The 46,955-nt window shown below is 42.5% G+C and carries 41 protein-coding genes and 1 pseudogene; 21 read left to right on the forward strand and 21 right to left on the reverse strand.

What is annotated here, in order from left to right; all coding sequences use genetic code 11:
• A pseudogene (locus tag KZ793_RS13075) lies at positions 1-132 on the forward strand (IS3 family transposase); the annotation flags it as partial.
• A gap of 90 nt (positions 133-222) precedes the next feature.
• Here KZ793_RS13075 and KZ793_RS13080 read toward each other — a convergent pair.
• From KZ793_RS13080 to KZ793_RS13095, 4 genes are all read right to left on the reverse strand, one after another.
• Positions 223-1,161 (reverse strand): helix-turn-helix domain-containing protein, encoded by a 939-nt coding sequence (locus KZ793_RS13080; protein WP_225815736.1) that lies wholly within the window; start codon positions 1,159-1,161, stop codon positions 223-225.
• A gap of 1,062 nt (positions 1,162-2,223) precedes the next feature.
• The gene (locus tag KZ793_RS13085) at positions 2,224-2,694 is read right to left on the reverse strand and encodes a hypothetical protein (RefSeq protein ID WP_225815737.1); all 471 of its coding nucleotides are present in this window, start codon (positions 2,692-2,694) and stop codon (positions 2,224-2,226) included.
• Entirely contained in the window at positions 2,694-3,191 is a 498-nt protein-coding gene (locus KZ793_RS13090) for a hypothetical protein (RefSeq protein WP_225815738.1), read from the reverse strand. Before KZ793_RS13090 ends, KZ793_RS13085 begins: the two co-directional genes overlap by 1 nt.
• Before the next feature lie 343 nt (positions 3,192-3,534).
• Positions 3,535-4,503, reverse strand: a complete 969-nt coding sequence (locus tag KZ793_RS13095) for an IS30 family transposase (RefSeq protein WP_225815739.1) — start codon at positions 4,501-4,503, stop codon at positions 3,535-3,537.
• Positions 4,504-4,840: 337 nt separating this feature from the next.
• Here KZ793_RS13095 and KZ793_RS13100 point away from each other — a divergent pair, with 337 nt between their 5' ends.
• A complete protein-coding gene (locus tag KZ793_RS13100; RefSeq protein ID WP_225815740.1) occupies positions 4,841-5,716 on the forward strand; it encodes an alpha/beta fold hydrolase in 876 nt (291 codons plus the stop codon).
• Between the two features lie 230 nt (positions 5,717-5,946).
• Here the strand turns inward: KZ793_RS13100 and cynS are convergent, their stop codons facing one another.
• Positions 5,947-6,417: a cyanase gene (gene cynS / locus KZ793_RS13105; protein ID WP_225815741.1), complete on the reverse strand. Its 471-nt coding sequence runs from the start codon at positions 6,415-6,417 to the stop codon at positions 5,947-5,949.
• A 390-nt stretch (positions 6,418-6,807) separates the two neighbouring features.
• Between cynS and cynR the strand changes: the two genes are divergently transcribed.
• Entirely contained in the window at positions 6,808-7,710 is a 903-nt protein-coding gene (gene cynR / locus KZ793_RS13110) for a transcriptional regulator CynR (protein ID WP_225815742.1), read from the forward strand.
• 36 nt (positions 7,711-7,746) lie between these two features.
• Here cynR and KZ793_RS13115 read toward each other — a convergent pair whose 3' ends face one another.
• The 8 genes from KZ793_RS13115 to KZ793_RS13150 form a co-directional block, all read right to left on the reverse strand.
• Complete coding sequence (locus tag KZ793_RS13115) at positions 7,747-8,943, reverse strand: DUF3322 domain-containing protein (RefSeq protein ID WP_225815743.1); 1,197 nt, start codon at positions 8,941-8,943, stop codon at positions 7,747-7,749.
• Complete coding sequence (locus tag KZ793_RS13120) at positions 8,940-12,335, reverse strand: ATP-binding protein (RefSeq protein ID WP_225815744.1); 3,396 nt, start codon at positions 12,333-12,335, stop codon at positions 8,940-8,942. Before KZ793_RS13120 ends, KZ793_RS13115 begins: the two co-directional genes overlap by 4 nt.
• 13 nt (positions 12,336-12,348) lie before the next feature.
• Complete coding sequence (locus tag KZ793_RS13125) at positions 12,349-13,242, reverse strand: DUF4194 domain-containing protein (RefSeq protein WP_225815745.1); 894 nt, start codon at positions 13,240-13,242, stop codon at positions 12,349-12,351.
• 47 nt (positions 13,243-13,289) lie between these two features.
• Positions 13,290-14,750, reverse strand: coding sequence for a DUF3375 domain-containing protein (locus tag KZ793_RS13130; RefSeq protein ID WP_225815746.1), 1,461 nt, complete (start codon positions 14,748-14,750; stop codon positions 13,290-13,292).
• A gap of 406 nt (positions 14,751-15,156) precedes the next feature.
• Positions 15,157-18,429, reverse strand: a complete 3,273-nt coding sequence (pulA, locus tag KZ793_RS13135) for a pullulanase-type alpha-1,6-glucosidase (protein WP_225815747.1) — start codon at positions 18,427-18,429, stop codon at positions 15,157-15,159.
• An 880-nt stretch (positions 18,430-19,309) separates the two neighbouring features.
• Entirely contained in the window at positions 19,310-19,801 is a 492-nt protein-coding gene (locus tag KZ793_RS13140; protein WP_225815748.1) for a GlcG/HbpS family heme-binding protein, read from the reverse strand.
• Positions 19,802-19,908: 107 nt separating this feature from the next.
• Positions 19,909-20,535 carry a response regulator transcription factor gene (locus KZ793_RS13145; protein ID WP_225815749.1) on the reverse strand — a complete coding sequence of 209 codons (627 nt, stop codon included), beginning with the start codon at positions 20,533-20,535 and terminating at the stop codon, positions 19,909-19,911.
• Positions 20,535-21,872, reverse strand: coding sequence for a sensor histidine kinase (locus KZ793_RS13150; protein WP_225815750.1), 1,338 nt, complete (start codon positions 21,870-21,872; stop codon positions 20,535-20,537). Before KZ793_RS13150 ends, KZ793_RS13145 begins: the two co-directional genes overlap by 1 nt.
• Positions 21,873-22,590: 718 nt before the next feature.
• On the opposite strand from KZ793_RS13150, the gene KZ793_RS13155 reads away from it, so the two are divergent.
• A complete protein-coding gene (locus tag KZ793_RS13155; RefSeq protein WP_225815751.1) occupies positions 22,591-23,286 on the forward strand; it encodes a pirin family protein in 696 nt (231 codons plus the stop codon).
• A gap of 47 nt (positions 23,287-23,333) precedes the next feature.
• On the opposite strand, the gene pckA is transcribed toward KZ793_RS13155, so the two are convergent.
• From pckA to KZ793_RS13175, 4 genes are all read right to left on the reverse strand, one after another.
• Positions 23,334-24,953 carry a phosphoenolpyruvate carboxykinase (ATP) gene (gene pckA / locus KZ793_RS13160; protein WP_225815752.1) on the reverse strand — a complete coding sequence of 540 codons (1,620 nt, stop codon included), beginning with the start codon at positions 24,951-24,953 and terminating at the stop codon, positions 23,334-23,336.
• A 214-nt stretch (positions 24,954-25,167) separates the two neighbouring features.
• Entirely contained in the window at positions 25,168-26,040 is an 873-nt protein-coding gene (gene hslO / locus KZ793_RS13165) for an Hsp33 family molecular chaperone HslO (RefSeq protein WP_225815753.1), read from the reverse strand.
• Between the two features lie 22 nt (positions 26,041-26,062).
• Positions 26,063-26,479 (reverse strand): ribosome-associated heat shock protein Hsp15, encoded by a 417-nt coding sequence (gene hslR / locus KZ793_RS13170; RefSeq protein WP_225815754.1) that lies wholly within the window; start codon positions 26,477-26,479, stop codon positions 26,063-26,065.
• 57 nt (positions 26,480-26,536) lie between these two features.
• Positions 26,537-28,651 (reverse strand): intracellular growth attenuator family protein, encoded by a 2,115-nt coding sequence (locus KZ793_RS13175; RefSeq protein ID WP_225815755.1) that lies wholly within the window; start codon positions 28,649-28,651, stop codon positions 26,537-26,539.
• A gap of 350 nt (positions 28,652-29,001) precedes the next feature.
• On the opposite strand from KZ793_RS13175, the gene nudE reads away from it, so the two are divergent.
• Entirely contained in the window at positions 29,002-29,550 is a 549-nt protein-coding gene (gene nudE / locus KZ793_RS13180) for an ADP compounds hydrolase NudE (RefSeq protein WP_118987346.1), read from the forward strand.
• 43 nt (positions 29,551-29,593) lie between these two features.
• Here the strand turns inward: nudE and mrcA are convergent, their stop codons facing one another.
• The gene (mrcA, locus tag KZ793_RS13185) at positions 29,594-32,122 is read right to left on the reverse strand and encodes a peptidoglycan glycosyltransferase/peptidoglycan DD-transpeptidase MrcA (RefSeq protein WP_225815756.1); all 2,529 of its coding nucleotides are present in this window, start codon (positions 32,120-32,122) and stop codon (positions 29,594-29,596) included.
• Between the two features lie 119 nt (positions 32,123-32,241).
• Here mrcA and pilM point away from each other — a divergent pair, with 119 nt between their 5' ends.
• The 16 genes from pilM (at position 32,242) to KZ793_RS13265 (ending at position 45,158) form a co-directional block, all read left to right on the forward strand.
• Positions 32,242-33,072 carry a pilus assembly protein PilM gene (gene pilM, locus KZ793_RS13190; RefSeq protein ID WP_225815757.1) on the forward strand — a complete coding sequence of 277 codons (831 nt, stop codon included), beginning with the start codon at positions 32,242-32,244 and terminating at the stop codon, positions 33,070-33,072.
• A gap of 2 nt (positions 33,073-33,074) precedes the next feature.
• A complete protein-coding gene (locus KZ793_RS13195) occupies positions 33,075-33,626 on the forward strand; it encodes a PilN domain-containing protein (RefSeq protein WP_225815758.1) in 552 nt (183 codons plus the stop codon).
• Positions 33,613-34,158, forward strand: a complete 546-nt coding sequence (locus KZ793_RS13200; protein ID WP_225815759.1) for a hypothetical protein — start codon at positions 33,613-33,615, stop codon at positions 34,156-34,158. The genes KZ793_RS13195 and KZ793_RS13200 overlap by 14 nt, the downstream gene beginning before the upstream one ends.
• Positions 34,151-35,185 (forward strand): type IV pilus secretin PilQ, encoded by a 1,035-nt coding sequence (gene pilQ, locus KZ793_RS13205; RefSeq protein ID WP_225815760.1) that lies wholly within the window; start codon positions 34,151-34,153, stop codon positions 35,183-35,185. Before KZ793_RS13200 ends, pilQ begins: the two co-directional genes overlap by 8 nt.
• A 369-nt stretch (positions 35,186-35,554) precedes the next feature.
• On the forward strand, positions 35,555-36,076 hold the full coding sequence (aroK, locus tag KZ793_RS13210; RefSeq protein ID WP_036779445.1) for a shikimate kinase AroK: 522 nt from the start codon (positions 35,555-35,557) through the stop codon (positions 36,074-36,076).
• Between the two features lie 47 nt (positions 36,077-36,123).
• On the forward strand, positions 36,124-37,224 hold the full coding sequence (gene aroB, locus KZ793_RS13215) for a 3-dehydroquinate synthase (protein WP_225815761.1): 1,101 nt from the start codon (positions 36,124-36,126) through the stop codon (positions 37,222-37,224).
• 171 nt (positions 37,225-37,395) lie between these two features.
• Complete coding sequence (locus KZ793_RS13220; RefSeq protein WP_225815762.1) at positions 37,396-38,322, forward strand: SPOR domain-containing protein; 927 nt, start codon at positions 37,396-37,398, stop codon at positions 38,320-38,322.
• Positions 38,323-38,406: 84 nt separating this feature from the next.
• Complete coding sequence (gene dam / locus KZ793_RS13225; RefSeq protein ID WP_225815763.1) at positions 38,407-39,219, forward strand: adenine-specific DNA-methyltransferase; 813 nt, start codon at positions 38,407-38,409, stop codon at positions 39,217-39,219.
• 59 nt (positions 39,220-39,278) lie between these two features.
• Positions 39,279-39,959 (forward strand): ribulose-phosphate 3-epimerase, encoded by a 681-nt coding sequence (rpe, locus tag KZ793_RS13230; RefSeq protein ID WP_225815764.1) that lies wholly within the window; start codon positions 39,279-39,281, stop codon positions 39,957-39,959.
• A complete protein-coding gene (locus KZ793_RS13235; RefSeq protein WP_225815765.1) occupies positions 39,949-40,653 on the forward strand; it encodes a phosphoglycolate phosphatase in 705 nt (234 codons plus the stop codon). The genes rpe and KZ793_RS13235 overlap by 11 nt, the downstream gene beginning before the upstream one ends.
• A 4-nt stretch (positions 40,654-40,657) precedes the next feature.
• On the forward strand, positions 40,658-41,695 hold the full coding sequence (gene trpS, locus KZ793_RS13240) for a tryptophan--tRNA ligase (protein WP_225815766.1): 1,038 nt from the start codon (positions 40,658-40,660) through the stop codon (positions 41,693-41,695).
• A gap of 288 nt (positions 41,696-41,983) precedes the next feature.
• The gene (locus KZ793_RS13245; RefSeq protein ID WP_225815767.1) at positions 41,984-42,241 is read left to right on the forward strand and encodes a type II toxin-antitoxin system PemK/MazF family toxin; all 258 of its coding nucleotides are present in this window, start codon (positions 41,984-41,986) and stop codon (positions 42,239-42,241) included.
• 473 nt (positions 42,242-42,714) lie between these two features.
• Complete coding sequence (locus tag KZ793_RS13250; protein ID WP_225815768.1) at positions 42,715-43,008, forward strand: BufA1 family periplasmic bufferin-type metallophore; 294 nt, start codon at positions 42,715-42,717, stop codon at positions 43,006-43,008.
• 24 nt (positions 43,009-43,032) lie between these two features.
• The gene (bufB, locus tag KZ793_RS13255) at positions 43,033-43,959 is read left to right on the forward strand and encodes an MNIO family bufferin maturase (RefSeq protein WP_225815769.1); all 927 of its coding nucleotides are present in this window, start codon (positions 43,033-43,035) and stop codon (positions 43,957-43,959) included.
• Positions 43,928-44,677, forward strand: a complete 750-nt coding sequence (locus KZ793_RS13260) for an HvfC/BufC N-terminal domain-containing protein (protein ID WP_225815770.1) — start codon at positions 43,928-43,930, stop codon at positions 44,675-44,677. The genes bufB and KZ793_RS13260 overlap by 32 nt, the downstream gene beginning before the upstream one ends.
• A gap of 1 nt (position 44,678) precedes the next feature.
• On the forward strand, positions 44,679-45,158 hold the full coding sequence (locus KZ793_RS13265) for a DoxX family protein (RefSeq protein WP_225815771.1): 480 nt from the start codon (positions 44,679-44,681) through the stop codon (positions 45,156-45,158).
• A gap of 10 nt (positions 45,159-45,168) precedes the next feature.
• Here KZ793_RS13265 and KZ793_RS13270 read toward each other — a convergent pair whose 3' ends face one another.
• The 3 genes from KZ793_RS13270 to yiiM all read right to left on the reverse strand — a co-directional run bounded on the left by KZ793_RS13270 (position 45,169) and on the right by yiiM (position 46,875).
• Entirely contained in the window at positions 45,169-45,369 is a 201-nt protein-coding gene (locus KZ793_RS13270) for an anti-sigma factor family protein (protein ID WP_225815772.1), read from the reverse strand.
• A complete protein-coding gene (locus tag KZ793_RS13275) occupies positions 45,362-45,952 on the reverse strand; it encodes an RNA polymerase factor sigma-70 (RefSeq protein WP_118987362.1) in 591 nt (196 codons plus the stop codon). The genes KZ793_RS13270 and KZ793_RS13275 overlap by 8 nt, the downstream gene beginning before the upstream one ends.
• Positions 45,953-46,203: 251 nt before the next feature.
• On the reverse strand, positions 46,204-46,875 hold the full coding sequence (gene yiiM / locus KZ793_RS13280; RefSeq protein ID WP_118987363.1) for a 6-hydroxyaminopurine reductase: 672 nt from the start codon (positions 46,873-46,875) through the stop codon (positions 46,204-46,206).
• Between the last annotated feature and the right edge of the window lie 80 nt (positions 46,876-46,955).

Genomic DNA, 46,955 nt, shown 5'->3' on the forward strand with positions numbered 1-46,955 from the left:
CGCTCAATCACGAATTATATAACGGGTTATTATAGCCAGTTTCGCCCCCATGGGTACAACAATGGGTTGACACCCAACGAATCAGAACGATTATTTTGGGAAAACTCTAAGCTAGTGACCAATTTTTATTGACCACAACACTTGCTGGCTGACCCGGAGAAAAGCTATCTGACGAAGCTGCACCAGAACGCCCTGCGGCTGTTACGTCCTCTAATAGCAGAATCATCCTATATGAAAAGCAGATGGATCTAGTTGAAATTCTTTGTCAATTTCCAGTTTTTTCAATATCGCAGGAAGAACCTGGTGAATAGTACGCATGCCAACCAGAAGTTCGTTCATATAAATGTCTGGATGGATACGTGAAGAATTGAGCCCTAAACTTTCGGATTCGGCTTCAAGACCGAGATCGTCACCAGAATCATAAACTAACGCGAGCAGTTCTACCCTAAGAGGAACACCAGCCCGAAACGCTTTATCCTTAACAATATTGAGCCATTTTTCGTAATCGTTAATGACATTATATTTAAATTCTTTGTACCTAAGAGCCAGTTTTGTATCAACCTCAATTTTACAGGCAGCCAGAGCAACCAAGCAGGGCTCAATGTTTCCTGCCTCTGTTTCAAATAAATCTAACTCTTCATCATAGATGAAGTCAGAAATGTAAGCAGCGTAGAAGCCATAAACATTATTAAGTGCATTGAAGATTTTGTAGATGATATTAGCGTAATTATCCTTTTCTACTGCATCCCAGAATTCTTCATCTTCATCAACGTCCAGCTCTTCAGGGAATGACTTCGGCGGCTTTATCCCCATACTTGTAAGTACATTGGAAACATTTGAACATAAGAGATCCATCTCGTCCTGCAAGGGGTCAGTAATATACCCAGTCTCTGCATTCTCGTGAGCCATGTCAGCAAGACGGTATATGAGTTTTTGCCATTTAACAGCTTCTTCATAAGAAGAAGCCCAGAGAATAAATTCAGGGTCCAGTTCACCTATCATTGCTACATCCCGGAGTTTCTTTTCCATATCCAGCGACATATGTTCACCTTTTTTCCATTTAGTGATCTGAGTGGGAGATACCCCAAGTCGACTGGCCAATTCTTTTTGGGTGCAGGATAAAGTACGCAGGGCTAGTTCTACCAAAGCTTCACTTATCATTGTGAGGTTCCTTTCTTTTTACTAAATATATATAACGATGTAGTAAAAATAGTCTTACTTATTTTTTAGTATATTTCAATCGTTTTTTACTAAAAAATTGCGATTTATTAATTTTTCAGTATTTATCTGCATGGAAGCTGGTTCTAAGTGAAGTTTGGGCTGAATTAAGACGTCCTTTAGGACGTGATGGATATCAATGCCCCCAAAGCACATTCATTGGTACTGCAAATGTGTTCGGTATGTGGCTAATTGGCAGGCAATTGTTACCTGTGTAAAGTAAGATGCCGCCCTGCCAATCTCTGTCAGCCAGTGAAGCTAATTGTTAGCTATGCTCTCGTCTAAATGCTGGTTTGTACAGCGTCTATTTGCTGGCTACTCCACCGTCCAAATGCTGGTTTTCATAGCGTCTATTTGTCGATTTCTGACGTTATTACACATCAGTCAAAACTTTTGGCATGTCTATCTGCCCTTACTTGAGCTTAAAAACACGACTGCAACGAAAAACTAGAGCAATTGGAGGGGTAAATCTAGCAATATCAGGAGGTTCAGAGAGTCGACATCAGTGAACTCTGTATCCAACACACAGAGAGGATAAGGAGCACCAGTGGACTTAAAGCTTACTGTAAAGCTGTATTGGTGAGGAGGCCCCGATCTTACATTCGCAAAACTGGAGTCTAATATCTTTCGCTTTATGTCGGGGAACTGAGCACCATGACAAGATGGGAGAAAAACCGTCGACCAGCTACGCTTTGGAAGCTAATTCACAAGTAATAAATTGTCAACATATATATATATTTCCATATACAACAAATAGTTACTTAAAATGCTTTTTTTTACGATCACTCAGAACCAGAGCGTCTGATAAGCCCATCACGTTTATCTAGCTATCGAACTTCAATTATTCCCGAAAATGATGCTCAACTTTTTGGAGCATATAGCTGGAATCTAGCTGTTGTCGGTGTATTTTATCCTCTACTTCATATGAACACACTTTATTATCCCTGTACACCCACTAATCAAAACAGCAGTTTAACCACCAAGAATTTATTCAGATCTTATCACCTAAACTTGCTTTCCCATTTTTATCGAGAAAGCATTCATGATTGAGATAACAGTTGCACATAAACTGGGTAGCAATTGCGCAATAAAACCAAGAATAGTTCCGTTGTTTACCGTGGAATGATGATGAGCCTCTCCTCCCATAGCAATTTGCATAAAGGCGGAGTTTGTTAGGTAAGCATAAACCAAGCCACAAATCCCTGTAACCAACAGAAAGCTTATGAGCGTGGCGACCACCGAACCCACCATCTGAGGTAATCTCCCCCTGATTGAATTGATGGTGAGCACGGTCAGGCAACCCGGAGCAAAACCCCATCCCAAGATATACCAAATAATCATTAACCCCTTCAGCGGGATGCTATGTGCCATCTCCAGAATATCAGCACGCCATAATATAAGGTTCAGGCATGCAGCCAACACAGCCAGAAATACGGAAATAGCGAAACTATTGGGCAAAGTTAATTTCTTATTCACTAAAAAACCTTGAGACGAGCAAGGAATCTCGCACCTATTACAGAGTTAAGAAGAAAGCTACCCAAAATGCCAGCAAGGAGTGCAGCAGTGTATCCTTTAATCAGAAATAGCAACGGCATTTCTATTGAACCCCAATAATTCAACCCCACATTGTGGTCCAAGCCCCAACAAAGTGTTTGGCAAACACTGAATAACAGAGCACTACTTACTGCGGTCATGATATAAGCGCCGGCACTTCCAGGCGTGAAACGCGCTGATACCAAGTAAGTCAGTCCCCCAACAGCGGCCCCCATGCCAATACCGCATAAACCAAGCGCCCATACGAGACGCCATACTAGAGGGCCATTGTCGGGAAATAAAATAAAACTCATCAAAAGAAATCCAGCCTCTGCGATAAAGCCCAAAGAAATAAATAGCTTAATCGTGCGTATAGCTCGTTTCTCACCTTCTGCCACCGCATATTGCGGATCTTGTTCATTCACGATCTGAGTAGACATTTTTCATCTCCTGAACAGGTGTGTTAAATATCTGACGACGTTATTCAGTTTTATCTATCTGAAGCAGATTATATATGCTGAATTGTATAAACTGAGTCGAGTGTCCTATATAAATTAGGAATCAATTATATCCAAATAATAGATAAATAAAATTATTCAATAATACAATCACATAAAATAAAGGTGATGTAATCACTATGGTATGAGGATGAAAGTCTGTCAATGTTAAATAAGAAATTAATAAGACAATCCAACATATAGTTTTTCTTAATATTTCGATGTTTATCCCATTCAGCCTGGAAATAAATTTACAGGGTAGATTCACATAATAAGTGCAACATCGTTAATCTGGAAGTAAACATGTTCGTATACCCTTAAATAATTCATTCGGGGTTTTCCCACCCCGTGTTTTTCGGGGACGATGATTTAATCGGTTTACCACAAAATTTATTTCCTGATCAGAGACTTCATTAAAATCAGTTCCCTTTGGAAAGTATTGTCTGATTAACCCATTGATATTCTCATTGATCCCTCTCTCCCAAGGCGAGTAAGGATGGGCAAAATAAATTTCAGTTTCTAATTTTTTACTTATGGTTTCATGATCTGCGAACTCCAAACCGTTATCGAAGGTGATGGTTTTAACTCTTTGTTTTAACGGATATAATACTTTCACCGCCGCTTTCGTCACTTCTGATGCCCGCTTGCTATCCAGTTTAACAATAATTGTATACAGCGTTTTACGGTCAACCAGGGTTAATAAGGCACTTTTTTTATCTTTCCCCATTATCGTATCACCTTCCCAGTCGCCGATACGCTCTTTTTTATCAACGATTTCCGGGCGCTTATCAATACTGACCCGATTTTTAATTTTGCCTCTTTTTTCATAGCAACCATAGCGTTTACGATAGGGTTTTCTAGCAATTCGTAGATGTTGCCATAAATCACCCCCCTCTATTTTATCTTGATAAATCAGCCTATAAATCGTCTCATGATGCAAAAATATCCCTTTATGTTGCTTCAAATAATCAGCCACCTGCTCAGGACTTAAATCTTTCCAAATTAACCGTTTTATCCATTTTTTTACTTCCGGTGTGATTTTCACGGCTTTCTTAGCAAAATGACGACGAGCCAATCCCTTTAAATGAGCCTGTTCGGGGCAGTATGTCTGGGCTTCTTGATTTCTCTTCAATTCTCTGCTGATGGTCGACGGGCTTCTCTTAAGTGACTCAGCAATGAAACGCTGTGAAAAACCCGCTTTTTTTAAACTGGAAATCTGGTATCTTTCTGTCTCGGTCAGTTGTGTATAGGCCATAGTGCATTTTCCTGTGGCGGGAAAGATGCCTACTATAGCAACTGACCGCCTTTCTGAAAAATTGCACTTATTAGTCGAATCCGCCCAGCTTAATTAATAAATTGCAACTTATTTTTTCTGCCTGCAATATCACCAAAATATAATAAATAAGTCCTAATATTGATTTTTATAATAATATAAACATTCAAGCACGATACTATTTTAACTTTATAGTTTGACAATAACTCTATACTTAGTTATTAATTTAATTAAGCAACTAACAAGATAATTATTTAATTACCCAACATTGGGTTTATTTATAACCCATACCATACCTATCAGGAGAGGTTTAATTACCATGAATAAGTCCGAGAAAAAATTTAATATCAACGGAAGTGTCATAAACGTAGACGGAAAAGATGTAAAGTTCTTCACATCCCAACCTCTCGATCCAATTAAGGATAACGCCAAGAAAAATCCTATAGTCCTGGTACATGGTACTGGCGGTAGCACAGAAATACATTTCGGTTATCTCTTTCAACTGCTTGCCTCGGAAAATCGGGTTATATCACTGGATTTTACTCAACCAGTAAAAGCAGACGAAACGCTTATGCTTGAACATCTTGAAAAACAGGTCGAAGCCGTTATTGAAACAGCGGCGTCGGGGGAGTCTGTCACTCTGATAGGTTACTCCTTAGGCGCTGTTGTTGTTGCTTCTGTTGCTGCTAAACGTCCAGACCTAGTTCGCAATTTGGTTCTGATCGCAGGATGGATGAAAACAGATTTACAGTTAGAACGATTTTTATCTGTTTGGCGTCAGTTATATGAGATCCAATCACCTGCTATTGCAGACTTTATGATGTTTTGCGCTTTCAGTTCTCCCAATCATGTAAATATGTTTCCAGATCAGCCCGCAATCGGATTTGAAAATGCTATGCCGGGGGAATTTGAAGAGTTACAAATGGATCTTAATGGCCGGGTTGATATCTCCCAACTTGTTCCTACGATAAAAGCCACAACACTGATTATCGGCTGTACACACGATCAAATGACACCTATCCGTCACAGCAAAGATCTGTTTGGCGCCATTCAGGATGCACGCTATACAGAGATAGATTGTGGACATGCGGTCGTTTATGAGCGTCCTTCCCAGTTGATGCAGGTTATTGATCAATTCTGCGCGGACCCGTCGTTTTATCCTGCCGGGACCTTAATCCCCGCTGACCGACCATAATCCTTTTAATCCTCTGGAGAACTATGTGTGAATAAAAGTACACCAGATACAGATATATCACAGGCCACAGATGTAGAGATTATTATCAACGGACCAAATGCGACACTTACCCATAACTCCATTAGTTATATAATTGAATCTCAAATTAATTAATAAACTTTAATTTGAAACGGCAAGAGGTCTGTCTCTCAAATTCAAACCTCTTGCCGATGCCAACAATTGCAATGGTTTTAGAACGGCTTAGTCGGCAAATATTTCCCATCTAGCGTAATGACAGCACGCGAGCCGCCATTAGGATCATCGACCTTTTTGATATCAAGTTTGAAATCAATCGCGCTGATAATGCCATCACCAAACTTCTCATGGACTAGCGCCTTTAACGTTGAGCCGTAAACTTGCACCATTTCATAGAATCGGTAAATAGTCGGATCAGTCGGTACACTTCCTGGGATGCTACCGCGCACAGGGATAGTTTGCAGCAGAAGGAAAGCATTCTCGTCAAGTTCAAGCCGGTCAACTACAATCCTCGCAGCATCGGCAGGCAATGGATGCTGACCTAGCAGCGCAGCAGTAACGAATGCGAGACTCAGGCCAGTTCCTTGTGCGATGTCCTCAAACGTCAAATTCCAGCGCGTTTTGGCGTCGATGATAGCATCGGTAAGGATATGGCGGGGAGTTTGGGAATATTGAGATTGTATCATAATGATTTCCTTTGGATTAATGGGCTATTAAATGCCGTGGTGAAACATGGATTGTGTTGCAGAAACATGCGGATAGTCCGCAAGCGAAACAATTTGACCGAGCAAGCAGTCTAGTGCATCGATCGAACCAGCCTCTATGTCGTAAATCCATCGTGATCGATAAGAAAGCTGATGGATGAAGAATGAACGAATTTATCTATAGCGTCAAAGATCGGATTTCTATCACCTCTATAGTATTTTCCAATAGTTGACATGCTCGGGAAGCCCTTATAGTCTTCACTCCATCGTGGCCGATAAGACAACTAACAGGTGAAGAATGAGCAAATTTTTCTATTGTCTCAAAGATCAGGATGTCATTATTTCCATATCATTTTCAAATAGTTAATTGACATGCTGCTGCGACATATTCGTTATCTGCTGGCAGTTGCCGAACATCAGAGCTTCACTCGCGCCGCTGAGGAACTTCATGTCTCGCAGCCGACCTTATCGCAACAAATCAGGCAACTTGAGGAGTCACTGCATGTGCAGTTATTCGACCGTTCTGGAAGGAGTGTGCGACTCACCGACGCTGGCGAGGTATACACAAGTTACGCCCGTCGTGCATTGCAGGATCTGGATGCTGGGCAGCGTGCGATTCACGATGTGCAGGATTTAAGCCGTGGATTGCTCAGGCTGGCAATGACACCCACCTTCACCACTTACTTCATCGGCCATTGGGTAGAGCGTTTCAACGCACGCTATCCGGGAATTGCATTGAATATCAAGGAAATGACGCAAGATCAGATAGAGGTAGCTTTAGCGGAGAACCAACTCGATCTCGGCATCGCGTTTTCAGAGGTGCGATCCCCCGACATTGATAGCGAGCCATTGTTCATCGAAACACTCAGTCTGATCGTTGGTAAATCGCATCGATTCATCGGCCAACAAATATCATTAACAGCGAAGATGCTGGAACATGAAGGATTAGCGCTATTAAGCAAAGACTTTGCAACGCGAAGCCATATCGATTCGTACTTCCAGAGACAGGGGATCACGCCGCGCATTGCAATTGAGGCTAACTCAATCAGCACAATCGTAGAGATTGTCCGCCGGGGACGGCTCGCAACTTTGTTACCTGATGTCATAGCCCACGAGCAGGCCGGGCTCTATTCCATTGCCATTCAACCTCCGTTACCGCAGCGCAATGCCGTGCTGTTGTGGCGCAGCGGCGCATATCGAAGCGCTGCGAGTCAGGCGTTTGCCAATCTGATCACACACCGTTTCAATGTACACCAAGAAAGTGATAATTTCTGATAAACAGAAAACACAGTGCGCTTGGTGGCTTCCGAATTAAGACAGCCAATCTATAAGTTTGTTTCTAATGTAATCAGATGAAAGACGCTCCTGCTCTAAACGTGAAGACTGGAACCGGCCAGAGATGAGATCATTAAACAACTTTACTTCATCCTCATTTAGCGATGAAGGATCGGATTCAACTGGATTTGGTTCAGGAACCATTCTATCTTCGTGAACTTTAACGGTTTCAACATCCATCATCAGGGATTCAATATCTACACATTTATCTCTGACGTCACTGAGAATAGCCAAACCCCAGGTATCAATATCTCCCCAATACCCTACACGCTTACCTTTCAGCCACACTGCATCCATCCAGGCAATGTTTTTCCCTCCTCCTATCACCGCTATCGTGTCAGGCATTTCGGGTAATGCTAAACCAGACTGTAAGTTTTCAACTACTAATATATTCGATGCCGGAAGTTCATGCTGTTTAAGTAATTCACCAGGTATTTGAAGTATCGGAATTCCACCAAGCGCAGCCATCGCAGTATGACAAAGCGGTCTTATGGTTAACCAACCCTTGGGATTTGTTAAACAACCCAACCAAGCAGTAAGACCTCCAAATGCAGAAACCGCACCTTTGTGAATCACATCGGTCAGCTCTTCGATCAGGATTTGGTGGTTCTCAAGAAACTTAGTATCAATACCAATGAGAGGTAATGCTCTTAAATATTGTCCTTCCCCCAAGCCTGGCTTTAATTGTGGAAGAAGTTTTGCCAATAATTCCGCATCTCTCAAAGAGAGTTTTTCCACAATATCTATACATTTAACCAATGCAAGATAGAAATCTTTATCAACCCGCAAAAATGGCTTCATATTTCTTTCCCATATCTTACTTCGGGAAAGGGCATCATTTCCTAAAAATTGAATCAGACATTGCATCGATTCAATGACAACAAAAGTTGGAATGCGTTGCTCAGATAGCTCCCTGAAATTCTTGGAAGACCACTCCACAAGATCTTGATGGGGAAATGATTTCCACTGTTCAATAAACCGTTGAAAATGAATGATATCTAGTATGGCAGAATTCCCTTTGGGTGGTTTCAAGCCAACGCGAATAGGGAATGCTTTGATGCCCAATAACCGGGCTTTTAGTGAGGAAAGGTTATCCCACTCACGCTGCCTAATGATGCTCTTAACTTGCGCTGGCAATAACCCCCAACGTATCTCATCCTGCCCTCTTTTCATGTCAGTTTCTCAAACTCGATACCCAAATCAGCAGCCTCATCAGGCAACTTTTTCTCCTTCTCTTCGCCTATTCTTCGGTCAATCTCTTCCCAAGTCACTTCACATAAATGGCTGTCATGGTTTTCCTGGTCTCTTTCCGCAATGAGCAGTGAACGAGCAGATTCCCTTGCCAGATTCAAGTTTTTATAAGGCGTAATCAAATTAACGTGAATATGGAGCTCTCTAAACACTCGGAGCACACGCCGACTTACCGTTTCAGCCGTATTTGAGAATGCTTCATCTAAGAAAACAGTACAGTAAACCGGTCGATCATAGCCATCTGGCGTCAAAACATAAGCCAAACTCGCCGCTACAATAGTCGCCGCAAATGACTCTTTCTCCCCACCTGACTTTCCACTAGATGACTCCAATACATCACGAATCTCACCGGTATTACTATCCAACTCTTCAGCATAAAATGACATCTGATAACGAGGATCAAGCAGCCTTAAACTTTCCAATGTATTTGAAGAACCTAGTGCGCTTGCTTTCCCAAGTATTTCAACTACCTTAACCAATTGACGGAACCGTGCTTCATGGTCATCACTGGTTACCTGACTAAGCACCTTACGCAAATGCTGTTCAAACTCATTAACATGCGGAAATTTCTCTCTCTTTGAACCTAGCTTTAAATGTGTTCCTGATCGAAATTCTGTACGCTTGAGGACCCGGTTAATGATATCAATCCGCTCAAGGATATCTTCCCGTTCAGATTCAAGCTTAGTTTTAATCCGCGCTAGCGACTGCGTTGCATGCTTATTCAAACGTTCAATAAACTGCTCCACAAGGTTGGGAAGCCCTTCCTCTTCCAGTTGTCGTAAATGATTAAGATAATCAGGTAAGCCACCAATATTACTTTGCCAGTCAACCGTGAAGACTTGCCATTTATCGTTAGATCTGAATGAGACCATAATGCTAATGGCTAATCTTTCCGCTTTGTCTTTACTATTTCGGCTAATATCTGACAGACGTTCCAAATCTTCTTCAACTTTCAACACCAATTCAGACATCCGGCCTAAATCGTTTGTATTAAGCACGCCAACCCGAATCGCAAGTAATTGCCTGGCTGAATCAGATAATCCTTTCGACGCTTTTGCCTGCGCTTTGCTCCATTCTTCTTTTGCATTTTTCAGCGTATTTTTAACGCCACCAGAATCAGAGTTGAGCTGATTTAATACCGATTGAATTTGATCTAGCTGCCCTTTAGCCGACTCCCAACGCTCTCTGGCCTTATCAAGATCACCACCTGACTGTTCCAACACCTTAAGGTCAACCTGCAAATCAGAAAGCTTTTCGTGCCAGTAAGGAGCATTAATATCATCCCAGCGATAACTTTGGATCTTCTCCCAAAGTATTTTACGATCAGAAACAGAATTCAAATCTTGACGAGCCTGGCTCACCTTCTTCTCCGTTTCCGCCAGTTGCAGACTTAACTCTTTTTTATCGTTATTAAGAATGGCTAAACGTGATTTATTTGAAAAACCCAGACACCAGCGTCTTCTGTCATCTATCCGGTGTTGATCTTTTTTCTCAAAGCGCCCCTTATCCATGTGCATTAACCCCTGCTGTGTCATCGAAAACGGGGTTTGATCCAATTCTTCCGTGTTCGAAACACATTGCAGGTCAAATCGCTGCAAATGGTGCTTGAGCCACTCTCGATAAGGGTGAGTGCGCCATACCAGTTTCCTTAGATAACCATCAGGCTTAAACTCCGCCGATTGACCTTGAGTCGCAGAATCATTCACAACTTGCACGCGTACATGTAACCCCGTATGCCGGGCGTTTAACCAACGCGTCACCATTGAATAACAATGATATGGCACAGCAAGTGTTGTTCGTAAACCGCCCAACGCCCTCTCTATCGCGCCCTGCCATACTTTTTCACGATCCTCGACATCAATAAGCTCACCGATAAATACACATTGGTCTTTACTTAATTCTAGAGAATTAACCAGTTCATCTCGCAGTTGCTGATATTTCACATCAATATTGGAATCAGGTCTTGCCTCAATTTCCCGAATTTCCTGAGAGATATCATGGATATTTGCTTGTAGCTCACTGAATTTAGCACTAATGGTTGCAAACTTGTCCTGATACTCTCCTTCTTCTTGCTGAATACTGGCAAGTCTGGCTGATGCTGCGGATTGATTTTTAAGAAATACAGCCTCCTCTAATACAGAAGGGAGAGCCAGCTCGTTGGCATGAGCTTGATATTGCGATGAATTTCTAACCACCCGATTCAACTGAGCTTGGGTATGATCAACTTCCTTTCTAAGCGACTCTATTTTATCCCCACCAAATTGAAGGTATTCCTCGTGCCTTCGCTCAACCAACTTATTCGCATCCACTTTCTGCTCTTCAGCTTGGCTAATTTTGAGGAGTAGCGCTTCCAGTTCAGCCTCAATATCAGTAATTTTTTCACTCCACAATTGTGCAAAAATCTCCCCAAAGTAGACCGGGAGACTATTTTTCTCAGCCATCAGCTCCGCAAATTCTTTCGTTGTTTTTTCGATAATTGCGTTGAGTTCAGGTAACCTAGATAAGTGTACCTCTTGTGCTCTTGCATCCACTAATTGACTATGAATTGCCACCAGATCAGCAAACTCTTCCACTACCTTTTTAGCATCATCCTTGACCGTACTCGGTTCAAGTACCAACTCACGAATCAACCCAGTTAAATCATCAATTTTTTTCAGACCTAACGCCCGCGACAAAAGTGCAGGCGCATTCTTATTGTCCATATACAGGAGCTTTCGGTACAACTCCTGATAATCAGAAAAATTATCATCACAGCACGTAATCGTCGGGTCATCACGCAGCCATTGCTTGAATGCCCGGGCATTACCGTTCCCAAAAGCATTAAGCATTTCCTTAAGAGTCAGGTCTCTTTTGGCAACAGCATAAACGCGTGTCACATCCGCAATCACATTCGTCGATTTAGTAATCCAGAAAAGCGCCGCAAGCGTGATTTTTGACCCATCATCACCTTGATACAAAGCCCTAAGCCCAGTCACCACGCCAAATTCACGCTTACTTCTGACTCTCGTACCCGCTCCGTCATGGGCAGATCCAAAACTTCCCCGCATATAGGAAAGTAAAGTCCGGTCAGAACGATCACCCTGCGCCGCAGCCATATTAAAAGTTGCCTTTCCGGCAGGAAGCAGCAAAGCCATAAGACCATCAATAAACGTCGATTTTCCGGCGCCATTATCTCCAGTGACCAGCGTTCCCATAGGATCTATCAACGCGGTATGCAAGCCATTAAATGACCCCCAGTTATAAACTGAGAGTTCAGCTAATCTGATTTGACCAACATGAAATAATGAATTAGCCGGAAGAGTTTGATCAGTCATTTTCATCTCCTGTCTATTCCTCTTCATCTTGATAATCAACAGCGTCGCTGCCATTTTTATTTAGCTCAATACCCTTCTCTCCCGCCATTTTCAGGTATTCATTAAGCATATTTTCGAGAAATTCAGCGCTGACTACATAGCGGATCACCGGTGTAATCTCGAAGCGATCCTCACTTCCCCGCACTGAACTCAATATTTTTTTCGTCACCATTTTATCAAGAGCACCCTTGAGTTTTCTCCGATCAGATTTAGTACTGTTTGTCAGCGGTAAAAACGGCGTCAGATGGGATTCTATACGTTCTATATCAATGATAATCCTTTGCTCTCCCGATGTTTCCCGCTCCTGATAGTGTTTACGCAGCACTAACAGCAACAATGTATCGTATAAAGAGAGCGTCCTTCGGCTAATCAGAGATACAACCTCTTCATCATCTATACCCAACGATTCAGTATCTTCCTCATTCTGAAAGCCAGCTATAAAGGCGACACCTGCTTTTTCATCTAAGACTAACTTCAAATAGACTTCTGACAGATGTTTGCGTACAGCACATTGGTATCGACAAAGTAATTCAAACAATTTGGCTTTCTGCGAAGACAAAATAACGCCCTGACGCAGCAAGCTAACCAGCACCCGGCGCGCATCAGGTGGCATATCACTGTTTGAGTTTTCAGAGTACTTATTGACTAATACATCATCAATTTCAAAGGATGGGGTTTGATTGATAACCGAAAAAGCCACATCAGATTCAACGCTGGCTGTATCTGTAAGCGGGTCATACTCTGATTGAGTATGGTGTTTTATCAACTGATCGAAGAACCCTGTTTTCTGTTCTTCCTGAGGATCGGAATTAGACTTCCCAAGGGTAGCGAGGGCACCATTATCTTTATTCAACTTTTTACTACACACATTACAGTCCTCACTATATATATCTACAGCCACTTTCTATTCACCATCTAAAGAACCAATTCATCCAAACTGTCTGGAAACAGGTCGGCGCTCAGCAAGAAAATGGGTATAGACGCCAGCAAGTGAGCTCCACGTTTGTCACTGATTTCAATTGATTCCTTTTCTTCCAATAATGCAGCCCCGACAGATTTGGCCACCCGCAAATAGGCAACTAACTCCTCTAACCCTGAATTAATCGGGTGATAATTTGCAATAGACGCAATCGTCATTGGACCAAACTCTTTTAACGTTTCTAACGCCCTCTCAGCGATTAATCGAATTTGAACAACATCAAGACAATCCAGCATTTGCATACTCGGTTCCCGAGAGTTGAGCTGTTCTTCAGCATCTGAAGTATCCAGCTTTTCATCAGGTGATTTCAGAAGCATGCTTTCAGGAGAGCTAATACTTGCCGCGCCAACGGGCAGTGACAGAGTTGTTGCCGTTTGCAAGTCATAACCTGAGTTCTTCAATTCAATGGCGAGTCGTTCCAATTGACCAAGCAATCTATCAACAGCACGATTTTCTTGAGCAGTGCCACTCTCTATGTAAGCACGCAAACTCTCTTCTGTTCTTCGCCTGATTTGAAAAACTCTGTCACTCTCGCGGCTCAGTTCTCTCATGAGCTGACTTAAGAATTGCCGCTGCTGGGTACTTAAGTGTTCTGCGATCGGACGACTTAAAATACTTCGAAGCTGATCTCGTAGCTCCATCGTTCTATTTTGATCACATAACAAATGAAAAAAGCTTTCAAACGCACTACCAGCATCTGTTTTAGCCAGTAATGCTTCTTTTTCTAAAACAGCAAGAAGGATATCTCCTCTGGTAGAGTCTCCTTCAATAATTTGAATACGAATTTCCTGATCCAACCGACGAATTTCATCTTCAACACGGCGGAAATCACCCGTTAAAACAGAAGCCAGTTGGTAAATTTCACGAATTCTTTCCCGCTGCTCAGCCTCGGTTAATTCGGTCACAACACCGGCTCTCAGAGCATCAATCTCTCTCTGGATCTCGGATTTTCTATCTTCCAAAAGCGCGACACGCTCATCGGCATTTGGGCTAATCGCTACTGCAAAGTCCCTGACCGCTTCCTGCACAATTCGAAGATGAGACGCAGTGGTTCCTGAATTACGCTCATCAAGCCCCTGGCTAAAACGGAGCGCAATTTCACTGGCATCCGTTTTAGTTAATGTGTCATCCATCTCACGCAACCAGCCTTCCCGAATCCATTTATTGAGATAAGTGCCAGCGCCCGTTTCCGTTTCCCACAGACCAAGTTCACGACAGCGTACCAGCTCTGCATCAAGTGACACACGGGCACGACTAAAAGGGACTTCACTATCCTCGGAAAACAACTCCCCTAAGAATGCCAAAATGAAAGGGGAATTATCAGCTCTTAACAGTTTCCAGGCAGCACTTTCCTGAAATAAACGACGGTACTTTGCCTGTAGCCCTTGGAAGTTCAACTTGCCTCCCTCTGTGTGGTGGTGAGAAAAAAGCGATTAAATGAGTACTGGCCCATCACCACCCTTTCCAAAAAACCACCACTAAGAATTTTGTATAATTCACAATCAAATAAAAACTATATCATCATATTTTTTTATTATGTCAACATAATTTACTGACTTTTATAACTATTAAGCGCTATGACCAATGAGAGAATTAAACTTATTAAAGTCACCTATTTTGTGAAGAATAGCGGCAACATGATGGTGAAAAACAAAAACTACTAACGCAGGCAGAAGATAGGTAAGGAAATAAACAATGTCTCAATTATCATCAACAAGGGAAGCTGTGGGAGTACCCTTTCGAGGTAAAGATGGGCGGTCTGGATAAACCGCCCCGTTGCAAACAATGGAAAATTCCTGCTCGTTACTTCCTGCGAACAGGCAAACCCATACCGCGAACCCCATCCTGCGGTAGAACCAGCACTGCTACTGACCAAGCGGGCAACGTGACTGTGCCATCTGTTGCTATTCTGATACCCGCCGCTAGCGAAGCGCTACCTAACTCGCTCTGAATATCATTCAACTTTAATCCTCTGACGTTAAGATCTCTCACTGTAGCAATATGTGGTGCAGCGTTGATCATCACGACAAGGCCGTCGAACCTCAAATCACGGTCGTCATTAGTAGCGGAACCGTCATCTATAGTCATTACGAACAGCCCAAGCTGCTGATGCAGCCCAACATTACGAAAATCAACGCGTTGTTTAACCGATGCACCATCGCCGAGAGACATCAGGGGTGAAAATTGACGCAAACGCGCCAGTTCCTGATAAAAAGCCGTCATCTGTAATAATTCAGTTTTGCCCGGTTTATCTACCACATTTTTCACTTTTTCAATCAATGCGTAATTTTCGCCATCAACACGCTGATCCGGCATACCAACATTATAGTTGTTATCCTGGTAGGTGTAGCTAACACGATTAAACCAATCGCCAGAATTATAGGAATCACGGGTAAAAGATTTTGAGCGCAGTAGCTCCGATCCGTGTTGAGCGAAGGTCAACCCCTGCCCAAGGAACGTCGTAGCGAGGGATATTGCCTGCATACGAACCCGCGTTGCCAGATCCGCCTCACGTGCCGCCTTATAGCTAATTATGTCCCACAGTGTTTGGTTATCATGTTTAGAGACATAATTGATCACCTCAATCGGATCAGAGGCATAACCGGCTATAGCCCCTTTGTAGTTAATGTCCCTACCTGTTTTCACTGCCCCATCTTTATTAATCATTACAAAATCAGCTAGGTTGCCCGCCATACCAAGACGTACCAGATCCGCCAGATGACGCGCCTCATTAGCGTCTAACCAAGCCATTTCGTTAGGTAACGTACCAACACCATTGCCCACCCCTTGGTTAATGCGAATGCTATCAGCAGAATCAAACGGCCCCCCACCTTGTACAGCGTCACGCAGTCGATCAGAGAAAGTACCAATCCCGGTGCCTTTTAAGTTAATCTGTGAAGCGATTTCGAAACGGTCGTCCTGCCCGGAGTTCCAACCTTCACCGAAGAAATAGACCGATGGGTTAATCGCGCGTACTTTTGCCAGCGCTGATAAGATCTGTGCCTTGGGATGATAGCCCATTAAGTCAAATCGAAATGCGTCGATTTTATAGTCCTTAGCCCAAGTCACCAACGAGTCTTCAATGAGCTTAGCGAACATACGGTGTTCTGGAGCTGTATCGTGACAACAGGTGTTAGATTCAACATTACCTGTGATCTCATCCAAACGATGATAGTACCAAGGCACGACCTTATCCAACACTGAAGATGGGTGTGTTGGACCCGCCGCATTGGTATGGTTATACGCTACGTCCATAATCACATTCATTCCCAATTGCTGTTTGATGGCCTGAATCATGGAGCGAAACTCTTTTATACGTACCGAACCTTCCGCATCTGTGGCATAAGAACCTTCCGGCACCGAGTAATGGTATGGATCATAGCCCCAATTGTAAGAGTCAGTTTCTGCAATCATTGCATTCAACTCTTGTACCTGTGGGTTATTAGCGCTGTCACCGCTCTTTAGCTCCTGCAATAGTTCACCCACGGTCTGTGAACTATTGCAATAATCAGCGAAACGGCTGCTCTTCACCTTTGAGTTGACTTGGCACAAACGACTGAATGGATGGTTGAGATCAGCTACTTGGTTGCTAAATTCATTAATGGAAGCCACATCAAATACTGGCAGCAGCTCTATATGAGTGACTCCAGCCTGACTCAATGCTTTAAGATGTTTGAACATATCGCTGTTGTTAGCAGTCAGAGCCAGATATTTACCTCGCCAAGCTTCCGGCATTGTATTGTCTGCAACAGAGAGATCACGGACATGAGCTTCATATATGGTCATGCGAGCAATGTCCGCTGGTGTATTTTGCGGGCGCGGCATGATCAAACTTTCCCAGTTTTGTGGTTTTAGCGCCTCGTCATCCAACTTGATGACTTGACTGTATTCCGAATTGGTGGACAGACTGTGGGAATAGGGATCAGTAACCTCGTAGTGCTCCACATTGCGGGAAAATGGATGGTACACCGTTAAAGCATAGCGGTAGTAAGTACCAACCAGCTCTTTATCTCCTTGCCACGACCAGGAACCACTAGCAGGATCACGGGTCATTGCATGATTGGCGATAATCTGTTTATTCGCATCATAGATAACCAACCCAACATGCTGAGCAGTAGGCGCCCACAAGCGGAAGGTAACACCGGTATCATTGATTAGCGCACCATATTCCAGTGTGTCAGCAACATTGGCAAAGTGGTCGTCCAAAACACCAGCCGTTTGTACTTGAGTCGCCGACAACAACAAGCCCGCTTCATTGGTCGCCAATGCCACCAGATCACCGGTAAGCAATATATCGACATCAGTGTCCTCTGGCAGGCGGAACGCTGTTAACTTCTTCAAGTGTGGAAATCGTTCTGCCGTCTTCTGGTTTAGAGTGGCCGGTGTTAGCGTCAAATAGCTATCAATGAAATTTCCTTCATCATTAGCTTCCACCTTACCATTCCGGCTGTAATATAAGCGGACATGGGGCTTATCCGCTCCACCCGACCATAACAAAGTCTGATTATCGACCCAATGTGCCGAAGCCTGGGAAACGCCAAACACAGAATTAAAGGCTTCCGCACGACTGCGATAGATTTGATGACTGCCGGGTATCACAGAGACAGTACGGTTCTTGAAATCAGAGAAGGAGATTTTTAGGTCACTGTCGATCAATTTATTGTTGTTACCATCACGCACGATAAAATTGATACAACCCTCATTCTTATTTAATGGCACGACCCAGTAAGGCCCATAACTATCGCTGCCTGTAGGAATTGCACTGGTGTCGTTCCAGTTTAATGAAGGGGAAGCCAAAGCATCACAATTTTTGTCGTTCCATAAGTAGAGGGTGTTGGTACTGTAATCACGGTTTGTTGTTGGACTTTGACTTAATTTAGCAATGTCCACTAAGTGGATCACCGCCTGAAAATTGCCGGCAGTAGCAGCTTCACTGGGTACTTTATTAGGGATATGCGCCATCGGCTCCTCCGGGGTTTTGGGTAAAGAACGATTGTTATCACAGCTAGCCAGTAGCAAAACGAATGTACTGCTTAATAGGGCCAGGTAAGCCTTTTTCCAAAAATGCGCCACCATAATCAAACCTTTTTAATAGAAATAAATCATAGCCGATATTATTGTTAATGAAGTGAGGCGAAAATATTAAATAATGTCTCAGATAGCTCAACATCCTCCTATTCCTGGAATAATGAGGGAGGAGAGCTCAGGCGGAGTTGTTTTTTCGTGATGTTGCGCACGATAATAATGTAATTATCTTTTATTACATAAGACTGGTGTGAATTTATATGTATTACTCCATGTATTAAATATGCTGTCAAGTTACTGTTATTACTAACTGGGCTTCCGTTACAATCGGTAATATCAAGCAAGTAGCATAAAACACAGAATAACTATTTCATATCTGACATTAATAGAGAATGAAGATTAAAATCCATCTTAAATAATCAATTATAACCTATCGTTAGCTCTATTTATGAAATTCCCTCAGCTAACAATGACCATCATTATTCAATGTGTTACCTAAATAGCTTAAATATTCCATAATCAAATGTTTATATCGAAACAGTTTCAATATAAAACCAAAATAAAGCGGAAGAAATTCCCACGTAAAACGGCTGATTTTTATAATTATAAGATCTGTATTTCATAATACACACTCTGGAAGAAAAAGAGAATAACAATAAATATGTTCAGTGGTATATATACCGCCGAACATATTTAAACTAAAAAACTTCAATTTATTGTATAACCAGACACAAACCATAATAACAATGAATTATTATAAACACACCATTAACCAAAAATAAAACCCATTGGATATAAGATTTGTTTTTTTAATTTTTCATCCCATTAAAAATACTATCATGTAAGATATTAATTTCCCATATTAATATAATAATAGATTAATTACATCTTAATATTATTATTAGATTTGTAGAAATTCGTATTTTAAAGTTTAAAGATCTGATGAAATTTTCTGAATTGCATCAAAAGCACACTGTTGGTCTAAAGAACCACTCGGCGCGCCACCAATACCAATTGCACCAATCACTTCATTATCACCAGATTTAACAGGAACACCACCACCAAGTAATAGGAAGCCAGGAATATCCCCTAAATATTGAGCACCAAGATTCGATTGTGCAGTTTTCATTACGTCCTCTGACGTTCTCTGGGTAGATAATGCGGTATAAGCTTTCATTTTGCTCGCCTCAACAGTATGCAACCCGGCTTTATCCATACGCTGAACCACTTTCAGAACCCCACTTTTATCAACAACCGAAACCGTTACGTTGTAGTTATTAGCCGCACAAGATTGAATTGCCTCAGAAGCTAATTTATTTGCTACCTCAAGGGTAATATTACGTTCAGTAATTAGTGATGAAGCAAAAGCAGATTGAGCAAATAAACCTGCTGCCAAAACAGTATAAAAAAGAGAATGTTTCATAGGTAAACCTCATTAAGTTTAAGTTGATGGATTATCCTGTTCTAACTTAATGAGATTTATCGGCTATATCTATTCGGCCAATTACTTATTCGACTTAGTAAAAATACTTAGTCATAAGATAATGACTTAAATAACTCATACTCTTTTACTAATTGTGGTAAAGAATGTATATCTAATTTATGAAATATATTGGCGCGATGAACCTCAATGGTACGTGGTGATAACGATAACTGTTGAGCAATTTGTTTACTGGTTTTACCTTCCAGAATAATTTTCATCACCTCCCTTTCACGTTCAGATAACTGGCTAAATTTCGTTTTCAACTGCTCATATATCTGACGTTGCTTAAATACTTTCTGATGAAATAATAATGCACTTGAAACTGTTTCAATTAATAAATCCGCATCAATAGGTTTGGTTAAAAACTCGAAAGCCCCATTCTTAAAAGCACGACGGCAAATATCAATATTTCCGTGTCCAGTCATGATAATTACCGGTAATGTACTGTTGAGTTTCAAAAGATCGGCCTGTAATGCCAATCCAGGTTTTCCCGGCATACGAATATCCAATAAAATACATCCCTGAAGCGCCGAAATATTTTCCTTATCAATTTCATCAAGAAATTCTTGCGCACCAGGAAATGAACTGACCTGCCAATTCATTGTTTCTAATAACATAGATAATGAATCACGGATCGCTTCATCATCATCAATAAGATAAATCACTGCCACCATTATTTCTCCTTACCTTTATTAGTTGGTAACCAAATAATAAAACACGCCCCTCCTGTTTCGCAATTTCCAGCATTAATATCACCACCAAGTTTATGAATTAATGTTTCTGTTAACGTCATTCCCAATCCCATACCTTGTTGGCGTGTTGTGAAGAATGGAATAAACACATTCTTTAAAGCTTCATCACTTAATCCAGGACCACCATCTGTTATCATGATTTTTATCATGTCATCAATATAGGTGATATCAATGCAGATCCAATTTTGATATTCTAACTGACCTTGCTCTTGCTGTGCCTGAATGGCATTGCTAATTAAATTATGAAATATTTGCTCAATCCACAACGGCTCGGCAGATATCATTGGCAGTTCATCACAAATATGCTTTATTATCTTTACTTTACTGGCCTTAATTTCACTATCGAGCAATATCTCAACTCGACCTAATATCGCTTGAATATTTACAGGTTGTAAAATAATACTCCCAGTCGTCAATTTTTGACGGTATTGCATTAATAAATTTGCGATGCGTTGAGTTTGCAAAATTGATGAATCCAGTATTGGCGGCACTTTATCATATTGCTGTTTTTTCATTAACCGCAATGCGGTTTGATTATAACTCATAATCGCCGTCAAAGGCTGATTTAATTCATGAACAACACCTGTTGCCACTTCATCCATTGTATTTAAGCGGGTAAATTCAAAAAAATGTGCTCGTAAATCAGAAATTTTCCTCAATCTTTTATTCTTCTGAATTAAAAAAATAAAACAGATAATCACTGCCCATAAAAAACTCAGACAAGCAATATAGCCCCACGGAAGTTTAGACCATTGTTGATCGTTACCCACTTTAAGCACAAAAGGCTGAAAACGATTAGTTAATTTTTTCTCCCAGTTCCAAAAATAGTACTCTTTCTCCACCCCATATGTAATCAATGGGCGATTATTCCAATCCAGTTGTACTATTCGGAATTGGGACAATAATGATAGATCTTTCATCAGGATATTAAGATCTATTAATAACCGGATACTATCGCGTTTACTATTAAGCCAATATCTTCCCTTTCCCTCTTCACTGATTATAGGGAATATTAATACATTCATTGGCATCTCTTGTAATCCGACGATTTGTGGAAAGTTTTCCTGTAGCCGATCTAATTCGATATTAGTATCCGTTAGCGATACAATCGCGTCATGTTGTGCCAGCTTTTCACTCAGCTCTCGATAAAGAATATTAAATGAAACTGTTTGTTGTTGATAATTCTGATTTAGTGAATGATTAATCATTCCCCAAATAGTCAAACCGGTTAACACAATCCACGCCAAAAAATGCCACATATAATTACCTGAAAAGATATCTTTCATGACGTTAAAATACAGTCAGAATATATAAATGAAACGGCTATTAGACAGAATGAGTTGAATTCTAGAGAACATTTGGCATTGAGCAGCATATTAAAATTCATTACAGCGTAATTATTTCATCAAAACATTTCTTAAAATAAATAGTTGGCTATGGTAAATGAAATTCCAGCTCTAGCTTATTTTGTCTAAGCATGTTTCAGTTCCTAATCAAATTATTTCGACAGATAGACCCCAGATAAGGGTTTACGGTAACCCCTGTTAAGACTCTTAATACCATGTCAAATTTACTGAATAATTTAAAGTAATCACTTAACAAATCGACTCAGTGAAATGGTCTTCTTTCCCTTGAGTATCACAACGACATCAATAAAAATAGTAATATTTATCAAATAGTTGAGATAAATTTCCACCATTATTCTATATTTGACCAGAAAAAACACTTTACAATCGATAGTGATAATTATTATCATTCGTATCGCTTTCAGATGAACTGCCTTCAGGGTACAGATGAAAGCACGACATTGCTCACATTGCTTCCAGTGTTTACTTTAGCCAGCCGGGTGCTGGCTTTTTTTTATTAATTAATCCAACCATCAATTATTCAAAATATTTGAATTTATAGGTCAGATTTTTAAGCTTTAATGCTATCTCTTCTCAATTAGACTGTAAAAACCATTGAGGAGATTTGAATATGATCCATTTACGCAAAGCATCAGAGCGCGGCCATGCCGATCATGGCTGGTTAACTAGCTGGCATACCTTCTCATTTGCCAACTATTACGACGCCAATTTTTTGAATTTTTCAGCACTAAGAGTGATTAATGAAGATTTCATCGAAGCAGGCCAAGGCTTTGGGACCCATCCACATAAGGATATGGAAATACTTACCTATGTGCTTTCCGGTGTAGTTGAACATCAGGATAGTATGGGAAATAAGGAGCAGGTACCCGCCGGTGAATTCCAAATTATGAGTGCAGGTACGGGTATTCGTCATTCAGAATATAACCCGAGCAGTGATCACCAATTGCATCTGTATCAAATCTGGATTGCTCCAGATAAAACCGGCTTAACACCGCGCTATGAACAACGTCGTTTTGATGATGTACAAAGCCGCCAATTGGTGCTCTCACCTGATGCCCGGGATGGCTCACTAAAAGTATTTCAAGATATGACCTTATGGCGCTGGGTACTGAAGGATCACGAAACCGCCGAATATGTTGCAGAAAAAGGCCGTTATATTTGGATACAAGTCATTCGTGGCGAAGTAGCGGTTAATGGTGTGAAAGCTACCACCAGCGATGGTTTGGTTATCCAGAATGAAACCCATCTTCTGATTAGTACCAATGATGATGGTGAAATATTACTGTTTGACCTTCCTCCGACATGAACATCAAATAAACCTCACCCTCACGGATGAGGTTAAAAAATTTACAATTACAGTTTAGGACCCGCTTTTACTAAAGCTTCTCCCACCGGGGTATCGGTATATTTATCAAAGTTGTCGACAAAACGATGAGCCAAATCTTTCGCCTTCTCTTCCCATTGAGATTTATCTGCATAAGTCTTACGTGGATCAAGAATATCGGTAGCAACACCCAGTAACGCTGTCGGAACCGCCAGATCGAAAATAGGTAAGGTAATGGTATCAGCTTCTTCAATATCACCATTTAGGATGGCATCAATGATTCCACGGGTATCCTTAATCGAGATTCGTTTACCCGTACCATTCCAACCAGTATTCACTAGATAAGCCTTAGCACCTGCGGCCTGCATACGTTTTACCAATACTTCCGCGTATTGAGTTGGATGCAAGGTCAGGAATGCGGCACCAAAACAAGCAGAAAATGTAGGTGTTGGTTCAGTCACACCACGTTCGGTACCTGCTAATTTTGCCGTAAAACCAGATAGGAAGTGATATTGAGTCTGTTCAGGTGTCAAGCGAGATACTGGAGGTAACACACCAAATGCGTCCGCAGTCAGAAAGATGACCTTAGTTGCATGACCCGCTTTGGAAACCGGCTTAACAATGTTTTCAATATGGTAGATAGGATAAGAAACACGGGTGTTTTCAGTTTTTGAACCATCATTGAAATCAATTGTGCCATCTGTCAATACAGTAACATTTTCCAGCAACGCATCACGTTTAATCGCATTGTAGATATCAGGTTCCGCCTCTTTGGACAGATTGATGGTTTTCGCGTAACAACCACCTTCAAAGTTGAATACACCATCATCATCCCAACCATGCTCATCATCACCAATCAGCTTACGTTTTGGATCAGTAGAAAGTGTGGTTTTACCTGTACCCGACAAACCGAAGAAGACCGCAACGTCCCCTTTCTCACCCACGTTGGCAGAACAGTGCATCGAAGCAATACCTTTCAGTGGCAACAGGTAGTTCATCATAGAGAACATCCCTTTCTTCATTTCGCCACCGTACCAAGTACCACCGATAAGCTGCATACGCTCTGTCAGGTTGAACGCAACAAAGTTTTCAGAGTTCAGCCCCTGCTCTTGCCATTGCGGGTTGGTGCATTTCGCACCGTTCATCACAATAAAATCGGGTTTGAACTCAGCCAACTCTTCATCTGATGGACGGATAAACATGTTTTTAACAAAGTGGGCCTGCCACGCAACTTCTGTGATAAAGCGGACTTTCAGTCGCGTATCTGCATTAGCACCACAGAAAGCATCAACCACAAACAAACGTTTGCCTGAAAGCTGTTTAGTCACCAAGCCTTTCAGATATGTCCATGTTTCCTGCTGTAATGGTTTGTTATCATTTTTACCTTTTCCCTGATCAGCCCACCATACGGTGTCACAGGTAACATCATCACGAACAATGTACTTATCTTTAGGGGAACGACCAGTGAAGATCCCCGTATCGACAGCCACAGCCCCCAGGTTGGTCAGAGTGCCACTCTCGCAGCCTTCAAGTGAAGGTTCGGTTTCTTCTGAAAATAACAATTCATAGCTTGGATTATAAATAATTTCGTTAACATCATGGATTCCATAGTCCGCGAGTTCCTGCGGGGTAATGCCTTTAACACTCATGTTATTGCTCCTGGGTAGTCACGCTTTTTCTGTGAGCAATAATAAATAGTTATGATTAATTAACAGCGATAGTTATCAAAAAATTGAAAACCCACTATTTTTTTGAGTTTAATCTGGGGCCAAAGACACAAAAGCAGTTTTGAGTATTATAGATATTGATAGAAAGGCGCGGAGCCGCGCCTTAAAAGGTGAAAAATTTTGTTTAGATAGAATATCAATGGAGCCGGTTCTTTTTTTCTGTTCTGATTGCAGCAAGATCATCAGCATCAAAAATATAGTGTGTACTGCAATACTCACACGCCATATCAATGTTGCCATCTTTCTGCAAAATATGATTAACATCCTCATCGGAAAGTGTGACTAATGTGTCAGCACAACGTTGGCGAGAACAAGTACAACGGAATTCGACCGCTTGCGGTTCATATAATATGACATCCTCCTCATGATAAAGGCGGTGCAAGATCTCCTTAACTTCCAATGAAAATAACTCTTCACCTTTAATGGTTGCAGTAAGTTGCGCCAGATGATCAAAAGCTTCTGCACTCCCCTGTTCCGCCGCTGGCAGAATCTGTAACAACATACCACCAGCAGCAACTCTTCCATCCTGAATGCCAGTACGGATAAATAGACGAGTGGGTAATTGTTCAGACTGCCTGAAATAATCATCAAGACAATCCGCCAGTGTTTCACCTTCCAGTGCAACCACTCCCTGATAACGCTCACCATGAGTTGGCGTAATGGTAATAACCATATAGCCTGTGCCAACCATCTGTTTCAAACTGCTATTCTCAGCCACTAATCCATCAATACGAGCGACACCTCGCATTTGTTGCTGATGATTACCATTAATAACTGCCAGTTTGACCGGGCCATCTCCCTGAATTTGAACTGTAATATCACCATCAAATTTCAGTGTTGCAGTTAATAAACTGGTTGCCACCAACAGTTCTCCCAATAACTGCTGTACCGGCTGCGGGTAATCATGATTTTCCAAAATATGCTGGTAAGTTTCACTGGCTAAAACCAGCTCACCACGTACAGAATGATTCTCAAATAAAAATCGGTGTAATTGGTCTTGTTTAAACATAAATATCTCTCATTCGAGCAGGTTATTCCTGCCCACTTAATTTGGTATTTTTAAACTTAATCAGCGTGCGCCTCTCTTTTTTATCCGGTCGGCGATCAGGATGAGGCATAGTTAATACATTCATTTTTCGAGCGATTGCCATTTTTTCCCGGTTAGCAATACTCGCTTCTGTCTCTTGGTAAAGTTGTTGCGCCTCCGGCGCACCGCGCCGATGATTGCTTAGTGCAAGAACTTCAACTATACGTTCATCATTACCCTGACGCAGTTTAATTTCAGCCCCTAGTTCAACCAATTTACTCGGTTTACTTCTTTGACCATTATAGTGAACTTTACCACCATCTATCATTTCCCGTGCAATAGCCCGTGTTTTATAAAAACGGGCTACCCACAGCCACTTATCCAGACGGACAGCTTGATCGGAGTCTGAATTACCCTTCATTTTTCCTCTCATCATCAGCTTTGGCAAATAAAGCGAAGCCTAACATACCATTGTCGATTATCGCCAACGCGCAGGCGGAAAAAGTGTATTAAAACAGTTATCGTAATATTGCCTGATTTTGTTTAGACGTTGTTTGTTCTGCCGATTTTTCTTAACAACCAGCACAAAATTAATGATTAAGGTCGTAAAAAGAGCCAAGAATAAAATAGTTGTACCAATACAACGAGCAAGCGTGATGGAATCCAGTTCACTATGCAACACAACCCGGCGGGTTCCATTACTATCTACGGACAATTCCGTGACAATTCCCGTTGTCTCAAAAGGTGTTTGCAATACCATATCCGATAACCGCTGTAATTCACGCCATTGTTCCAACGCACTATGGTCATAAGAGATGATGGTTGGCGTTATATACTCAACCAGTTGTTTGCCTTCATCACTGATAAGTAGAACACCGCCAGGAGAAGGGCTATTAAGCAGCATTGAGACTTTATCTATTTCCCGGTAGATAAATGATGATGTCGTCGCATCAACCAATTTCCCCAAAGCTTCAGCGCTTGCCGGACGCAATAAAACATGAGTGTCATCCAGCTTGCCACTTTCTGCATTTTTTAACAAAGTTAGCCAATCATTAGCACTACCCAAGTTAACCAAAGCATTTTTCAATCGTAAACAGTCTGTTTCTTTTTCACATAATTCTTTAGTTTTCAATATAATATTAGAGAAATCATCCAATAAGATCATACCAGATTTGAAAATCTCCTGAGCAAGATCTGGATTTATTACATCGTCATTTTCCTGTAAACGTAATTGTTTATTAACAGTTGCAATCAATTTAGCTGCATTTTCTATAATTTCTGATTCTGGTATTGGCAGTGGATTAACTCTATTCCAATATATCCCCGAACAATCGAACGGAGAAAAATAGGTGTCGCCTTTACCGTTCATATTGTTTGGGGGCATATAACACATACCAACCCCTTTTGCTTTCAGGATATCCCCAACTCGCAATTCCATCCCTTCCATCATATTAGCGTCAGTGACAACTTTTGTGCTGCTGCCACGCAACCAGGCAAAACTGAGTTTCATTGGTACACTAACCGGTTGATAAAAATAGAGCAGTAACATAATAAGCAAGCAACTAACGATCATCATGAGATTTTTTCCATAACGACGATAAGGGTAATTTTTCTCTTCATCATGCAAAGAGAGATAATGCCCTTGCCTGACTACCTGACCGTTAGTGTAAATATCAATATTGGTTTTCTGATCAAGATAGTGAGCAACATAGGGCTCCCAATGAGGGGGATAAATTAAATCAATCCCACCAAGAGAAATATTACTCATTTGTCCTTGTTCAAATTCGCCAAATAATCCCCATCGTTTTGGTATACCGGTAAAACAGTGAATATCCTGTCGCCTGCATATCGAGAGTGGGCAAAGTAATGGCCAAAAACTGACAACGACTAAACTACCTGCAATCAACATCAGCCACGGCAAAAGCAGTGCCGGTGAAAGTAACGCAAGAAACCAAATGAAAAATCCGAAACACAAAAATCCCCCCTCCCAAATACCCGATGAGTGATTCAACCGATATTCTTCCAATGTCTCTTTACGAATATTTTGTAATTTTACGCTGGTTTCACCATTTTTTTGGATCGATGCCTGCTGATGAGATACATCTGAAATTACCGGAGCAGAAGGAAAATCCTGTTGAAAATCTTTCAGAAAGTGACCATTAATCGAAATAACAAGTGGTATTGTCGCGGTGTGCACAACATCAATAATATTCTGCTGTTTAATAAAAGGCTCAAGGAAAAACGGCAAATGAATTTCTGCCATATCAATATAATAACGCCAGCTATGTAGTTCATCGGAAGCAACAGAAAACCGGGTAATGGAATGACAGATAGTATAAACCATATCATTTTTACCCATCAGAATTGGCCAACTTGGTTTATTAATACGGTCTGTTACAACTGGCGGCAACACTCGATTCAAATAACATTCAATAGTCTGATATTCATCAGCATTAAGTTTACGATAGGTTGGTTCAGCAACAGAAGGCAGATAACGGGCGTTATCATGTAGCTTCCATTTGAAAATCAGAAAGGAAGCCATGACAATCAGGCTAATTATCAAGATAGCCAATATAACGACTGTTACGCTCATTTTATCCCCATACCCATGACAATCTTGCTATTGTTGTTTGCAAATTAGCAACTACACGTTAAGTTCTGAATTAGGTTATTTCTATTTATTTTTTAATTTATTTTACAATGAGTTATATAATAACTCGCTAAACTATATACAACATAGATCTATTTCCAAAGAGGATAAAGATAACAGTAACAACAATAACCAGCGATAATCACTATCATTTATCAAAATAATCGGCCATATTTAGTCAAGCTATGGAGTGTACCTAATTTCATCATAAAATCTAAGGTTAATGAAATAATTTATGACGTAATAATGCACAGGCACTCAACTCAACCAATATTAAACCATCAGGGGCAATTATGAATGACCTGAAAAACCCTAAAATCTTACACATAGAGGACATTGCCCATTCACGTTTATTTCATATTCAGTCAGTTAATCTCGAATTTAGTAACGGTGTAAAACGCGTTTATGAACGGATGCGTCCGGCCAATCGGGAAGCTGTTCTGATAATCCCGGTCATTGGGGATGAATTGTTGCTTATTCGTGAGTATGCAGTCGGCATTGAGCAGTACGAGTTGGGCTTTCCTAAAGGCGCGATCGACCCTGGGGAAAGTATCTTTGAAGCCGCTAACCGTGAATTAAAAGAAGAAGTCAGTTTTGGTGCCAGAAAAATAGAACAATTAGCCAAACTCACTATGGCTCCATCCTATTTTTCTAGCAAAATGAACATTGTTATTGCTGAAAATCTCTATCCAGAAAGCCTGGAAGGGGACGAACCTGAACCACTACCGCAAATACGTTGGCCAATAGCAAATATGATGTCATTATTGGATCACGCTGATTTCAACGAAGCGCGTAATGTCTGCGCCCTATTTCTGGCACAAAAATACTTAAAACACCGTTGAAGTTCACAGGCACAACAACGCTTCCGTTGTGCCTGCTTTATCATCAGAATAACTCCTGACTTTCACCATTCTCAATTAAAGTTGTGCCAACTTCCTGCACCGCACTCTCTGTAGGTTGAGTTCCATCAATGAAGTATTCATTACGGGTATCTCCGCCGCCGCCAGCAAGCTTACCGGTCTTACGATCTATCACCACAGAAACAATCCCAGGAGGAGGAGTGACCTCTTTTTCCGGAACACCCTCTAGTGCAATTTTCATAAAATCATCCCAAATTGGTTGCGCACTCTTAGCACCCGCCTCTCCACCACTGGCCGCTGTACGGCCAAGACTTCTGCGGTGATCATCAAAACCAATCCAAACCGTCGTGACAATATCCGGCCCATAACCTGAGAACCAGGCATCTTTTGAACTGTTAGTTGTTCCAGTTTTACCACCAATATCACGGCGTTTCAGATCGCGCGAGGCACGCCAACCCGTACCAGACCAACCCGGCTCACCAAAAATATTGCTATTCAAAGCATCATGGATCAAAAATGCCAACTGAGTACTAATGACATGGGGAGCATATTTTTGCGCATCTTCACGACTATCAATTACCGGGGCTTTTTCCAATTCAGGTAACGGTAATATCTCTTGCTGGCTAACATGAGATTGAGCAACATTCTCAATCGAGTTCTCAGAAAGTTCGATTGAACGTACCGTATCCCCATAAATTACTGGAATATCGCACTGTGGACATGCAATTTTAGGCTTAGCCTCAAAGAGAATATCGCCATCTTCGTTTTCAATCTTAGTAATAAAGTAAGGATCGATCAGATAGCCACCATTGGACATGACCGAATATCCACGTACCATTTGCATTGGAGTGAATGATGGTGATCCCAAAGCCAGAGATTCTGTACGTACTATATTTTGTGCTGGGAAACCAAACCGTTGCAGGTAATCAGCAGCATAATCGACTCCCATTGCTCGCATTGCTCGAACCATCACGACGTTCTTCGATTGTCCTAATCCTTGACGCAAACGGACTGGCCCAACATAAGTCGCTGGTGAGTTTTTCGGACGCCAGTCAGTACCAGCACCTGCATCCCAACGGCTAATTGGTAAGTCATTCAGCAATGAAGCCAATGTCAGCCCTTTATCCATCGCTGCGGTATAGAGAAATGGTTTAATATTAGAACCAATTTGACGTAATGATTGCGTGACACGGTTAAATTTACTCAAGTTGAAATCAAATCCACCAACCAGCGCCTTCACAGCACCATCATTCGGATCAATAGAGACCAAAGCAGCATTAACTTCTGGCACTTGTGCCAACCACCAAATATCCTTTACTTTCCGAAGCCAAACCTGTTCACCAACTTGAACCACTTCATTCACACTACGAGGAACCGCACCCTGCGCACTATCAGATTTGAACTTTCTGGCCCAACGGACACCCATCATGGGTAATTCTACACTGCTGCCATCAGCCAACATCACTATTGCCTGATCAGTACCCGCGCTGGTCACTACCGCCGGCATTAACGGCCCATAATCTGGCAAGGTCTTAAGCTTCTTGACAATCTGTTCCCGATCCCAAGCCGGTTCGCCCACTTTCCACAAAACTTCCTGCGCCCCACGGTAGCCATGACGCACATCATAATCAATGAGGTTATTACGAACCGCATCCACGGCAGCCAACTGAAGTTTACGGGTAATCGTGGTGTAAACTTTATAACCGTCGGTATAAGCATTCTCACCATAACGCTCAATCATCTCCTGACGCACCATCTCGGACAAATAGGGCACAGAGAAAGCAATCTGAGGCGCATGGTAATTAGCAACCAACTTTTCACTTCTAGCTTGATTATATTGCTGCTGAGTAATATAGCCCTCATTGAGCATACGGCTCAGAACCACATTCCGGCGATTAATCGCTCGACCATAGGAATAAAGCGGGTTAAACGTAGAAGGTGCCTTTGGCAGGCCGGCAATCATGGCGATTTCACTCAGTGTCAACTCATTGACATTTTTGCCAAAATAAACTTGAGCCGCAGCCCCAACACCATAAGCCCGGTAACCAAGGTAAATTTTATTGAGATAGAGTTCGAGGATCTCATCTTTATTCAGCAATTGCTCAATCCTGATAGCCAGAAAAACTTCCTTGATTTTACGCATCAACGTCTTCTCAGGAGTGAGAAAGAAATTTCTCGCCAGTTGCTGAGTAATGGTACTTGCCCCTTGAGAAGCACGGCCTGAACTCATCGCGACAGATGCTGCACGGATAATCCCTACAGGGTCAACCCCGTGATGCTCATAAAAACGACTGTCCTCCGTTGCAATGAATGCCTTCACCATAATGGGTGGAATTTCGGACAACTCAAGAGGAATACGGCGTTTTTCACCATATTGGGCAATAAGCTCGCCATCTGCACTGAACACCTGCATTGGTGTCTGTAATCGAATATCCTTTAATGTCGCCACATCAGGTAACTGAGGCTCGATATATTTGTACATACCAAAAATCGAGGCCGTTCCCAGAAAAATGCAACTCACGACAAAGACTAGAAAATACTTTACGAACTTCACCTGAAATTTCCCATGCCACGTTAGTCGGGTGGTTTATAAACAATCGGCGCGTAGTATAAAGGTTACACAGCACCTTGAATATGGTCTTTTATTAAAATTACTGATATGGAGATCGATATATGTATTCACCAAAATGGTATGTCGGATTGGACATCCAAAATGGCATCCTTCGCGCCGTCGCAGCTATAAAACGCCGAGATGGCTGGCAGCTTCGCCACTGCTGGCAATATCTTTTATCTGATGCGGTTATGCCAGAAGGCCGTTTACAACGGCCAGAAATATTATGTGATATTTTAAATCAATGGCGCCAAGAATTACCTAAAAAAATCAGTTTCAGACTCGCCTTACCTGTACAACAAACATTGCAGAGGAATCTGACTTTGCCTCCAGATATCAATCTTAAAGAGCCGGAACAAGGCTGGTTTATCAACGCCAGTGCCGAGAAACAATTTCCCTTTAACACCCGAGAACTGGCGCTGGATTACCGTATTATTGAACAAAATGCCTACATCAGCGCCGCTCGCCAGAAAGATCTCAATCTCTGGCTACAATGTCTTGCACAAGCAGGAATATTTCCAGATGCCATTGATATTGCTCCCTGTGCCCTACGCTATATAGCGCAATATGCCGGTGTTCCCGCTGATAGCTGGCTGTTACACAGGCAACAATCTGGTTGGCTATGGGTATCTCCTGCCAATGCCCCCTTCGCTTATGATCTAGTATTAGCAAATACGGCTGTTTCTCCACAGCAGATTATCCGTCAATTATCTGCCTCATCCATGGCTGAACAGCCTGTTTACTACAGTAGCTACCAACAAGAAACCCTACCTGAAGGAACTTGCTCTTGGGATATGCTGACAGCATTTCGTCGCTATCAACCACCAATACCAGTTCAACTGATGGAATATGTGATAGCCGGTGGTTTAGCACTCAGACCGGATGATAAGTAACGATGTATCAGGTTAATTTTCTACCTTGGCGCCAAACCCGGCTAAGACATCGTTATCGTTGGTGGTCGATTCTTCTCTTATTGCAATTGATATTGTGGCTGACAGTGCTCGTCTGGACATTATTAAAACAACAGGAAACGATTAACCAGTATCAAAGGCAATGGCAGCAACTCAACCAGCAACAATTATATTTGCAACAACAGATAACTCAGACAGAGGAAGCGGTCAATCTTCACAACAAACTAGCCTATAAATTAAAACAACAACAAACGTGGCTGAAACAGAACCAACAACATTGGCAATTATTTAATGAATTACCTGAATTATTACCGGAAGGAAGTTGGTTAACCGCTTTCGATGATCAGGCAGGTCAATTAAAACTGGTTGCTAATAGTCTGGATTATTCCAGTATGACGTCTCTGCTAGATAATCTTGAAAACAACGGGCAATTATCTGAAATTCAACTAAAAAAGATGACTACCACCGAACAACAAATCAGGCAATTTATTATTGACGCTAACTGGCAGACGGAGATATCCAATGATAAAAAGTGACTATTTATGGTGGTTTGCCAAACCAACCTGGCAGCTCTTTATCTGGCAGCAAGCTATCATCATGCCATTTCTGATTCTGTTTTATCTTTTCTTCTGGCAAGAAAGAGCTGAACAGCGAAGTAGCCTGACACAAAAAATAGCAGCCCAACAAATCAATACCAAAGCAGCCAATGAACAACTAAATCAGCTACCGCTATTGGAAGATATACAACAACACATCAACCAAGTAGAAAATAAACTCAGTAAGCCGCGACAAAATGCGGTAAAAATTACCGCAATAAAACAATTACAACCGCCATTAATAAATTCTGGCGCACAAGTTCTTGAGTGGCAACGTAAAAAAGAAGGGGAAAAAACGCTCTGGCAAATTACAATTTGTTTGAACTACGAACAGATGCTAAGTTTTCTTGAGGCGTTACAAGCGTTATATCCACCGCTGCTGATCAAACAGCTTTCCATTTCTCCATCAGATGAATCCCTAAATGTCAAAATAACCCTGTCAGAAACCTCACATGAGGAATTTTATGACTAAAAAATTTATTCTATTTATCCTTTTCCTGCCCGCGATTGTTGTTGCAGAAATAAGAAATCCTTTTGCTCCCCCGATGATAGAGACAGAAGAGCAATCGGTTGAGTTATTTGATCAATCAATCAATGAGACCGAAATTCAGTCCCTCTCAACCGTATTACAATATGCAGACGCAGAAAGAATCGCCATGAATCTCAGGCAAAATACGCCCGCACTGATAACAAAAGAAGGTAAAGTTGATTTTGATCCTGAAACTAACAGTCTGATTTTACAGGATACCCCCATCGCCATCGCGCAGATAAAAAGCTGGCTGAAAGAAATAGATACACCACAGCAGCAAGTGCAGATTACTGCACATATCGTGACCAGTAGCCGAGAAGCATTACATGAACTCGGCATTTATTGGGGTATACCAATAGGAGAGCAGATTAATACATCAACGGGTATAAATCGCCTTAATATCAACCAAGCAGCCAACGATAACATGCATAGATTTGCGTTCAATATTGCCCGCATTCACACCAGTTTGCTGGAAATGGAACTCAGTGCCTTAGAACAAGAAAACCAACTGGATATTATCGCTAGCCCTAGACTAACCGCCTCACATCAACAGTTAGCCAGCATCAAGCAAGGCTCTGATATTCCCTACGTCAGCCAAGAAAAAGAGAAAAGTACCGTGCAATTTAAAGAAGCCGTACTAGGAATGGAAGTCACACCTCATATACTGAGAAAAAACAAAATCAGACTCTCTCTGAAAATCAGTCAAAACATGCCAGGGATCTCAATAAGTCAAGGAGGAGGTGAGAATTTAACCATCGACAAACAGGAAATAATAACTCAAGTTACTGTAAAAAATGGTGAAACACTTATTCTCGGTGGAATTTTTCAACAGAAAAAAAGCGAGCAAACCCAGAAGGTACCTTATCTATCAGACATCCCACTACTCGGCTCACTATTTAACCAAAAAGGTCATAAACACAGCCGACGTGAGTTAGTCATATTTATTACGCCTCAACTGATAGATATTTAACCAACAAGAAAAATATAATCGTTACATCAGTAAGTTGGATATAAAAAATTTAACTATTCCGTATGATTATGCGCAGATTTTTCCAACTAATCCTGTTTATAGATTTGACGCTGAGACCAATTTAGCATACAAGAGTTAGCTAATTGAGTGGTCGGGTTTAACATCACAATAATCAGCCAATGAAACCAGAGCTTCCGTCACAAAAAGCTCGTCGTTGATTTATATAGTTGCAAAACTGGCTGATGTACTGAGATAATTTTGTTATCTGATCTCACATTACCGCTCATGAGGTTTCAGTTTAGGTCCCGCTGCTGATTTGATTAGCGGGGCGGGTTATCATTAACGAATAGTCTTAGTAATACCAAAAACATGGCAGAGAAACGTAATATCTTTCTGGTTGGGCCTATGGGTGCCGGCAAAAGCACTATTGGTCGTCAGTTAGCTCAGCAACTCAATATGGAGTTTTACGACTCCGATCAAGAAATTGAGCGACGTACCGGAGCTGACGTGGGCTGGGTATTCGACGTGGAAGGCGAAGAAGGCTTCCGCGAACGCGAAGAAAAAGTGATTAACGAACTCACTGAAAAACAAGGCATTGTATTGGCGACTGGCGGAGGTTCTGTGAAATCCAGAGAAACCCGTAATCGTCTGTCTGCCCGTGGTGTCGTGGTCTACTTGGAAACCACCATTGAAAAACAGTTAGCACGCACCCAGCGCGATAAAAAACGTCCCTTACTTCAAGTTGATGCACCAGCACGCGAAGTTTTAGAAAATTTAGCAAGCGAACGTAACCCTCTATATGAGGAAATTGCTGATGTCACTATCCGTACCGATGAACAGAGCGCTAAAGTTGTCGCTAACCAAATCATTGAGTTACTGGAAAAAAACTGATTCAAGCAAGTCTGTACAGCGATAAATAATTAAGGCGAAGGCTGCTTATGGAAAAGATCACTGTCACTTTAGGGGAACGTAGTTACCCAATTACCATTGCAAAAGGGTTATTTGACGATCCTTCTGCTTTTGCACCACTAAAAGCAGACCAGCAAGTTATGCTGGTAACGAATCAAACCCTAGCTCCGCTGTATCTGGCAAAAGTAAAAGCCACCTTGCAGCAAGCCGGGATTCGGGTAGATGAAGTGGTTCTACCTGATGGTGAACAGTACAAATCTCTTTCCGTATTAAATGACGTATTTTCTGCTTTGCTGGAAAATAACCACAGCCGGGACACAACGCTTATCGCTCTCGGCGGCGGCGTAATCGGTGATTTAACTGGTTTTGCCGCTGCCTGTTATCAACGTGGTGTCCATTTTATTCAAATGCCTACCACCCTTCTTGCCCAGGTTGATTCCTCTGTCGGAGGAAAAACCGCAGTAAACCATCCTCTTGGTAAAAACATGATAGGTGCATTCTATCAACCAGTCTCTGTGATGGTCGATCTTAATTGCCTGCAAACGCTTCCAGCCCGCGAACTCTCTTCCGGTCTGGCTGAGGTCATTAAGTACGGTATCATTTTCGACAGCGCATTTTTTAGCTGGCTTGAAGATAATATGGATAAACTCCTAGCTCTCGACAACCAAGCAATGGCTTACTGCATCCGTCGTTGCTGCGAATTGAAAGCTGAAGTTGTCGCAGCAGATGAGAAAGAATTGAGTGGCTTGCGTGCTCTGCTGAATCTTGGTCACACCTTCGGTCACGCCATCGAAACAGAAATGGGATATGGTGCCTGGTTACATGGGGAAGCGGTTGCCGCCGGAATGGTCATGGCAGCAAGAACAGCTCAACTTGCTGATAATTTCTCTGAACAAGATATTCAACGTATTATCCGATTGTTGGAACGGGCAAATCTACCTGTACACGGGCCACAAAACATGCCACCAGAAGCCTACCTCCCACATATGATGCGAGATAAGAAAGTTATAGCAGGTAAATTACGACTGGTTCTTCCAACAAAAATAGGTAAAGCTGATCTCCGCTCAGATATTGAACACAACTGTGTTCTTGACGCTATCCGTCAGTGTTTACCCTATGAAAATGGGTAAATTTTAAGTAATTTGTATGCTTATGGCATTAAATTAAATGTTTTTTTGCATCCATCTGGTTGTTGTGCCATAAAATAACGACTCTATCAGACAAATTTCTATCTTCGTTAAGTCAGCCTGCCGGACTGACTTTAATTGCAATTGGCAGTATTGGCTCTGTTTGGAGGGCATATGGACGAATTCAAATCAGAAAATGAACAAAGAGCAAATAACGAGTTTAGGCCAGATACCTCAGATCGCCGCCCTTCACGCTCTCGTCAGCCATTAAACAAACCCAAATTTGCGGTTTCACGTCAGCAAATGATGCTCGGCATTGGGATTTTAGTGCTGCTACTGCTGATTATTGCTATCAGTTCTGCCTTAAAAGCCCCAACTGAACATGAAAAACAGCAATCACCAAATGTTGCCGAGAAGAATATTGATTTATCAGGTTCATCATCCAACAACGATGACAATCAATCCATAACATCAGAGAATACCACTGCAAATACAATTAACAGACCACAGGAAATCAATGTTCCTCCTGTCAGTGGTACTTCAACTCAACCTCATCAGCTTCAAACTAACAATGGCGAAACCCAAAATCAGCGCATTGAATTACAAGGAAATATTCCTGATGCACTGACTCAACAACAAAGTAATATAAATCACGCAGTACAGAATCTGAATCAAGCCCAACAACCACAGCCAGTAACACCGCCACCGGTGGTACAGCAGAAATCAGAAAATATCCGTCCACTGAAATCAGAAACACTGGCTAAATCAAAACCATCGACAAGTCATGCTAGCAGTAAAAACAATGTGGTCAGTAGCACCAATAGTGATCAATTAAAAACCCCGGCAAACCACTACACTTTGCAATTAAGTAGTGCCAGCCGCTCAGATACGCTGACCGCTTTTGCTAAAAAGCATAACCTTACCCATTACAAAGTTTATGAAACTAAACGTAATGGAAAAGTTTGGTTTATTTTAATTCATGGTGATTACCGTTCCATTTCTGAAGCCAAACGGGCTGTTTCATCTCTACCGGTCGATATTCAGGCGAAAAAACCTTGGGTTAGAACGATGCAGCAAGTGCAACAAGACCTAAGAAAATAAAACAATATTTATTAGGCGCTGATATGCTGTCCTAAACAGAGTACAATCTGCGGCTCTGGAATGATTGAGTAATTAATTGACAGCATGAAAAAAAAACGCGCTTTCTTAAAATGGGCCGGTGGAAAATACCCGTTGGTAGATGACATCAGACGTCATCTGCCAGCCGGTAGTTGTCTGATAGAGCCATTTGTTGGCGCAGGTTCTGTCTTTTTGAACACAGACTACGATTCTTATATCCTCGCCGATATCAACAGTGACCTGATTAACCTGTACAACACAGTAAAACTCAGGGCTAATGAGTTTATCGACCACACACGCCCCCTGTTCACCCAAGAATACAATACAGCCGAACATTTTTATCAGTTACGGGAGCAATTTAACCAAAGCACTGACCCGTTCCACCGCAGCGTGTTATTCCTTTATCTCAATCGCCACTGTTACAACGGCCTCTGTCGTTATAATTCCCATGGTAAATTTAACGTACCTTTTGGCCTTTATAAAAAACCCTACTTTCCTGAAGAAGAATTACACTGGTTTGCTGAAAAAGCCCAAAATGCTACTTTTATCTGTGAGCACTATCAACACACGTTGAACAAGGCACATAAAGGCTCGGTTATCTATTGCGATCCCCCCTATGCCCCTTTGTCAGCAACAGCGAACTTTACGGCATATCACACCAATAGCTTTAACATTGCAGATCAGGAAAATCTGGCAAATATTGCATTTAAGTTATCATCAGAACGTGCAATTCCTGTTTTGATATCCAACCACGATACGCCAATGACACGAAAATGGTACTATCAGGCTTCACTTCATATTGTCAAAGCACGTCGTACTATTAGCAGGAATATCCTTGCCCGCAGTAAGGTAGACGAACTCTTGGCATTATATCGCTGATTTATCCGCCCCCTTTTGCCTCGCAACTAAGGGATGATAGAAACGATTTGGAGAAGATAATGAAAGATTTTCTGATTGCCCCATCCATTTTATCTGCAAATTTTGCGCGGCTGGGTGAAGATACAGCTAAGGTGCTGGCAGCGGGGGCTGATGTTGTTCATTTTGATGTTATGGACAACCACTACGTCCCTAACCTGACTATCGGGCCTATGGTCTGCCAGGCTCTGCGAGATTATGGCATCACCGCACCAATTGATGTCCATTTGATGGTAAAACCGGTTGACCGCATTATCCCTAATTTTGCCAAAGCAGGAGCGACTTACATTACCTTCCATCCAGAAACCAGTGAACATATTGACCGCAGTTTACAACTCATCAAAGAGCATGGTTGTAAAGCTGGCTTGGTATTCAATCCTGCAACGCCTCTGAGTTACCTTGATTATGTCTTGGATAAACTGGATGTCATTCTATTGATGTCAGTAAACCCTGGTTTCGGTGGCCAATCTTTCATCCCTGGAACACTAGAGAAACTGCGTCAGGTTCGTAAGATCATTGATGAAAGCGGTTATGATATTCGTCTTGAGGTAGACGGTGGGATTAAAGCTAGCAATATTGCCGCGGCAGCAACTGCGGGGGCAGATATGTTTGTTGCTGGTTCAGCCATTTTCAGTCAGCCAGATTACAAAACGGTTATTGATAATATGCGTAGTGAATTGTCAAAGGTATCTCATGGCAAATAAGGTATTAAAAGGTATTCGTGCTATCGCTTTTGATCTGGATGGCACACTGGTAGACAGCGCCGGTGGTTTGGCAGATGCACTGGATCAAGCACTATTAACCAAAGGTTTCCCGGCTGCGGGAAAAGAGCGGGTTGCTGCCTGGGTAGGTAATGGCGCAGACATTATGGTCGAACGTGCGTTAACATGGGCCAAAATCAAATTGACTGCCCAACTGCATAAAGAAACCCGCGAACTATTTGACCGTTTCTATGAAACAACTGTAACAACAGGCAGTCAACTGTTCCCGGAAGTCAAAGTTACATTAGCTGAACTGGCAAAACACAATTTGCCAATGGGTATCATCACCAATAAACCAACACCTTTCATTGCTCCTCTGCTGGCTTCTTTAGGCATCAGTGAATATTTTTCATTAGTGTTAGGTGGTGATGATGTTAAAGAGAAAAAGCCACATCCGGCCCCTATTTATTTAACAATGGGCACATTCGGACTGCGTAAGGAAGAACTGCTCTTTGTCGGTGATTCCCGTAATGATATTTTAGCAGCACAAGCGGCGGGTTGCCCTTGTGTTGGTTTAACTTATGGATATAACTACGGTGAATCTATTGCATTAAGCAATCCAGATTACATATTAACGAATTTTTCGGATTTGCTATCCATAATGGGACTCCCATCTTTAAAACTTCAGGAAGCATAATAAAATGAATGAACCCACTGTATCTGAAACACTAAACTCCCAAAAACCTATTGTATTCAGCGGCGCACAACCTTCCGGTGAATTAACCATCGGTAACTACATGGGGGCGTTACGTCAGTGGGTTAAAATGCAGGATGATTACGACTGCATCTATTGCATTGTCGACCAACATGCAATCACAGTCCGCCAGGACCCAAAAGAATTGAGAAAACGCACTCTGGATACACTAGCACTCTATCTGGCTTGTGGCATCGACCCAGAGAAAAGTACTATTTTTGTCCAATCTCATGTCCCACAACACGCTCAGTTAAGCTGGGTTCTAAACTGTTATACCTATTTCGGTGAACTCAGCCGCATGACTCAGTTTAAAGATAAATCAGCTCGTCATGCTGAAAACATCAACGCAGGCTTATTTGACTATCCGGTACTGATGGCTGCGGATATTTTGGTATACCAAACAAACCAGGTTCCTGTGGGGATCGATCAGAAACAACATCTTGAACTGAGCCGTGATATTGCTCAACGATTTAATACCATTTATGGCAATATCTTTGCCGTACCAGAGCCGTTTATCCCAACGGGTGGGGCTCGTGTTATGGCCCTTCAAGACCCAGAAAAGAAAATGTCCAAATCAGATGATAACCGCAACAACGTTATCGCTTTGTTAGAAGATCCAAAATCAGCCGCCAAAAAGATAAAACGCGCAGTCACAGATTCAGAAGAACCGCCTCATGTTCGCTACGATCTGGAACAAAAACCGGGGGTTTCCAACTTATTAGATATCCTCGCAGGTGTTACTGGCAAAACCATTCCTGAACTGGAAGCAGAATTTGAAGGCCAAATGTATGGTCATTTAAAAAGTGCTGTTGCTGATGCAGTTTCCGGTATGTTGACTGAGTTACAAGAGCGTTTCCATCATTTCCGTAACGATGAAGTCCTGCTGAATAAGATCATGGCGGAAGGTGCAGCGAAGGCAAAAGCCCGCGCTCAGATTACACTAGATAAAGTGTATGAAGCTGTTGGCTTTATTGCTCACCCTTAAATCGATAAAATGTGCACGTTCACCACGTGTACATTTCAAGCTACAGAAAAACGAGAGCGTAAAAAACCGTGGGGCAATCATTTAAATGCTCCCTTCGGATGGCAGTTCTGAATGGCAAGCTAAAGGCACAATTTTAACGTTGGTATCCCAGCATTAAAATTAATGAGCTAGTCGGAATATGGTTGATGGTTCTACATTAGCTCTAGCTGCATAAACGCCAATAGTAGTGTCCCAAGGTTTTTATGCTCTCCTCAACCAACTGTTGCATGTAACACTAAGGAAGTCAGCATGGTACATGTCAATTCACGAGTTCAAAAGCACTGCGACGCGCTGCCAGTGACAAGCACGCTTGTTGCTACGCCACTGTTACGTATTACCATTCCGCCAAGTGCAGAGAACGGTTTGCAGAAGCCATCACAGGTGATGGTAGACAAGGCCATGACCATAAAGCGGAAAAAGGTAGGGCCAGCCTTCGGACACATCGACGCGAATGCATCGGTGGAGGTTGAGAGTTGCTTGGCTGTGTTCTTGGGCATCGCCAAGTAACGTAAAACATATGTTTTACAGCACACGACCCAAGTGCCGAGGACAACACGGTTCACAAGGCTGAAATCTGCCTGATAAACCATATCGGATAGCATAAGTGTAGACGGAAGCCTCACCATGACGGTTTCCTGCCGCCCCTGACGGAAAAATCTGGGATTCAAACGATTTTTCAGACATTTTTTGCCGCTTACCATGAGTTTTCTCTCCACTGAGCATCAACCCCCGACTACGATGAACATGAAGGTATACGCTTAGAAAACGGAAAATATCCTAAAACAATCTTATTTTCTGTACAGACCGATATCTGATTCAAAAAAATAAGTCATTAAAAATCAGTTAACTATAAAAAAATCATTTTTTTCTCATATTCACTGTAAGAAATTGTTGCGTAGTGCGACTAATTGAGTGAAGCAAAGGCTTAGTTTCAGCAAAGCAGTAATTTACCTTCTACACAAATATAAAAGGAACGTTCTATGACGAAGCAAACGACAAAAGCATTACTGGCCCTGGCTTTAGGCAGTGTATTTATTACGGGAAGCACTTCAGCAATGGCGGATTCCAGCAGCAAAATGGAGAAATGCTATGGCGTTTCTCTGAAAGGGAAAAATGACTGTAAAGCAGGTGCAGGCACCACCTGTGCTGGTACCTCAAAAAAGGATTATCAGGGTAATGCCTGGAAAATGGTACCGGCGGGCTCCTGCGTAAAAATGAAGTCTCCTACCTCCCCGACCGGTTTTGGTCAACTGGACGCATTTAAAGAAGTGTAATTTCGGCATCAGGCAGGAGCTCATATGATGACAATTTCTTTACCCTCACACAGTGTCTCTCGTGATGCTCCTGACCGCCTCATGCTAAATAGGCTTCCGCCCAGAGCAGGGATCGGATTAAAGCCAGAGCATTTTCGCGCTATTCTGCGCGATAAACCCAACATAGGTTTTTTTGAAATTCACGCGGAAAATTATCTGGTTGCGGGTGGTCCGTTTCATCAGGCACTGACTGCCATTCGCCAGGATTATCCGCTCTCTATTCATGGTGTGGGCCTGTCCATCGGAGGAGAAAATCCTCTGAATCAGACCCACTTACAACGTGTTGCTGCGCTGGTTGAACGCTATCAGCCGGCCGTTTTTTCTGAACACCTTGCCTGGTCGACGCACAACGATCTATTTCTCAATGATCTGCTGCCGCTGCCTTATACTGACGTCACGTTGACGCGGGTCTGCGAACACATCGATCAGGTACAGAATGCGCTGCGCCGCCCCATTCTGTTGGAAAACCCGTCCACCTACGTCGAGTTCAGTGCCTCAACTATGAGCGAGACTAACTTTATCTCCGAGGTGATACGCCGCACCGGATGCGGACTACTGCTGGACGTGAACAATCTCTATATCAGTGGCGTCAACCATAATCGCTGCCCGTGGCAGATGCTATTCGAGCTGCCACTTCACCGTGTCGGTGAAATTCATCTGGCGGGCTATACGGAAAGCCGCGATGGGGCAAACGACCTGCTGCTGATTGATTCACACGACAGTCATGTGACCGAGCCTGTCTGGGATCTCTATAACAAAACCCTGAGTGAAACGGGGCCGATCTCCACCCTGCTCGAATGGGACAGCAATATTCCACCATTAGACGTGTTGCTGAACGAAGCCAGCCATGCCCAGCGTTACATTACAGAGAGTACGAAAAATGCAACAACAACTGTATCAAGCACTTCTTGACCCCGACCTCACAGTACCTGAGGGGCTGACAGCCTGGAACGGTAGCGATCCGGCGGTACGTTTTGCGATTTATCGTAATAATGTCATAACATCGCTGATCGACGCACTGGCCGAAAACTGCCCCGTCCTTCTCGCCCAGCTCGGAGAGTGCTTTTTCCGTGCGATGGCGGCGGAGTTTATACGTCAACAACCGCCTTCTTCTCCTGTTTTGGCGGGCTATGGCGCGCAATTGCCGGACTGGATTGCAACGTTTCAGCCATTGGCAGACTGGCCCTGGCTGAGCGATCTCACCCGGCTGGAAATGTTGTTTATTGAATCGCTGCACGCGGCGGACCCTGCCGTACAAACGGCAGAAGCGGCCCCCGGTGACGATCCCGCACAGTTGCTGATGGAGATCCATCCTTCGGTACGGCTCTTCAGTTCAGATTATGCCGTCTTCAGCCTGTGGGCCTCACACCAACAAAGTGAAAACGAGATGGCACTGGACCCATTCCTGCCGGAACATATGCTGCTGTGCCGTGTTGACGATGACGTGCGAATAATGTTGCTCAACCGTGCGGAAATGCAATTTGTTGCCATGATCCAGTCCGGTCGGTGCCTTACCGAAGCCCTAGAGATCGCCGCCTGGGAGGATGCAACTTTTGAGCCTCAGCAGGTTTTACAACGCATGCAGCACTACGGGCTGATCCTTTCTCTATATAGCAACACGGAGCGCTAAGATGGCATTACTCAAAATATTAGTGTCAAAAGGGCAACACATTGCGCAGGAAAGTGTTATCCCCCTTCTGGCGCGCATTAGCCTTGCCGCAACATTCTGGTTGTCGGGCCAAAGCAAAGTGGTGGGATTAAACATAGATATTCTGGAGACACGCACACCCTGGCAACTAGGGATTCCGCGCGTTACCGACAGCTCCGTGTCACTCTTTACCAGCGAGTACAAGCTTCCTCTGCTGCCACCCGATGTTGCTGCCGTCATGGCCGCGACCGCAGAACACTTGTTTCCGCTGCTGCTGATTGTCGGATTTGCGACACGCTTCTCCGCACTAGCATTAATGGTAATGACGCTGGTGATTCAGATATTTGTTTATCCGGATGCCTGGCCTGTCCACGCTACCTGGCTGACAGCTCAGTTGTATCTGATGACGTATGGCGGTGGGAGGTTTTCGCTTGATCGCCTGATTTACCGCCATCGTACCTGATTCCCCCTCCCTACGTTACTTTATTTTGATTCTCGTTTTCGCCACGAGCGAACGCGGAAGTGATAGTGCGCAGGTCGGCAAGCTGTTGTCTGAAATTCCGGCACCCGTTGCATATTCGCAAATGCAGCATTAGCTGAACATGTTGAGAAAGCACGATTTTTTCATCCAGCGCCTGAGACATCAGGCGCGTAGCTTGGTAACAACTAAGCATATTTACCCTCCTGGGAAAACCAGCGTTGTGACAAACATTCGCGTAAACGCATACGTGCACGCCAGAGCATCACATTCAGGTTGCTGACAGAGAGCGCCATCTCCTGACAGATCTCCTGAGTCTCAAGACCAATAAATTCGCGCATCATAAATGCTCGCGCGTTTTGCGTTGGCAACTGTGTCAGACAAAGCTCGAAAACCGTCCAGAATTGCTCCTGCTCGGCCGCCTCATCCGGTAAATGCCAGCGCTGAGGATGCTCGTTTCGCGGCCAATGACCAGATTCATCAAACAGCGCTTCGAAATTTTGCTCATCAACATCATCAGTCAGTTGCACGCTGCTGTGCCGATAACGCATACGCAAAGCGTCCGAGATTTTGTTACGCAGGATCGTAAACACCCAGCTCTTCCAGGAAGCTCGTCCGGCAAAGGAAGAGGCATTCTTCATCGCCCCTTCCAGCGCCTCTTGAACAACATCTTCCGCCTGATGAAAATCATTCAACTGCAAGCTGGCAAACTGCAACATCTGTTTATGCAGCATGGAAAAAAACTGCGGATCCCGCAGCAGATTATTGATATCGGACATTGTGGTTTCTATCTTAACAGGATTGTTCGGGATAACCGGGTATTACGACACCATTTTGGCGGAATCGCTTAAATTCACTCACATGACTTAGGGACCATTTGGGGAACGGAGGCAATTCTAAATTAAATCTGTTTTTTGTGCAGCAAAGGAAGTATCTTTTCCCCAGAGTCGTTTGTTTTTCGTTCAACCCATTGAGTGTATCAGTGGTTTAAATACGGTTAAATGTGCACGTTCACCACGTGCACATTTTATTATTTCCCAAACAACCTACGGTTAAAATCCTCAATCTTTCCAAACATCACCCGCTTTTGCATAGTCAGGCTCCAACTAGCAGATAACCCAGCAGCACTCATCAACCGACGATATTGCTCTTCATCAAATGGCATATTAAAAGCAATCGCTATCGCTTCCTTAACGAAAACATCACTATTACGGGAAACAAGAACAAGAGGTTCATCTGGGCTGACATTTCCCACTGCAATAATTCTATAAAGCCAGCCACAACGGCCACTCTCCTGCATAATGGCAGAAAAATTGCTGATACTGGAATGAGAATTAAGTTTGTAACAAGGCGAGCGAGGCTGAGTTACTTGAATCATTACCTCTCCCCAACTGAAAATATCACCAATACAAACATTTTCTTCGGTCAACCCAGTTGTGGAAATATTTTCACCAAACGCTGGAGCAATAAAAAAATCTTCTTGATCAGGAAATTGATGTTTCCAGAAATCATAGTGTTCACGAGGATAATGACAAAGTGCGCGATCAGGGCCGCCGTGGAAACGGGTTTCAGCCTGCTCATCACCTTCTAATCCTAAAGAAGTCAGACGCAGGCTACCATCAACCATCCGTTTGTTAATTGCACTGGCAGAAAGTTTTCCTGATATTTCAATTTTACCTGTATATACCTGCGGACAATACATAATTCACTTTCCTTATTGAAATCAGTCTAACAACACCATCATAAACTAACATTCAACCAGTAAAAATCCCCCTTCATAGA

The sequence above is a fragment of the Photorhabdus antumapuensis genome (assembly GCF_020387775.1).
Classification (GTDB): Bacteria; Pseudomonadota; Gammaproteobacteria; order Enterobacterales; family Enterobacteriaceae; genus Photorhabdus; species Photorhabdus antumapuensis.

Coding starts and splice junctions, on each gene's coding strand:
- KZ793_RS13220 (WP_225815762.1), top strand. CDS start 37,396: ATGGACGAATTCAAATCAGAAAATGAACAAAGAGCAAATAACGAGTTT.
- KZ793_RS13095 (WP_225815739.1), bottom strand. CDS start 4,503: ATGGCCTATACACAACTGACCGAGACAGAAAGATACCAGATTTCCAGT.
- yiiM (WP_118987363.1), bottom strand. CDS start 46,875: ATGTATTGTCCGCAGGTATATACAGGTAAAATTGAAATATCAGGAAAA.
- cynR (WP_225815742.1), top strand. CDS start 6,808: ATGCTGCTGCGACATATTCGTTATCTGCTGGCAGTTGCCGAACATCAG.
- KZ793_RS13080 (WP_225815736.1), bottom strand. CDS start 1,161: ATGATAAGTGAAGCTTTGGTAGAACTAGCCCTGCGTACTTTATCCTGC.
- KZ793_RS13265 (WP_225815771.1), top strand. CDS start 44,679: ATGGCATTACTCAAAATATTAGTGTCAAAAGGGCAACACATTGCGCAG.
- hslO (WP_225815753.1), bottom strand. CDS start 26,040: ATGTTTAAACAAGACCAATTACACCGATTTTTATTTGAGAATCATTCT.
- pckA (WP_225815752.1), bottom strand. CDS start 24,953: ATGAGTGTTAAAGGCATTACCCCGCAGGAACTCGCGGACTATGGAATC.
- KZ793_RS13120 (WP_225815744.1), bottom strand. CDS start 12,335: ATGACTGATCAAACTCTTCCGGCTAATTCATTATTTCATGTTGGTCAA.
- dam (WP_225815763.1), top strand. CDS start 38,407: ATGAAAAAAAAACGCGCTTTCTTAAAATGGGCCGGTGGAAAATACCCG.
- KZ793_RS13150 (WP_225815750.1), bottom strand. CDS start 21,872: ATGTGGCATTTTTTGGCGTGGATTGTGTTAACCGGTTTGACTATTTGG.
- KZ793_RS13175 (WP_225815755.1), bottom strand. CDS start 28,651: ATGAGCGTAACAGTCGTTATATTGGCTATCTTGATAATTAGCCTGATT.
- KZ793_RS13200 (WP_225815759.1), top strand. CDS start 33,613: ATGATAAAAAGTGACTATTTATGGTGGTTTGCCAAACCAACCTGGCAG.
- KZ793_RS13140 (WP_225815748.1), bottom strand. CDS start 19,801: ATGAAACATTCTCTTTTTTATACTGTTTTGGCAGCAGGTTTATTTGCT.
- pilM (WP_225815757.1), top strand. CDS start 32,242: ATGTATTCACCAAAATGGTATGTCGGATTGGACATCCAAAATGGCATC.
- hslR (WP_225815754.1), bottom strand. CDS start 26,479: ATGAAGGGTAATTCAGACTCCGATCAAGCTGTCCGTCTGGATAAGTGG.
- KZ793_RS13115 (WP_225815743.1), bottom strand. CDS start 8,943: ATGAAAAGAGGGCAGGATGAGATACGTTGGGGGTTATTGCCAGCGCAA.
- KZ793_RS13275 (WP_118987362.1), bottom strand. CDS start 45,952: ATGTCCGATATCAATAATCTGCTGCGGGATCCGCAGTTTTTTTCCATG.
- KZ793_RS13195 (WP_225815758.1), top strand. CDS start 33,075: ATGTATCAGGTTAATTTTCTACCTTGGCGCCAAACCCGGCTAAGACAT.
- trpS (WP_225815766.1), top strand. CDS start 40,658: ATGAATGAACCCACTGTATCTGAAACACTAAACTCCCAAAAACCTATT.
- KZ793_RS13260 (WP_225815770.1), top strand. CDS start 43,928: ATGCAACAACAACTGTATCAAGCACTTCTTGACCCCGACCTCACAGTA.
- KZ793_RS13090 (WP_225815738.1), bottom strand. CDS start 3,191: ATGTCTACTCAGATCGTGAATGAACAAGATCCGCAATATGCGGTGGCA.
- bufB (WP_225815769.1), top strand. CDS start 43,033: ATGATGACAATTTCTTTACCCTCACACAGTGTCTCTCGTGATGCTCCT.
- KZ793_RS13145 (WP_225815749.1), bottom strand. CDS start 20,535: ATGGTGGCAGTGATTTATCTTATTGATGATGATGAAGCGATCCGTGAT.
- KZ793_RS13245 (WP_225815767.1), top strand. CDS start 41,984: ATGGTACATGTCAATTCACGAGTTCAAAAGCACTGCGACGCGCTGCCA.
- KZ793_RS13155 (WP_225815751.1), top strand. CDS start 22,591: ATGATCCATTTACGCAAAGCATCAGAGCGCGGCCATGCCGATCATGGC.
- rpe (WP_225815764.1), top strand. CDS start 39,279: ATGAAAGATTTTCTGATTGCCCCATCCATTTTATCTGCAAATTTTGCG.
- KZ793_RS13100 (WP_225815740.1), top strand. CDS start 4,841: ATGAATAAGTCCGAGAAAAAATTTAATATCAACGGAAGTGTCATAAAC.
- KZ793_RS13270 (WP_225815772.1), bottom strand. CDS start 45,369: ATGCTTAGTTGTTACCAAGCTACGCGCCTGATGTCTCAGGCGCTGGAT.
- pulA (WP_225815747.1), bottom strand. CDS start 18,429: ATGGTGGCGCATTTTTGGAAAAAGGCTTACCTGGCCCTATTAAGCAGT.
- pilQ (WP_225815760.1), top strand. CDS start 34,151: ATGACTAAAAAATTTATTCTATTTATCCTTTTCCTGCCCGCGATTGTT.
- aroB (WP_225815761.1), top strand. CDS start 36,124: ATGGAAAAGATCACTGTCACTTTAGGGGAACGTAGTTACCCAATTACC.
- KZ793_RS13250 (WP_225815768.1), top strand. CDS start 42,715: ATGACGAAGCAAACGACAAAAGCATTACTGGCCCTGGCTTTAGGCAGT.
- nudE (WP_118987346.1), top strand. CDS start 29,002: ATGAATGACCTGAAAAACCCTAAAATCTTACACATAGAGGACATTGCC.
- KZ793_RS13235 (WP_225815765.1), top strand. CDS start 39,949: ATGGCAAATAAGGTATTAAAAGGTATTCGTGCTATCGCTTTTGATCTG.
- aroK (WP_036779445.1), top strand. CDS start 35,555: ATGGCAGAGAAACGTAATATCTTTCTGGTTGGGCCTATGGGTGCCGGC.
- cynS (WP_225815741.1), bottom strand. CDS start 6,417: ATGATACAATCTCAATATTCCCAAACTCCCCGCCATATCCTTACCGAT.